Annotated in this window: 53 protein-coding genes and 1 pseudogene (2 of these 54 only partly in view); 36 read left to right on the top strand and 18 right to left on the bottom strand. The window is 68.2% G+C overall.

The window, feature by feature from the left end; all coding sequences use genetic code 11:
- From Q0632_RS06435 to Q0632_RS06410, 6 genes are all read left to right on the top strand, one after another.
- Positions 1-283, top strand: partial view of a LysE family transporter gene (locus Q0632_RS06435; protein WP_298925959.1) — the 3' end only. It extends 368 nt beyond the left edge of the window; the window shows 283 of its 651 coding nt (coding positions 369-651); the start codon falls outside the window, past its left edge; its stop codon occupies positions 281-283.
- A 1-nt stretch (position 284) separates the two neighbouring features.
- The gene (locus tag Q0632_RS06430) at positions 285-788 is read left to right on the top strand and encodes a YbaK/EbsC family protein (protein ID WP_298925955.1); all 504 of its coding nucleotides are present in this window, start codon (positions 285-287) and stop codon (positions 786-788) included.
- A gap of 44 nt (positions 789-832) precedes the next feature.
- Positions 833-1,027, top strand: coding sequence for a DUF1289 domain-containing protein (locus Q0632_RS06425; RefSeq protein ID WP_298926046.1), 195 nt, complete (start codon positions 833-835; stop codon positions 1,025-1,027).
- A complete protein-coding gene (locus tag Q0632_RS06420; protein WP_298925952.1) occupies positions 1,024-1,671 on the top strand; it encodes a 2-hydroxychromene-2-carboxylate isomerase in 648 nt (215 codons plus the stop codon). Before Q0632_RS06425 ends, Q0632_RS06420 begins: the two co-directional genes overlap by 4 nt.
- A 188-nt stretch (positions 1,672-1,859) precedes the next feature.
- Positions 1,860-3,536, top strand: a complete 1,677-nt coding sequence (locus Q0632_RS06415; protein WP_298925950.1) for an MFS transporter — start codon at positions 1,860-1,862, stop codon at positions 3,534-3,536.
- An 83-nt stretch (positions 3,537-3,619) separates the two neighbouring features.
- Positions 3,620-3,808, top strand: a complete 189-nt coding sequence (locus tag Q0632_RS06410) for a hypothetical protein (RefSeq protein ID WP_298925947.1) — start codon at positions 3,620-3,622, stop codon at positions 3,806-3,808.
- A gap of 6 nt (positions 3,809-3,814) precedes the next feature.
- Here the strand turns inward: Q0632_RS06410 and Q0632_RS06405 are convergent, their stop codons facing one another.
- Complete coding sequence (locus Q0632_RS06405; protein ID WP_298925944.1) at positions 3,815-4,927, bottom strand: ABC transporter substrate-binding protein; 1,113 nt, start codon at positions 4,925-4,927, stop codon at positions 3,815-3,817.
- Between the two features lie 150 nt (positions 4,928-5,077).
- Here Q0632_RS06405 and uvrA point away from each other — a divergent pair, with 150 nt between their 5' ends.
- From uvrA to Q0632_RS06260, 29 genes are all read left to right on the top strand, one after another.
- Positions 5,078-10,816 carry an excinuclease ABC subunit UvrA gene (uvrA, locus tag Q0632_RS06400; protein ID WP_298925941.1) on the top strand — a complete coding sequence of 1,913 codons (5,739 nt, stop codon included), beginning with the start codon at positions 5,078-5,080 and terminating at the stop codon, positions 10,814-10,816.
- A gap of 3 nt (positions 10,817-10,819) precedes the next feature.
- Positions 10,820-11,293: a GNAT family N-acetyltransferase gene (locus Q0632_RS06395; protein WP_298925939.1), complete on the top strand. Its 474-nt coding sequence runs from the start codon at positions 10,820-10,822 to the stop codon at positions 11,291-11,293.
- A 44-nt stretch (positions 11,294-11,337) separates the two neighbouring features.
- A complete protein-coding gene (locus Q0632_RS06390) occupies positions 11,338-12,384 on the top strand; it encodes a histone deacetylase family protein (RefSeq protein WP_298925936.1) in 1,047 nt (348 codons plus the stop codon).
- Positions 12,385-12,495: 111 nt separating this feature from the next.
- Positions 12,496-12,999, top strand: coding sequence for a hypothetical protein (locus Q0632_RS06385; protein ID WP_298925933.1), 504 nt, complete (start codon positions 12,496-12,498; stop codon positions 12,997-12,999).
- Positions 13,000-13,115: 116 nt separating this feature from the next.
- Entirely contained in the window at positions 13,116-14,357 is a 1,242-nt protein-coding gene (locus Q0632_RS06380; RefSeq protein ID WP_298925930.1) for an SfnB family sulfur acquisition oxidoreductase, read from the top strand.
- A gap of 9 nt (positions 14,358-14,366) precedes the next feature.
- The gene (locus Q0632_RS06375) at positions 14,367-15,632 is read left to right on the top strand and encodes an SfnB family sulfur acquisition oxidoreductase (protein WP_298925928.1); all 1,266 of its coding nucleotides are present in this window, start codon (positions 14,367-14,369) and stop codon (positions 15,630-15,632) included.
- 12 nt (positions 15,633-15,644) lie between these two features.
- Positions 15,645-17,036: an LLM class flavin-dependent oxidoreductase gene (locus tag Q0632_RS06370; protein WP_298925925.1), complete on the top strand. Its 1,392-nt coding sequence runs from the start codon at positions 15,645-15,647 to the stop codon at positions 17,034-17,036.
- Entirely contained in the window at positions 17,033-17,851 is an 819-nt protein-coding gene (locus tag Q0632_RS06365) for a MetQ/NlpA family ABC transporter substrate-binding protein (RefSeq protein WP_298925922.1), read from the top strand. The genes Q0632_RS06370 and Q0632_RS06365 overlap by 4 nt, the downstream gene beginning before the upstream one ends.
- A 34-nt stretch (positions 17,852-17,885) precedes the next feature.
- Complete coding sequence (locus Q0632_RS06360) at positions 17,886-18,692, top strand: MetQ/NlpA family ABC transporter substrate-binding protein (protein WP_298925919.1); 807 nt, start codon at positions 17,886-17,888, stop codon at positions 18,690-18,692.
- Positions 18,689-19,861, top strand: coding sequence for a methionine ABC transporter ATP-binding protein (locus Q0632_RS06355; RefSeq protein ID WP_298925916.1), 1,173 nt, complete (start codon positions 18,689-18,691; stop codon positions 19,859-19,861). The genes Q0632_RS06360 and Q0632_RS06355 overlap by 4 nt, the downstream gene beginning before the upstream one ends.
- Positions 19,833-20,495 (top strand): methionine ABC transporter permease, encoded by a 663-nt coding sequence (locus Q0632_RS06350; protein ID WP_298925914.1) that lies wholly within the window; start codon positions 19,833-19,835, stop codon positions 20,493-20,495. The genes Q0632_RS06355 and Q0632_RS06350 overlap by 29 nt, the downstream gene beginning before the upstream one ends.
- Positions 20,496-20,498: 3 nt before the next feature.
- Positions 20,499-21,452 (top strand): CysB family HTH-type transcriptional regulator, encoded by a 954-nt coding sequence (locus Q0632_RS06345; protein WP_298925911.1) that lies wholly within the window; start codon positions 20,499-20,501, stop codon positions 21,450-21,452.
- Positions 21,453-21,569: 117 nt separating this feature from the next.
- A complete protein-coding gene (locus Q0632_RS06340) occupies positions 21,570-22,580 on the top strand; it encodes an LLM class flavin-dependent oxidoreductase (protein ID WP_298925908.1) in 1,011 nt (336 codons plus the stop codon).
- A 17-nt stretch (positions 22,581-22,597) separates the two neighbouring features.
- On the top strand, positions 22,598-23,944 hold the full coding sequence (locus Q0632_RS06335; protein ID WP_298925905.1) for an LLM class flavin-dependent oxidoreductase: 1,347 nt from the start codon (positions 22,598-22,600) through the stop codon (positions 23,942-23,944).
- A 44-nt stretch (positions 23,945-23,988) separates the two neighbouring features.
- A complete protein-coding gene (locus tag Q0632_RS06330; RefSeq protein WP_298926043.1) occupies positions 23,989-25,137 on the top strand; it encodes a M20 aminoacylase family protein in 1,149 nt (382 codons plus the stop codon).
- 23 nt (positions 25,138-25,160) lie between these two features.
- Positions 25,161-25,676 carry a GNAT family N-acetyltransferase gene (locus tag Q0632_RS06325; protein WP_298925902.1) on the top strand — a complete coding sequence of 172 codons (516 nt, stop codon included), beginning with the start codon at positions 25,161-25,163 and terminating at the stop codon, positions 25,674-25,676.
- The gene (locus Q0632_RS06320; protein ID WP_298925899.1) at positions 25,673-27,475 is read left to right on the top strand and encodes an amino acid ABC transporter permease/ATP-binding protein; all 1,803 of its coding nucleotides are present in this window, start codon (positions 25,673-25,675) and stop codon (positions 27,473-27,475) included. The genes Q0632_RS06325 and Q0632_RS06320 overlap by 4 nt, the downstream gene beginning before the upstream one ends.
- A 37-nt stretch (positions 27,476-27,512) precedes the next feature.
- On the top strand, positions 27,513-28,445 hold the full coding sequence (locus Q0632_RS06315) for an ABC transporter substrate-binding protein (RefSeq protein WP_298925897.1): 933 nt from the start codon (positions 27,513-27,515) through the stop codon (positions 28,443-28,445).
- Positions 28,446-28,456: 11 nt separating this feature from the next.
- Positions 28,457-29,386: an ABC transporter substrate-binding protein gene (locus Q0632_RS06310; protein WP_298925895.1), complete on the top strand. Its 930-nt coding sequence runs from the start codon at positions 28,457-28,459 to the stop codon at positions 29,384-29,386.
- A gap of 8 nt (positions 29,387-29,394) precedes the next feature.
- A complete protein-coding gene (locus Q0632_RS06305) occupies positions 29,395-30,444 on the top strand; it encodes an LLM class flavin-dependent oxidoreductase (protein ID WP_298925890.1) in 1,050 nt (349 codons plus the stop codon).
- A gap of 106 nt (positions 30,445-30,550) precedes the next feature.
- Positions 30,551-31,717 carry an ABC transporter substrate-binding protein gene (locus Q0632_RS06300; RefSeq protein ID WP_298925887.1) on the top strand — a complete coding sequence of 389 codons (1,167 nt, stop codon included), beginning with the start codon at positions 30,551-30,553 and terminating at the stop codon, positions 31,715-31,717.
- Between the two features lie 21 nt (positions 31,718-31,738).
- Positions 31,739-33,568 (top strand): ABC transporter permease, encoded by a 1,830-nt coding sequence (locus tag Q0632_RS06295; RefSeq protein ID WP_298925884.1) that lies wholly within the window; start codon positions 31,739-31,741, stop codon positions 33,566-33,568.
- 13 nt (positions 33,569-33,581) lie between these two features.
- Complete coding sequence (locus Q0632_RS06290; protein WP_298925881.1) at positions 33,582-34,160, top strand: OsmC family protein; 579 nt, start codon at positions 33,582-33,584, stop codon at positions 34,158-34,160.
- On the top strand, positions 34,144-34,995 hold the full coding sequence (locus Q0632_RS06285) for an ABC transporter ATP-binding protein (protein ID WP_298925878.1): 852 nt from the start codon (positions 34,144-34,146) through the stop codon (positions 34,993-34,995). The genes Q0632_RS06290 and Q0632_RS06285 overlap by 17 nt, the downstream gene beginning before the upstream one ends.
- On the top strand, positions 34,992-35,843 hold the full coding sequence (locus Q0632_RS06280) for an ABC transporter ATP-binding protein (RefSeq protein WP_298925875.1): 852 nt from the start codon (positions 34,992-34,994) through the stop codon (positions 35,841-35,843). Before Q0632_RS06285 ends, Q0632_RS06280 begins: the two co-directional genes overlap by 4 nt.
- A 15-nt stretch (positions 35,844-35,858) precedes the next feature.
- Positions 35,859-36,749, top strand: a complete 891-nt coding sequence (locus tag Q0632_RS06275; RefSeq protein ID WP_298925872.1) for a VOC family protein — start codon at positions 35,859-35,861, stop codon at positions 36,747-36,749.
- Positions 36,746-37,987, top strand: coding sequence for an acyl-CoA dehydrogenase family protein (locus tag Q0632_RS06270; protein ID WP_298925869.1), 1,242 nt, complete (start codon positions 36,746-36,748; stop codon positions 37,985-37,987). The genes Q0632_RS06275 and Q0632_RS06270 overlap by 4 nt, the downstream gene beginning before the upstream one ends.
- Positions 37,984-38,490 carry a CMD domain protein gene (locus Q0632_RS06265; protein ID WP_298925866.1) on the top strand — a complete coding sequence of 169 codons (507 nt, stop codon included), beginning with the start codon at positions 37,984-37,986 and terminating at the stop codon, positions 38,488-38,490. The genes Q0632_RS06270 and Q0632_RS06265 overlap by 4 nt, the downstream gene beginning before the upstream one ends.
- On the top strand, positions 38,487-39,092 hold the full coding sequence (locus Q0632_RS06260) for a peroxidase-related enzyme (protein WP_298925863.1): 606 nt from the start codon (positions 38,487-38,489) through the stop codon (positions 39,090-39,092). The genes Q0632_RS06265 and Q0632_RS06260 overlap by 4 nt, the downstream gene beginning before the upstream one ends.
- Before the next feature lie 54 nt (positions 39,093-39,146).
- On the opposite strand, the gene Q0632_RS06255 is transcribed toward Q0632_RS06260, so the two are convergent.
- From Q0632_RS06255 to Q0632_RS06180, 16 genes and pseudogenes are all read right to left on the bottom strand, one after another.
- Positions 39,147-39,902, bottom strand: coding sequence for an ABC transporter permease (locus Q0632_RS06255; protein WP_298925860.1), 756 nt, complete (start codon positions 39,900-39,902; stop codon positions 39,147-39,149).
- Complete coding sequence (locus Q0632_RS06250) at positions 39,895-41,148, bottom strand: ABC transporter substrate-binding protein (protein ID WP_298925857.1); 1,254 nt, start codon at positions 41,146-41,148, stop codon at positions 39,895-39,897. The genes Q0632_RS06255 and Q0632_RS06250 overlap by 8 nt, the downstream gene beginning before the upstream one ends.
- Positions 41,145-41,963, bottom strand: a complete 819-nt coding sequence (locus Q0632_RS06245; RefSeq protein ID WP_298925854.1) for an ABC transporter ATP-binding protein — start codon at positions 41,961-41,963, stop codon at positions 41,145-41,147. The genes Q0632_RS06250 and Q0632_RS06245 overlap by 4 nt, the downstream gene beginning before the upstream one ends.
- Entirely contained in the window at positions 41,960-43,051 is a 1,092-nt protein-coding gene (locus Q0632_RS06240; protein WP_298925851.1) for an acyl-CoA dehydrogenase family protein, read from the bottom strand. Before Q0632_RS06240 ends, Q0632_RS06245 begins: the two co-directional genes overlap by 4 nt.
- On the bottom strand, positions 43,041-43,622 hold the full coding sequence (locus Q0632_RS06235) for a carboxymuconolactone decarboxylase family protein (protein ID WP_298925848.1): 582 nt from the start codon (positions 43,620-43,622) through the stop codon (positions 43,041-43,043). The genes Q0632_RS06240 and Q0632_RS06235 overlap by 11 nt, the downstream gene beginning before the upstream one ends.
- A gap of 142 nt (positions 43,623-43,764) precedes the next feature.
- Positions 43,765-45,678 (bottom strand): family 2A encapsulin nanocompartment cargo protein cysteine desulfurase, encoded by a 1,914-nt coding sequence (locus Q0632_RS06230; RefSeq protein ID WP_298925845.1) that lies wholly within the window; start codon positions 45,676-45,678, stop codon positions 43,765-43,767.
- Between the two features lie 10 nt (positions 45,679-45,688).
- Positions 45,689-46,621, bottom strand: coding sequence for a family 2A encapsulin nanocompartment shell protein (locus tag Q0632_RS06225; RefSeq protein ID WP_298925842.1), 933 nt, complete (start codon positions 46,619-46,621; stop codon positions 45,689-45,691).
- A gap of 64 nt (positions 46,622-46,685) precedes the next feature.
- Entirely contained in the window at positions 46,686-46,955 is a 270-nt protein-coding gene (locus Q0632_RS06220; RefSeq protein WP_298925840.1) for a helix-turn-helix transcriptional regulator, read from the bottom strand.
- The gene (gene epsC, locus Q0632_RS06215; RefSeq protein WP_298925835.1) at positions 46,952-47,875 is read right to left on the bottom strand and encodes a serine O-acetyltransferase EpsC; all 924 of its coding nucleotides are present in this window, start codon (positions 47,873-47,875) and stop codon (positions 46,952-46,954) included. The genes Q0632_RS06220 and epsC overlap by 4 nt, the downstream gene beginning before the upstream one ends.
- Positions 47,875-48,342 (bottom strand): rhodanese-like domain-containing protein, encoded by a 468-nt coding sequence (locus Q0632_RS06210; RefSeq protein WP_298925832.1) that lies wholly within the window; start codon positions 48,340-48,342, stop codon positions 47,875-47,877. Before Q0632_RS06210 ends, epsC begins: the two co-directional genes overlap by 1 nt.
- 137 nt (positions 48,343-48,479) lie before the next feature.
- Positions 48,480-49,817, bottom strand: a complete 1,338-nt coding sequence (locus Q0632_RS06205) for an LLM class flavin-dependent oxidoreductase (RefSeq protein WP_298925829.1) — start codon at positions 49,815-49,817, stop codon at positions 48,480-48,482.
- A gap of 100 nt (positions 49,818-49,917) precedes the next feature.
- A complete protein-coding gene (locus Q0632_RS06200; protein WP_298925826.1) occupies positions 49,918-50,163 on the bottom strand; it encodes a hypothetical protein in 246 nt (81 codons plus the stop codon).
- A gap of 98 nt (positions 50,164-50,261) precedes the next feature.
- Positions 50,262-51,224 carry a tripartite tricarboxylate transporter substrate binding protein gene (locus Q0632_RS06195; protein ID WP_298925823.1) on the bottom strand — a complete coding sequence of 321 codons (963 nt, stop codon included), beginning with the start codon at positions 51,222-51,224 and terminating at the stop codon, positions 50,262-50,264.
- Positions 51,225-51,271: 47 nt separating this feature from the next.
- A pseudogene (locus Q0632_RS06190) lies at positions 51,272-52,152 on the bottom strand (fatty acid desaturase).
- 4 nt (positions 52,153-52,156) lie between these two features.
- Positions 52,157-52,960: a PhnD/SsuA/transferrin family substrate-binding protein gene (locus Q0632_RS06185; RefSeq protein ID WP_298925821.1), complete on the bottom strand. Its 804-nt coding sequence runs from the start codon at positions 52,958-52,960 to the stop codon at positions 52,157-52,159.
- A gap of 10 nt (positions 52,961-52,970) precedes the next feature.
- Positions 52,971-53,975: an ornithine cyclodeaminase family protein gene (locus Q0632_RS06180; protein WP_298925818.1), complete on the bottom strand. Its 1,005-nt coding sequence runs from the start codon at positions 53,973-53,975 to the stop codon at positions 52,971-52,973.
- Positions 53,976-54,153: 178 nt separating this feature from the next.
- Between Q0632_RS06180 and Q0632_RS06175 the strand changes: the two genes are divergently transcribed.
- Positions 54,154-55,164 (top strand): ABC transporter substrate-binding protein, encoded by a 1,011-nt coding sequence (locus tag Q0632_RS06175; RefSeq protein WP_298925816.1) that lies wholly within the window; start codon positions 54,154-54,156, stop codon positions 55,162-55,164.
- 141 nt (positions 55,165-55,305) lie between these two features.
- Here Q0632_RS06175 and Q0632_RS06170 read toward each other — a convergent pair whose 3' ends face one another.
- Positions 55,306-55,873: the end of an ROK family transcriptional regulator gene (locus Q0632_RS06170; RefSeq protein WP_298925813.1), read on the bottom strand. The gene runs 575 nt beyond the window's last position; the window shows 568 of its 1,143 coding nt (coding positions 576-1,143); its start codon lies beyond the right edge, outside the window; the stop codon is at positions 55,306-55,308.

Below are 55,873 nucleotides of genomic sequence, written 5' to 3'. Positions count from 1 at the left end.
CAATCTGACCAATCCCAAGGGCATCGTCTTCATGGTGGCCGTGCTGCCGCAGTTCATCGATCCGGCGCGCCCCATGGCGCTGCAACTGCTGGTCCTGCTGCTGACCACCATCGTCGCCGACACCATCGTCATGCACGGCTACGCCTGGCTGGCGTCGCGGCTGCGTGGTCTGTTGCGCTCGGCGCGGGCGCGCACGGCGCAGAACCGCCTGTTCGGCGGCGTGCTGATGGCCATGGGCGCCAGCCTGCTGCTGGTGCGCCGCGGGTCTGCGGCGGGGCACTGAGATGTGCGGCGCTGAACTGCATTCGCTTCCCGAAGGCGTGCAGCGCGTGGCGCGCGTGCTGCAGGAGAGCGGCCATCCGCATGCGCCGCTGATGCTGGACGGCGCGGCGCGCACCGCGCAGGAGGCGGCCGACGCCCTGGGCATCGCCGTCGGCCAGATCGCCAAGAGCATCATCTTCCGGCGCAAGTCGGACGACGTGGCCGTGCTGGTCATCACCTCGGGCGACCGCCGGGTCGACGAGAAGAAGGTCGACGCCATTGTCGGCAAGACGGGCCGGGCGGATGCGCAGTTCGTCAAGGAACGCACCGGTTACTCCATCGGCGGTGTCTCGCCCATCGCCCATGCGCAAAAGCCTGTGACGCTGATCGACCGCGAGCTGTTCCGCTTTGAGGAGATCTGGGCCGCGGCCGGCCATCCGCACGGCGTCTTCAAGCTGCGGCCGCAGGACCTGGAGCGCCTGACCGGCGCGCCGGTGGCCGACGTGGTGCAGCAGGTGGCGTCTTGAGCCATGCCGCGCTTGCTCTCAAATTGAGAGCGATTCAGGTCCATTTGACGGGTGCTGGGGGCGCATCTGGCTCCGAAGCCGTGCCCTCACCCTGCGTTTCGGTCTGCCGCATGGACGCGGCCACAGGCCTGTGCGAGGGCTGCCTGCGCACGCTGGACGAGATCGCCGCCTGGGGCCGCATGGACGAGGGCGCCAAGCGCGCCACCTGGGCCCTGATTGCGCAGAGGTTGGCCGCATGAAGCAGATCAGCTTCTGGCTGGACTTCATCTCGCCCTACGCCTACCTGGCGTTCGAGCAGCTGCCCCAGGCCTTGCAGGGCCACAGCTACAGCGTGGCTTACAAGCCGGTGCTGTTCGCCGGCATGCTGGCCCACCATGGCCAGCTGGGCCCGGCCGAGATCGCGCCCAAGCGCGACTGGAGCTACCGCCAGGTGCTATGGCTGGCGCAGCGCCACGGCATCTCCATGCAGTTGCCGGCGGCCCATCCCTTCAACCCCTTGGCCTTGCTGCGTCTCGCGCTGGCCTGTGGCAACCAGGGCCAGGTGAACCGCCATGTCTGCGAAACCATCTTCCATCACGTCTGGCGCGGCGGCGCTGATGCAGCCGATGCGGTGCGCTTCGAAGCGCTGGCCCAGGCCTTGAAGCCCGCGCGCGCGGCGGACAGCGACGAGGTCAAGGCGCAACTCAAGGCCGGCACGCAGGAAGCGATCGCGCTGGGCCTGTTCGGCGTGCCGGCGATGGCAGTGGACGGCAAGCTGTTCTGGGGCTTCGACGCCCTGCCCATGCTGCGTTCTTACCTTGACGGCGAACCCTGGTTTACCGGCGGCGACTGGGAAAGCGTGCAACAACTGCCTTCGGGCATTTCGCGCAAGCCCCAGGGTTAACCCCTGGCGCTGCGGCGCACTCTCCGCATCGCGAAACGGCTTCTGCGGGTTTCACCCTAAATCGTCAGTGCCCGTTCAGTTTGGTGCAAGCCCCTGTTGGTTTGACGTCAGAGCGGGGTCAGAGCCTGCTCCAAGAATGCGCCACGTGCCCATTCCGGGCATGACAAACTTTTGTGAGGAGACACAACATGGCAACAGCAGCCGCAGCCCGGCCGATGACGCCCGAAGAGAAGAAGGTGATCTTTGCTTCGTCGTTGGGCACCGTGTTCGAGTGGTACGACTTCTACCTGTACGGATCGCTCGCCGCGATCATTGCCAAACAGTTCTTCTCGGGACTGGACGCAACATCGGCCTACATCTTCGCCCTGCTGGCCTTCGCCGCGGGCTTCCTGGTGCGACCGTTCGGTGCGATCTTCTTCGGCCGCCTGGGCGACATGATCGGGCGCAAGTACACCTTCCTGGTGACCATCCTGATCATGGGTGCATCCACCTTCATCGTGGGCCTGCTTCCCAGCTACGCCTCGATCGGCATCGCCGCACCGGTGATCCTGATCGCGCTGCGCATGCTGCAAGGCCTGGCGCTGGGCGGTGAGTACGGTGGCGCTGCCACCTACGTGGCCGAGCATGCCCCGCACGGCAAGCGCGGTGCCTACACCTCCTGGATCCAGACCACGGCCACGCTGGGCCTGTTCCTGTCGCTGCTGGTGATCCTGGGCGTGCGCGAAGGCCTGGGCGAAGCGGCCTTTGCCGACTGGGGCTGGCGCGTTCCCTTCCTGGTGTCCATCATCCTGCTGGCCATCTCGGTCTGGATCCGCCTGTCGCTCAATGAGTCGCCGGCCTTCCAGAAGATGAAGTCCGAAGGCAAGACCTCCAAGTCGCCGTTGTCCGAGTCCTTCGGCCAGTGGAAGAACCTGAAGATCGTGATCCTGGCGCTGCTGGGCCTGACCGCCGGCCAGGCCGTGGTCTGGTACACCGGCCAGTTCTACGCTCTGTTCTTCATGACGACCATCGCCAAGGTGGACGCGACCACGGCCAACCTGCTGATCGCCGGCTCGCTGCTGATCGGCACGCCGTTCTTCATCCTGTTCGGCACGCTGTCGGACAAGATCGGTCGCAAGCCCATCATCATGGCGGGCTGCCTGCTGGCCGTGCTGACCTACTTCATGGTCTTCCCGGCGCTGCTCAAGGCCGCCAACCCGGCCCTGGTCGCCGCCCAGCAAGCCACGAAGGTGACGGTCACCGCCGACCCCAAGACCTGCTCGTTCCAGGGCAGCCCGATCGCCCGCGACATCGATTTCCGCACCTCGTGCGACATCGCCAAGCGTGCGCTGACCCAGTCCTACGTCCCATACGAGAACGTGGCGGCCGCCCCCGGCACTCCGACCACGGTCAGCGTGGGCACCACGGTGCTGACCCCGCCGTCGGGCACGCTCAACGACAAGGGCAACGGCTTCTCGCCCGACAGCGCCAAGTCCATCGGCGAGTTCCGCAAGGGCCTGACCGATGCCTCCAAGGCCGCCGGCCTGACGGTGGCAGCCGACAAGGGCAAGATGAACACGGGCATGGTGCTGGCTCTGCTGGTCTACCTGGTGATCCTGGTGACGATGGTGTACGGCCCGATCGCAGCGATGCTGGTCGAGATGTTCCCCACCCGCATCCGCTACACCTCGATGAGCCTTCCGTACCACATCGGCAACGGCTGGTTCGGCGGCCTGCTGCCCACCACGGCCTTCGCCATGGTGGCGGCCACCGGCGACATCTTCTACGGCCTGTGGTACCCCGTCATCGTGGCCGCGGGCACCTTCATCATCGGCATGATCTTCATCAAGGAAACCAAGGACGTGGACATCTACGCCAAGGACTGAGCGGCCAGGACGTTCACTGAAAGGCCCGCAGCCCTGTGGCTGCGGGCCTTTTGTTGAAAAGCCCTGTCTGGAGACAAAACCCCATGTGGAAACTGGTTGTTGGATTCATCGCGTTCGCCGCGCTGTCGCTGTTCGTCATCTTCAAGGCCGGCGACAAGGTCGATATGAGCGGGGAGAAGCACGGCATTGATGCCGCCCACGCGCCGGCTTCTGCGGCCTCTGCGCCGGCTGCTGCCGCGCCTGCCGCCTCGGCGGCCTCGGCCGCGAAGTAAGCCGGTTCAGCGCCGGAAACGGCCCTCGATGCTGATGATGGACAGGTCGGCGAAGTCCAGGCCTGTGTGGTCGGCGGCGCTGTAGCTGACCTCCAGGCCGCCCAGGTCGAACTTGCCCATGCCCTCGAGCGCCGCCTGCAGGCGCTCGCGCGTGGGGCTTTTGCCTGCGCGGCGCAGGCCCTCGACCAGCACCTTGGCGCCGGCATAGCCTTCGAGCATGGCCGGTGAGATGTCGGACAGGCCCTTGGCGATGGCCAGGTCGCGCGCCTCGCGCACCACCGGGTAGGCGATCGAGCGCTCGTAGGGGAAGACCTGGGTGACGATGACGCCACGTGAGTTCTCGCCCAGGCTCTTGATGAAGCCCGAGGAGGCGTTGTTCGACAGGGTCACCACCTGGGCGGCCGAGCCGGCCTTGCGCAAGGCCTTGACGCCATCAGCCACGGCATTGCCCGAGGCGATCCACAGCACGGCCTGGGCCTCGGTCTTGACCAGTTGCGGCACGATGGCGCCGTAGTCGGGCTTGCTGCGGTCGGCCTTGATCACCAGCAGCGGCTCCACCTTGTTGCGCGCGAAGCCCTTTTTGGCGCCTTCCAGGCCGTCGGTGCCGAAGGAGTCGTCGGTGTGGACGACGGCGATGCGCGTGATGCCGACGGCGCTGAGGTGGTCCACCGCCTTTTCGGCTTCGCGCTGGTAGGTGGCGCGCACGTTGAAGACCCACTTGTTGACCGGCTGGTGCAGCACCATGGCGCCGGTGGATGGCGCGATCAGGGCCACGCCGTGGCGCTCCAGCAGCGGCAGGATGGCCTCGGTATGGGGCGTGCCGCGGTTGAGGAACAGGGCCACGACCTGGTTGTCCTCGATGAGCTTGCGGGCGTTCTCGGCGGCGCGCTTGGGTTCGAAGCCGTCGTCCAGCGACAGCAGCTCGATCTTCTGGCCGTTGACACCGCCCTTGGCGTTGACCGCGTCGATCCACAGCCTGGCGCCGTCGGCGGTTTCCTTGACGCCGGCCGCCGCCGTGCCGGTGAAGCCGGCGGTCTGGCCGACCAGAATCTGGGCCTGGGCCGGGCCCAGCAAGGCAAGCAGCGCCAGGGGCGCAATCCATTGGCGGAATGTGTTCACAGGCGTCTCCTCCGGGGAAGAATCAGTATAGGCAGCAGGCCGACAGATCAGCAAGCGAGCAAGCCCTGGGTATTGCGCATTACCCACATGACAGGTTCTGGCATGGCGGCGTCCCTAGAATGTCCCGCCTCACCTTGAAAGACCGGCCGTATGACCCAGGGACTGATCCGCATCCGCGGCGCCAGGCAGCACAACCTCAAGAACCTCGATCTCGACTTGCACACCGGTGAGCTGACGGTGGTCACCGGCCCCAGCGGATCGGGCAAGTCCAGCCTGGTGTTCGACACGCTCTACGCCGAGGGCCAGCGCCGCTACGTCGAGACCTTCTCGGCCTATGCGCGCCAGTTCCTGGACCGCATGGACAAGCCGGCGGTCGACCGGGTGGACGGTGTGCCGCCGGCCATCGCCATCGACCAGACCAACCCGGTGCGCTCCTCGCGTTCCACCGTGGGCACGATGACCGAACTGAACGACCACCTCAAGCTGCTGTTCGCCCGTGCCGGCCAGCTGTTCGACAAGGCCACGGCGCTGCCGGTGCGCCACGACACCCCCGAGACCATCTACGCCGCCTTGATGGCCCGCACCGAGGGCACGGACCCGCGCCTGGTCGTCACCTTTCCCGTGGAACTTCCGGGCGGCACCAGCGCCGAGGAACTGCAGCAATGGCTGGCTGCCAGCGGCTTCACCCGCGTGCATGCGCAGCGCGAGGTCGCCACGCCCGCCGGGCCGCACCAGCTGCTGGACGTGGTGGCCGACCGCTTCCGCATCCAGGCAACGGAGAAGGCGCGCGCGCTGGAGGCCATCGAGGTGGCGCTCAAGCGCGGCACCGGCCGCATGACGGTCTACGCGGCCGCTGGTGATCCGGCTGCTGCAGAACCCGTTTTTGATGCCTGGAAGTTTTCGACGGGCCTGCATTGCCCCGACAGCGACACCCGCTACGCCGATCCCATCCCCTCGATGTTCTCGTTCAATTCGGCCGTGGGCGCCTGCGAGACCTGCCGGGGCTTTGGTCGCGTCATCGGCGTGGACTGGGGCCTGGTCATCCCCAACGACAAGCTCACCCTGCGCGCCGGCGCCATCAAGACCATCCAGACGCCGGCCTGGTCGGAAGCCCAGGACGACCTGATGCGCCACACCGAGACGGCCGGCATCCCGCGCGACACGCCCTGGTACAAGCTCACCCCCGAGCAGAAGGCCTTCGTCATCGACGGCGTGCCCGGCTACAAGGACGGCCAGTGGAGCAAGCGCTGGTATGGCATCAAGCGCTTCTTCCAGTACCTGGAGAGCAAGGCCTACAAGATGCACATCCGCGTGCTGCTGTCCAAATACCGCAGCTACACGCCCTGCGAGGTCTGCGGCGGCGCCCGCCTCAAGCTGGAAAGCCTGCTCTGGCGCATCGGCAGCAAGGAGGACGCGGACGCGGTGCTGGAGCCGGGCAAGCGCTTCATGCCGGTGGGCGTGCAATGGAGCCGCGCCCAGCTCGAAGCCTTACCCGGCCTGAGCCTGCACGACCTGATGCTCATGCCCATCGACCGGCTGCGCAGGTTCTTCGACCGCCTGCGGCCCGATGAGGCCGTGCTCGGCCAGGTCAGCGATGCCCAGGCCCTCAAGCTGCTGTACGAGGAGATCACCACCCGCCTGAAGTATCTGGTGGACGTGGGCATCGGCTACCTCACGCTGGACCGGCAAAGCCGCACCCTGTCGGGCGGTGAGGTGCAGCGCATCAACCTGACCACGGCCCTGGGCACCTCGCTGGTCAACACCTTGTTCGTGCTGGACGAGCCCAGCATCGGCCTGCACCCGCGCGACATCCACCGCATCACCGAGGCGATGAAGCGGCTGCGCGACGCCGGCAACACCCTGGTGGTGGTGGAGCACGATCCGGCCGTGATGCTGGCGGCCGACCGCATGATCGACATGGGCCCGGGCCCGGGCGAGCGCGGTGGCCAGATCGTTTTCGACGGCACGACGCAGGAGTTGCGCAGCGCCGACACGCTGACCGGCCAGTACCTGGGAGGGCGCAAGCAGGTGGGCATGGGCTTCAAGCGCGCCGTGACGGATGCGACGCCGCGCCTGGTGCTCGAAGGCGCCAGCGAGCACAACCTGCAAAACGTGTCGGTGGAGTTCCCGCTGCAGCGCCTGGTCTGCGTGACCGGCGTCTCCGGCTCGGGCAAGTCCAGCCTGATCCAGGACATCCTGGCGCCGGCGCTGACGCGCCACTTCGGCAAGGCCACCGAGACGCCGGGCAAGCACGACCGCCTGCTGGGCGCGGACCACCTGAGCGACGTGGTCTTCGTTGACCAGTCACCCATTGGCAAGACGGCGCGCTCCAACCCCGTGAGCTACGTCGGCGCCTGGGACGCCGTGCGCGAGATCTTCGCCACCGCGCCGCTGGCGCGCCAGCGCGGCTACACCGGCTCGAAGTTCAGCTTCAACTCGGGCGACGGCCGCTGCCCGACCTGCGGCGGCTCGGGCTTCGAACACGTGGAGATGCAGTTCCTGTCCGACGTCTACCTGCGCTGCCCCGACTGCGACGGCAAGCGCTACCGGCCCGAGATTCTGGAAGTGACGATAGAGCGCCAGCCGGTGGGCGCGCTGCTGCCGCGGGTGATGAACGTGGCCGACGTGCTGGACCTGACGGTCAATGAAGCGGCATCGCTGTTCGCCGGCGACCGAGACGTGATCCGCGCCCTGCAGCCCATCGTCGACGTCGGCCTCGAATACGTGAAGCTGGGCCAGCCCGTGCCCACGCTGTCGGGCGGCGAGTCGCAGCGCCTGAAGCTCGCGGGCTTTCTGGCCGGTGCCGCGAAGAGCGCGACCTCCAGCCGGCAGTCGCTGGCCACGCGCGGCACGCTCTTCCTGTTCGACGAGCCCACCACCGGCCTGCACTTCGACGACATCGCCAAGCTGATGCGCGCCTTGCGCAAGCTCCTGGAGGCCGGCAACTCCATCGTGGTGATCGAGCACAACCTGGACGTGATCCGCGCGGCCGACTGGCTGATCGACCTGGGCCCCGAGGGCGGCGACGCCGGCGGCCTGGTGGTGGCCGAAGGCACGCCGGAAGACGTCAAGCTGCACGCCAGCTCGCACACCGCCAAGGCGCTGCGCGACTACGACAGCACGCTTGGCGCGCACAAGGTGGAGGAGGGCCGTCCCCTGCAGGCCGTGGTGCGCGAGCGCCGCGCGCCGCCGCAGGCCATCCAGATCATCAATGCCCGCGAGCACAACCTCAAGTCCATGACGGTGGACATCCCGCACAACAAGTTCAGCGTGGTCACCGGCGTCTCCGGCTCGGGCAAGTCGACCCTGGCTTTCGACATCCTGTTCAACGAAGGCCAGCGCCGCTACCTGGAGTCGCTCAACGCCTATGCGCGCAGCATCGTGCAGCCGGCCGGCCGGCCCGAGGTGGATGCGGTCTACGGCATCCCGCCGACGGTGGCCATCGAGCAGCGTCTGTCGCGCGGCGGCCGCAAGTCCACCGTGGGCACGACCACCGAGGTCTGGCACTTCCTGCGCCTGCTCTACGTCAAGCTGGGCGTGCAGCACTGCGTGCGCGAAGGCGCCGAGGTGCGGCCGCAGACGCCCGACAGCATCGCCGCCCAGTTGATGAAGCGCTACAAGGGCCAGCACATCGGCCTGCTGGCGCCGCTGGTGATCGCCCGCAAGGGTGTCTACACCGAGCTGGCCGACTGGGCCCGGCCGCGCGGCTACAGCCATCTGCGGGTGGACGGTAACTTCCTGCCGACCACCGGGTTTCCGCGCATCGACCGCTTCAAGGAGCACACCATCGAGCTGCCGGTGTGCGACCTGGTCATCACGCCGGCCAACGAGGAGCTGCTGCGCCGCAAGCTGGCCGAGGCCTTGCAGCACGGCAAGGGCGTGCTGCACGTGCTGGCGCCGCTGGACGGCCTGCGCGACGCCATGGCCGACGGCCTCACGACCCACGGCCACATCGGCAGCCTGGAGGTGTTTTCCACCCTGCGCGCCTGCCCGGTCTGCGCCACCAGCTACCCGGAGCTGGACCCGCGCCTGTTCTCCTACAACAGCAAGCACGGCTGGTGCCCTGACTGCGTGGGCACAGGCGTCAAGCTCACGGGCGAGCAGCGCAAGGTGTTCGACGACACGGTGCAGGACCAGGACAACAAAGGCCGCGAGCAGACCTTCGGCGAGCCCGAGGTCGAGGACGTGGCCGACGAGGCCTGCGCCACCTGCCACGGCAGCCGCCTGAACCTGCAGGCACGCAATGTGAAGTTCGACGGCACCGGCATCGCCGAGATCGCCGCGCTGTCGGTGGTCGACGTGCGCCGCTGGATCGAGAGCCTGCAGGTCAATGGCGTGCTGAGCGTGCGCGAACAAGGCATTGCCCGCGACCTCATCCCCGAGATCAAGAGCCGGCTCGAATTCCTGGAAGAGGTGGGCCTGGGTTACCTGACACTGGACCGCGGCGCGCCCACCCTGTCCGGCGGTGAGGCGCAGCGCATCCGGCTGGCGGCGCAGCTGGGCTCCAATCTGCAGGGCGTGTGTTACGTGCTGGACGAGCCGACCATCGGCCTGCATGCGCGCGACAACCAGATCCTGCTCAATGCCCTGCACAAGCTGGGCGACAAGGGCAACACCCTGGTGGTGGTGGAGCACGACGAGGACACCATCCGCCGCGCCGACCACATCATCGACATCGGCCCCTCGGCCGGCAAGCGCGGCGGCCGCCTGGTGGCCCAGGGCTCGGCCCAGGACATCAGCGACGTGGCCGAGTCTGTCACCGGCCGCTACCTGCTGCACGCGATGAAGCACCCGCTCAAAGCCCGCCGGGAGATCGACAAGAAAGCCGAGAAGCTGGAACTGCGCGGCGCCGACCTGCACAACCTGCGCAAGGTCGACGTCGACGTGCCGCTGCGCCGCCTGGTCGCCGTCACCGGCGTGTCGGGCTCGGGCAAGTCGACCCTGGCGCGCGACGTGCTGCTGCACAACGTGCAGGCCATCGTCATCCAGCGCATGACCAAGGCCGGCCGCGATGCCGACGCCAAGGGCAAGCGCCAGGCCTGGTCCGGCTGCAAGGACCTGGCCGGCTACGAGGTGATCGACCGCGTGCTGGAAGTGGACCAGACGCCCATCGGCAAGACGCCGCGCTCCTGCCCGGCCACCTACATCGGCTTCTGGGACACCATCCGCAAGCTGTTCGCCGACACGCTGGAGGCCAGGGCCCGCGGCTACGCTCCGGCCCGCTTCAGCTTCAACACCGGCGAGGGCCGCTGCCCGACCTGCGAGGGCCAGGGCATGCGCACCATCGGCATGAGCTTTCTGCCGGACGTCAAGGTGCCCTGCGAGTCCTGCCGGGGCGCGCGCTTCAGCCCCGAGACGCTGGCCGTCAGCTGGCGCGGCAAAAGCATCGGCGACGTGCTGCAGATGGAGGTGGACGAGGCGGTGGAGTTCTTCGCCGCCATGCCCAACATCAGCCATCCGCTGCAGTTGCTCAAGGACGTGGGCCTGGGCTACCTGACCTTGGGCCAGCCCTCGCCCACGCTGTCGGGCGGTGAAGCCCAACGGATCAAGCTGGTGACCGAGCTGTCCAAGGTGCGTGACGACGTCACGCGGCGCGGCCAGAAGGCGCCGCACACGCTCTATGTGCTGGACGAGCCCACGGTGGGCCTGCACATGGCCGACGTGGAAAAGCTGATCCGCGTGCTGCACCGATTGGTCGACGGTGGCCACAGCGTGGTGGTGATCGAGCATGACCTGGACGTGATCGCCGAGGCCGACTGGATCATCGACCTGGGCCCCGAAGGCGGCAACGCCGGCGGCCTGGTGGTGGCCGCCGCGACGCCGGAGCAGGTGGTCCAGCTGGGCACCCACACCGGTGTGGCCCTGGGGCCGGTGCTGGCGCGGGCCTGAGCCATGCGCAGCGCGGCGATCCGCTTGGCCATGGTGCAGGACGCGCCGGCCATCGCCGCCATGTCGCAGGCCTTCATCGAGCACGGCCTGGGCTGGAGCTGGCAGGCGCCGCGCGTGCTGGCCGCCATCCGCGACCGCGCCACGAATGTCGCTGTGGCGCAGGCCGACGGCCCCTTGCTGGGGTTCGGCATCATGCAGTACGCCGACGACTCGGCCCACCTGGCCCTGCTGGCGGTGCAGCCGCAGGCGCGCCACCAGGGGCTGGGCAAGCGCCTGGTGCTCTGGCTGGAAGATGTGGCGCGCACGGCCGGCATCGAGCGCCTGCGCGTCGAGGCCCGTGCCGACAACGCCAATGCCATCGCCTTCTACCGGGCCCAGGGTTTCCAGGAGTTCGCGCGCTCGGTCGGCTATTACAGTGGCCGGATCGATGCCGTGCGCCTGGAAAAGAGGCTTTTTGTGAAAGGAATTGGCCTGTAGCCCCCGGTCAATGGACCTGGGTAGCTATTGAATCCATAGCAAGCATGCGCACCATCTACAACGACAAGCACGCCCTGCACCAGGGCAAATTCGAGATGTTCCGCGGCCAGCTCGTGCCCTGCTTCGAGGTGCCGGACCGCGCCGACTTCGTGTTGCGCGAGCTGCAGCAGCGCAAGCTCGGCGCCATCGACGGACCGCAGGACTTCGCCGACAGCGCGATCGCCCGCGTCCATGCGCAGCGCTACATCGACTTTCTTGCCCATGCCTGGGACGAATGGGTGGCGCTGGACCCCGCCAACGCGCAGCGCGATGCCATCCCGTCCTACTGGCCCATTCGCAGTTTCCGCAGCGACGTGTTGCCGGCCAGCTTCCCGGCGCGCATGGGCCTGTTCTCCTATGACGCCGGCAGTCCGCTGACCTCGGGCACCTGGGTGGCGGCACGCGCCGGCGCCTGCTGTGCCCTGACGGCGGTGCAGCACGTGCTGGCCGGCGAGCGCGCGGCCTTCGCGCTGACGCGCCCGCCCGGCCACCATGCCGGCGCCGACTTCTTCGGCGGCTACTGCTTTCTCAACAACGCGGCCATCGCGGCCCAGGCCTTGCGCGATGCGGGGCTGGCGAAGGTGGCGGTGCTGGACGTCGACTACCACCACGGCAACGGCACGCAGGCCATCTTCTACGAGCGCGCCGACGTCTTCTTCGCCAGCGTGCACGGCGACCCGCACACCGAGTACCCCTACTACCTGGGCTATGCCGACGAGCGCGGCGCCGGCGCCGGCCAGGGCTGCAACCTCAACCTGCCGCTGGCCAGGGGCACGGGCTTCGCCCCCTGGCGCGCGGCCCTGGGCCAGGCGCTGCAGGCCATTGCGGCCTTCGGCGCCGACGCGCTGGTGGTGTCGCTGGGGGTGGACACCTTCGAGGGTGATCCCATCTCGGGTTTCGGCCTGCGCAGCGCCGACTACCTGCGCGTGGGCGAGGACATCGCGGCCGCCGGCCTGCCCACGGTCTTTGTCTTCGAGGGCGGTTATGCGGTGGCCGAGGTCGGTGTCAACGCGGTCAACGTGCTGGAGGGCTTCGGCCAGCGCTGCGGCTGAGCCAGCAGCTTTCGTTGTTTTCCTACGCGGCTTGCAGGGCGCTTCCGACAAATCCCCTGCGATGCAGGACGCAGGCTTGCACCTCCATCTGCAAACCTGAGGTCGCCCGCCATGAAGAAACTCCCGCGCTTTGTCCCCGCCTGTAGCCTGCTGCTGGTCACCGCCTTGCTGGCCGCCTGCGGTGGCGGGTCCGACGACCCCGCCCCGACCACCGTCAACGCGTCGGTGACTGTGGGAGCAGCGACGCCGCTCGCGCTGAACGGCATTTATGCGACCAGCAACCTCAGCCTGTCCTCGGTCGAGAAGAAGAATCCCATCGGCAACGATCCCGAAGTCTGCAGCTTCCGCTTCTCCGGCCTGCAGCAGGTCGGTAGCGACCGTCTGATGGACGGTGACATCCGCTACATCCCCGGCACCGGCAGTGGCCTGTATGTGGCCTTCGTCTCCATTTCGGGCGCCGAGTACAGCTCGCGGACCACCGACAACGTGCTGATCGACAAGAGCAGCAACGAATTGCGCTTCGCGGGCAAGCGGCTCACGGCCGGCAATGGCGACGCCCTCACTTTGACAGGCAGCATCCCGATGCGGCCCGAATCGCGGCCTGAAGGCTGCTGAAAGTTCGCGTACCTGCATCGCCAGCGCGCGGCGCAGTGCGATGCAGATGTTTTACTCATATGGAAAGAAAAACTTAGACGTTCCCACGCGGGCCATGCTTGTCTAGCATCCGCGGCTTGAAACAGTTTTCCCCACCCCATCTTCCGCTGCACGTCGATCCTTCGCGTGTGAGGCGCATCGCCGATGACGCTGAGGCTCTCGAGGTCGCCAGGGCACTGGCAGCGAGCTTTGCGCAGAACGCGGCGGCGCGCGACCGCGAGCGCATCCTGCCCTGGGATGAGCTGCAGCAGTGGTCACACAGCGGTCTTGGCGCCATTACGGTGCCCAGGGACCACGGCGGCGCCGATGTGTCCTTCGAGACGCTGGCCGAGGTCTTCGTCATCCTCACCGCCGCCGACGCCTCGCTGGGCCAGATCCCGCAGAACCACTACGGCCTGCTCGGCGTCTTGCGCGAGGCCGGCACGCCGGCGCAACAGAGCCGCTTCTACGCCGAGGTCCTGGCCGGCGCCCGGCTGGGCAACGCCGGGCCGGAGCGCAAGTCGGTCGATGCAACCACCATCCTGCAAGGGGCGACACGCCTGCACAGGACGCCGCAGGGATTGCGCCTGAGCGGCCGGCGTTTTTACTCCACTGGCGCGCTGTACGCGAACCGCATCCCCACCCGGGCGACCGACGACGAGGGGCGTGCCGTCCAGGTCTGGGTCCAGCGCGGCGCGCTGGGCGTCCATGTCGTCGATGACTGGAGCTCCTTCGGCCAGCGCACCACGGCCAGCGGCTCGGTGGTGTTCGACTACGTCCCTGTGGAAAGCGATGACGTCGTGGCCCTCTGGCAGCTTGCCGACAAGCCGGGCCTGTACGGCCCCAACTCGCAGCTGCTCCAGGCCGCCATCGACCAGGGCATCGCCCAGGCAGCCGTCGCCGACACCATCGAATTCGTGCGTAGCCGCGCCCGCGCCTGGATGGACTCGGGCCTGGAGCACGCGCACGACGACCCTTACATCATTGCGGACATCGGCCGGCTGCAGGTCGACCTGCACGCCGCGCATGAGGTGCTGCTGGAAGCGGCACGGACGCTGCAGGCCTTCAAGGCCCAGGAATCCCTGAGCGCCGGGGACAGCGCGCAGGCCTCGGTCGCCGTGGCGCACGCCAAGGTGCTGACCACCCGCATTGCACTGGAAGCCTCGGAAAAACTCTTTGAACTGGCCGGCTCGGCCTCGACGCGCGCCGCCCACAACCTGGACCGGCACTGGCGCAATGCGCGGGTCCACACCCTGCACGACCCGGTGCGCTGGAAGACCCACCTGCTGGGCAACTACCTGCTCAATGGCGCGCTGCCGGCACGCCACTCCTGGAACTGAAGACGGCCCATGACCCGCAATCCCGACAAGTTGACGTTCACGCCCGTGCCGGCGTTGGGCCAGTTCCATCCCGCGGCTGCACCGGCGCGGCCGCCCCAACGGCTGGCTGACGATGCGGCTGCCCTCGCGGCCGCCGGGCAGCTGGCGCAGGAATTCGCGACTGACGCCGCCCGGCGCGACCGCGAGCGCGTCCTGCCCTGGCAGGAGCTCGATGCCTTTGTGGACAGCGGCCTGTGGGCCATCACGGTGCCGCGCGCCTACGGCGGCGCCGGCGTGGGCAGTGCGACGCTCGCCGAAGTCGTCGCCACGATTTCGGCGGCCGATGGCTCGCTGGGGCAAATCCCCCAAAACCACTTCTACGCGCTGGAGGTCTTGCGCGTGGGCGGCAGTGACGCGCAGCAGCGTTTCTTCTACGAGCGGGTGCTGGCAGGCGAGCGATTCGGCAATGCGCTGGCCGAGATCGGCCAGAAAGACTTCAAGCGGCGCACCCGCCTTCTGCGCGACGGCGACGGCTGGCGCGTCCACGGCCGCAAGTTCTATTGCACCGGCGCCCTGTTCGCGCACTGGATTCCCACCCTGGTGGTCGCCGACGAGGGCGGCCGCGACGTCAACTACCTGGCTTTCGTGCCACGCGCCACGCAAGGCGTGACGGTGACGGACGATTGGGACGGCTTCGGTCAACGCGTCACCGGCAGCGGCTCGGTGGAGTTCGACGGAGTCCGGATCGAGGCGCAGTGGGTCATTCCCTTCCAGGCTTCGTTCGAACGGCCCACCACCATCGGTCCTTTCGCCCAGATCCTGCATGCCGCCATCGACCTGGGGCTGGCCCGTGGCGCCTTCGCCGCGACCCTGCCTTTTGTGCGCGAGAACGCGCGGCCCTGGCCCGATGCCAGGGTGGACAGCGCCGCGCAGGACCCGCTGCTGCTGGCGCAACTGGGTGAGGTCGCCGTGCGCATCCGCGCCGCCGAGGCGCTGGTGCGGCGCGCCGCCCGCTTCGTGGATGCGGCGCAGGCCGCGCCGGACGCGCAAAGCGTGGCCCAGGCTTCCATCGCGGTAGCCGAAGCACGGGTGGCGACGACAACGGCGTCGCTGGATGCCGGCACGCGCCTGTTCGAGCTGGCCGGCACCGCCGCCACCCTGGACCAGCGCGGCCTGGACCGCTTCTGGCGCAATGCCCGCACCCACACCTTGCACGACCCCGTCCGCTGGAAGTACCACGCCATCGGCAACTACCACCTGAACGACCGCCTGCCGCCCCGGCACGGCGCGCTCTGACGCCGGCCTTCCATGACAAGCAAGAAACAGATCCTGCTCAACGCCTTCAACATGAACTGCGTGGGCCACATCAACCACGGCCTGTGGGCCCATCCGCGTGATCGCTCGGCCAACTACAACACCTTGCCCTATTGGACGGACCTGGCGCGCACGCTGGAGCGGGGCCTGTTCGACGGCCTGTTCATCGCCGACATCGTGGGCGTCTACGACGTCTACCAGGGCAACGTCGACACGACGCTGCGCGAGTCCATCCAGTTGCCGGTGAACGACCCCATCGTCCTGGTGTCCGCGATGGCGGCCGTCACCCAGAAGCTGGGCTTCGGCGTGACGGTGAACCTCAGCTACGAGCAGCCCTACCTGCTGGCACGGCGCTTCTCCACACTGGACCACCTGACCGGCGGGCGCATCGGCTGGAACATCGTCACCGGCTATCTGGACAGCGCGGCGCGCGCCATGGGCCTGAGCGAGCAGCTGCCGCACGACGAGCGCTACGACCGCGCCGACGAATACCTGGAAGTGCTCTACAAGTTGTGGGAGGGCAGCTGGGAGGACGGCGCCGTCCGGCGCGACAAGGCGGCGCGCGTGTTCACCGACCCGTCCAAGGTGCACAAGGTAGTGCACCACGGCCGCTACTTCAACGTCGAGGGTCACCACCTGGCTGAGCCCTCGCCGCAGCGCACGCCTGTGCTGTTCCAGGCCGGCAGCTCGGGCCGGGGCCAGCGCTTTGCCGCGCGCCATGCCGAATGCGTCTTCATCTCCCCGCCCAACAAGGAGGCAGCGCGCAAGATGGTGGCGACGCTGCGCCAGGAGCTGGTCCGCGCCGGCCGCCGGCCCGATGACATCAAGGTCTTCATGGGCGCGGCCGTGGTGCCCGGAAGGACCGCCGCCGAGGCCCGCGACAAGTATCTGGACTACCGCGAGTACGCCAGCCGCGAGGCCGGGCTGGCCCACTTCGCCGCCAGCACCGGCATCGACTTCGGCCAGTACGACCTGGACGCGCCGGTGGACTACTCGCCAACCAACGCCATCGAATCGGCCACCCGCACCGCGCAGCAGCAGGGCTGGACGCGGCGCAAGCTGTTGGAGCTGTTTGAGCTGGGCGGCCGCTACCCGGCCATCGTCGGGGATGCGCAGCATGTGGCGGACGAGCTCCAGTCCTGGATGGACGAGACAGATATCGACGGCTTCAACCTCAGCCGCACCGTCGTGCCGGAAAGCTACGAGGACTTCATCGACATCGTCATCCCCGAATTGCAGGGGCGCGGTGTCTACAAGACCGCTTACGCCGAGGGCACGCTGCGCCAGCGGCTGCTCGGCGCCGGCGACCGCTTGCCGGCCAGCCACGCGGCAGCCCAGTTCCGCCATTCCCAATCCCAAGCCATGCGCATCCTGGAGCAGGCATGAAGTTGCGTCACATCCTTTTGGCCACCATGGTGGCCACCGTCAGCGCTTTCGCTTCCGCACAGGCACTGCCCTTGCGCATCGGCGTGACGCCGGGCGCCATCGCCGACTCGATCGAGACCGCGGCGCAGGAAGCCCGCAAACAGGGCTTGGAGGTCAAGGTGGTCGAGTTCACCGAGTGGACCGGCCCCAACACCGCCCTGCAGGCCGGCGACCTGGATGCCAACTACTTCCAGCACCTGCCCTTCCTGGAGAACGCGGTCAAGGACAGAGGCTACAAGTTCGCGGTCGTCGCGCCCGGTCTGCTGCCCAACCAGGGCCTGTTTTCGCTCAAGGTCAAGCGCTTCGACGAGCTCAAGGAAGGCGCCCGTGTCGCGGTCGCCAGCGACCCGGCCAACCAGGGCCGCGGCCTGTTGCTGCTTGAGCGCGCCGGCCTGGTCAAGCTGCGCGAGGGCGCGGGCGCCAAGGCCACGGTTGCCGACATCGTCGCCAACCCGAAGAAGCTCAAGCTGGTGGAAATCGAAGGGCCGCAGCTGGTGCGCTCGCTCGAAGACGTGGATCTGGCGCAGGGCGTGACCTCGCATTACGTTGCAGCGGGAAAGGCCGACATCGCCGCCAGGAACGGCCTGCTCTACACGGGCAGCGAGGATGTGCGCTGGGCCATCCACTTCGTCTCGCGCCAGGACAACGCACGGGATCCGCGCCTGCAGCAGTTCATCCGCATCTACCAGGAGTCGCCTGCCGTGCGCCAGCGCATCCATGCCGCCTACGCCGGCAACGACAAGTTCTATTCGCTGCCCTGGCTGCCCAAGCCCTGAGGCGTCTTCCATCTTCATTCAAGCAGATACCACCATGAAACTTTCACGCCTTCTCATCGCGGTTCTTTCCGCCGCCACCGTGTTCACGGCCCATGCCGCCGACAAGCTCAAGATCGGCGTCCTGCCGGGCGTCTATGCCGACGCCATCGGCGCCGTCGTCAAGGAAGCCAAGGCCCAGGGCATCGAGGTCAGCATCACCGAGCTCACCGACTGGACCACGCCCAATGTGGCGGTGGACGCGGGCGACCTGGACATCAATTTCTTCCAGCACCAGCCCTTCCTGGACAACGCGGTCGCCAAGAACAACTTCAAGCTTGCCAGCGCCGGCGTGAGCTTCCTGTCCAACATCGGCCTGTACTCGCTCAAGCACAAGACCCTGGCCGGCATTCCCGCCAACGGCAAGGTCGGCATCGCCAACGACCCGGTCAACCAGGGCCGCGGCCTGCTGCTGCTGCAAAAGGCCGGCTTCATCAAGCTCAAGCCCAACGTGGGCTTTCTGGGCAGCATCAACGACATCGTCGAGAACCCGAAGAAGCTGACTTTCGTCGAGGTTGAAGGCCCGCAGCTGGTGCGCATCACCGGCGACGTGGACATCGCCCAGGGCTATCCGCACTTCATCGTGGCCTCCAAGGCCTTCGATCCGTCCAGCGGCCTGGTCTACTCCGGCATCGAGGACGCGCGCTTCGCCATCCAGTTCGTGGTGAAGAACACCCGCACCAAAGACCCTGTGATCCAGAAGTTCATCAAGATTTTCCAGGAGTCCGACGCGGTCAAGGCCGCCATCGACAAGGCCTTCGCCGGCGACAAGCGCCTGTACAGCCTGGTCTGGACGCAAAAATGAGCGCCTCGGCCGCCCTGCGCAACGCACCGTGGGACAGGGTCCCGGCGGCCCTGCCGGAAAAGACTGCAGCCGACGCGCTTGCCGGTGAGCCGCAGCGCGGGACGGGGTCGGTCGTGTTCGACCAGGTGGGCAAGGTCTATCACTCGGCCGCAGGGCCGGTCGAAGCCTTGCAGGACATCAGCGTCGCCGTGCCGCCGGGCAGCATCTTCGGCATCATCGGCCGCAGCGGGGCGGGCAAGTCCAGCCTGTTGCGCACCGTCAACCGGCTGGAGTCGGTGAGCTCGGGCCGCGTGCTGGTCGACGGTGTGGACGTGGCCAGCCTCGGCGAGGAAGAACTGGTCACACTGCGCCGGCGCGTCGGCATGATCTTCCAGCACTTCAACCTGCTGTCGGCCAAGACGGTGTACGAGAACGTGGCACTGCCGCTGCGGGTGTCGGGTGCGCGGCCGGCGCAAATCCACCAGCGCGTCACCGAGCTGCTGGAGCTGGTTGGCCTGCAGGACAAGCAGGACGTGCGGCCGGCCCGCCTGTCCGGCGGCCAGAAGCAGCGGGTGGGCATCGCCCGGGCGCTGGCCACGGCGCCGGAGATCCTGCTGTGCGACGAGGCCACCTCGGCGCTGGACCCGGAGACCACGCACTCCATCCTGCAGTTGCTGCGCGACATCAACCGGCGCCTGGGCCTGACCATCATCCTGATCACGCACGAGATGAGCGTCATCCGCGAGATCGCCGACCAGGTGCTGGTGCTGGAGCAGGGCCGCACGGCCGAACTCGGTGAGGTCTGGAAGGTTTTTGGCGCGCCTGTCCATGCGGCCACGCGCGCGCTGCTGGCGCCGCTGCAGCACGGCCTGCCGGACGACCTGCAGGCATGGCTGCGGCCGGAGCCGCCGGCCGAGGGCGGCTACCACCGCATCCTTCGCCTGTCCTACAGCGGGGAAGACCAGCTGGAACCCGACTTTGCCCATATCGCCGCCGCGTTGCGCAGCCCGGTGCGGCTGCTGCACGGCGGCGTGGACCGCATCCGCGGCCACGCCCTGGGCCGCTTGCTGCTTGCCGTTCCCGGCACGGTGGCCTTGCCCGATCTTCAACCCCTGGTGCAAGGCCCACAGGCCATCGCCCATTCCATCGAGGTGATCGGCCATGTCGCTGACGCTGAGCATCCCCTTTGAGCGCTACACCCAGGCCCTGGCCGACACGCTGATGATGGTGGGCGTGTCCGCCAGCATCGCCTTCATCGCCGGCATCCCGCTGGCGGTGCTGCTGATCGTCACCGCGCCGGGCGGCTTCCTGGTGTCGCCGCGCATCCACCGCGCGGTGGGCAGCGTGGTCAACGGCTTCCGGGCCACGCCCTTCATCGTGCTGCTGGTGGCGCTGATCCCCTTCACGCGGCTGGTGGCGGGAACGACCATCGGTGTCTGGGCCGCCATCGTGCCCCTGGCCATCAGTGCCACGCCGTTCTTCGCGCGCATCGCGGAGGTGAGCCTGCGCGAAGTCGATCCTGGCCTGATCGAGGCGGCCCAGGCCATGGGCTGCCGCAAGTGGCAGATCGTGCGCCATGTCTTGCTGCCCGAAGCTTTGCCCGGCATCGTGGGCGGCTTCACCATCACCCTGGTGGCGCTGATCAGCTCGTCCGCCATGGCCGGCGCGGTGGGCGCGGGCGGCCTGGGCGACCTGGCCATCCGCTATGGTTACCAGCGCTTCGACACCCAGGTCATGGTCCTGGTCATCGCCGCGCTGATCGTCCTGGTCTCGCTGGTGCAATTGGGCGGCGACCGCTGGGCGCGCTGGCTGCGGGACCGCTGAGGCATGAACTTCCAGCAGCTGCGAGCCGTCAGGGAAGCGGCACGCTCAGGGTTCAACCTCACCGAGGTGGCCGATCTCCTGCACACCTCCCAGCCAGGCGTCAGCCGGCAGATCCGCGAGCTGGAAGACGAGCTGGGTGTGGACATCTTCGTGCGCGCCGGCAAGCGGCTCACGCAGTTGACGCCGCCCGGCGAGGTGGCCCTGCCCATTCTCGAGCGCCTGCTGGTCGAGGCGGAGAACCTCAAGCGGGTGGGCCAGGACTTTTCGGCGCAGGCCGTCGGGCGGCTGGCGATTGCAGCCACCCACACCCAGGCACGCTACGCTTTGCCACCGGTGGTGCGAGACTTCCGCCAGCTGTTTCCCCGCGTCACGCTGGTGCTGCACCAGGGTTCGCCCAAGCAGATTGCCGCCATGCTGCTGTCAGGCGAGGCCGACATCGGCATCGCCACCGAGGCGCTGGCGCAGTACGACCAGTTGGTGGCTTTGCCGAGCTACCGCTGGACCCACATGCTGGTGGTGCCACCGGGCCACCCGCTGTTGGACGAGCCCGGCCCTGTCTCGCTGGAGCAACTGGCCCGCTACCCCATCATCACCTACGAAAGCGGCTACACCGGCCGGGCCCACATCGACGAGGCCTTCGCCCGGCGCGATCTGCAGCCCAACATCGTGCTCAGTGCCATGGATGCCGACGTGATCAAGACCTATGTCGAGCTGGGCATGGGCGTGGGCATCATCGCCTCGATGGCCTTCGACGCGGAACGCGACCGCACCCTGCGCGCGCTCGATGCTGGCCATCTGTTCGAAGTGAACCTCACGCGGCTGGCATTTCCGCGCGGTGCATGGCTGCGCGGCTTTGTCTATTCCTTCATCGAGTCGTTCGCCCCCACCCTCACCCGCGCCGCGGTGGACCGTGCAGTGGCAGGCGAGCTGATCGAGGCCGACGCGCAGAGCGCCTGAGCGCACCGGCGAAGAACGAGAAAGCATTCTCGGTTTTCTTCGTTGGCGGCTCCGCGGTCACTGCGTAAATTGCGAAGTCAATGCCCGGCGGTTGCGCCGGGCTTACTTCACGATGGCATGACCTACCTCCTCTCCCTGCTCGACAAGAGTCCCATCCCTGAAGCCGCCAGCGCACAGCAGGCGCTTGCGCACACCGTCAAGCTGGCACAGCGGGCAGAGCAGCTGGGCTACCACCGCTACTGGGTCGCCGAGCACCATGGCAGCAAGGTCTACGCCGGTCCCGCGCCCGAGATCCTGGTGGCCCACATTCTGGCCAAGACCTCCCGCATCCGTGTCGGGTCGGGCGGCGTGATGCTGCAGCACTACAGCCCCTACAAGGTCGCCGAAGTCTTCCGGCTGCTCGAAGCTCTTGCGCCAGGCCGTGTGGACCTGGGCGTGGGCAAGGCGCCCGGTGGCATGCCATTGACCACCCGCGCGCTGCAGGCGCTGCATGACCCGGACCGCAAACCCGCCTTCGACGCACAGCTGGCGCAACTCGATGCCTTCCTCCATGGCTTTGTGCCGGACGGCCATCCGCTGGCCGGCGCCGTGGCAACGCCGCAGCCCGGGCAGCTCCCCCAGCGCTGGCTGTTGGGCGGCAGCCCGCAAAGCGCGGCACTGGCGGCGCGCCTGGGCTGGGACTTCGTCTATGCCGGGCATTTCAACGGCGACGCGGACAACATCGAGGCTTCGATCGCCGCCTACCGCAAGGCCACGGGCCGGCCGCCGGCGCTGGCCCTGTTTGCTCTTGCGACCCAGACGCAGGAGCAGGCCGAGAAGCTGGTGCAGGGGCTGCGCATCTACAAGCTGCATCTGCCCACCGGCCAAAGCTTCAACCTTCCCAGCCTGGAGGGCGCCGTCGAGTTCGCCCGGCAAACCGGCGTCACGGACTTTCGCACCGAGGAGCAGCGGCCCTACGTGATTGCCGGCACCGCCGACCATGTGCGCGCCGAGCTGGACGCGCTGCACCAGCGCTGGGGTATCCGCGAATTCGTCATCGACACGCCGGTTGCCGGCTTCGCAGAGCGCCTCGCATCCATTGAATTGCTGGCGGCTGCGCACAAGACCGCGCAGGCCCTGGCAGCCTGACCGCCCGAAGACAAGCCATGAGCAAACAACCCATCCCATTCGGCCTGATGCTGCAAGGCGCCGGCAGCCACATGAACGCGTGGAAGCATCCTGCCGGTCCGGCGGACGCCAGCGTGAACCTGGACTTCTACATCGCCACGGCCAGGAAGGCTGAGGCGGCGGGCATCGCCTTTGCCTTCGTCGCCGACGGGCTCTACATCAACGAGAAGTCGATCCCGCATTTCCTCAACCGCTTCGAGCCCATCTCCATCTTGTCGGCGCTGGCCGTTGCGACCTCGAAGATTGGCCTGGCCGGCACCATCTCGACCTCTTACAGCGACCCCTTCACCGTCGCCAGGCAGTTCGCATCGCTGGACCTGATCAGCAAGGGCCGGGCCGGCTGGAACGTGGTGACCACGCCGCTGGAAGGCAGCGCCAGCAACTACAGTCGCCAGCACCCGGACCATGCCTTGCGCTACGAGATCGCCGACGAGTACCTGGCCGTCACCCAGGGCCTGTGGGACAGCTGGGACGACGACGCCGTCGTGCGCAACCGCGAGACCGGCCAGTTCTTCGAGCGCAGCAAGCTGCACACGCTGGACCACAAGGGCCGCTTCTTCGAGGTGGCGGGGCCGCTCAACATCGGCCGCTCGCCGCAAGGCCAGCCGGTGATCTTCCAGGCCGGCTCGTCGGACGCGGGCATTGGCCTGGCGGGCAAATATGCCGATGCGGTGTTCACGCACTCGCCCTCGCTGGCGGAGACCCGCAGCTTTCTTGGCCAGGTCAAGGCCAGTGCGGTCGCCCAGGGGCGCCAGGCCGCGGACGTGAAGATCTTCCCCGGCATCGGCCCCATCGTTGCGGCCACGCAGGAAGAGGCGGAAGCCAAGTACCGCGCCATCCGCGAACTCATCACCATCGACGAGGCTCTGGCCTATCTGGGCCGCTACTTCGACCACCACGATTTCAGTCAGTACCCGCTGGATGCACCCTTTCCCGAACTGGGGGAGATCGGCCGCAACAGCTTCCGCTCGACCACCGACAGGATCAAGGCCGAAGCCAAGGCGCGCGGTCTGAGCCTGCGCCAGACGGCGCTGGAAGCGGCGACGCCGCGCTCGCAGTTTGTGGGGACGGGCAAACAGGTGGCGCAGCAGATCATCCACTGGATCGACGAAGGCGCGGCCGACGGCTTCATCCTGGGCTTCCCTGTGCTCTCGCAGGGCCTGGATGACTTCATCGCCTTCGTGCTGCCGGAACTGGAGGCACTGGGCCGCTACCAGCGCGAACTCCCAGGGCAGACGCTGCGCGACCATTTGGGCCTGCCGCGCAAGCCAAGCCGCTACGCAGCGCAGCCCGCAGATGCCGTGGCGCCGTTGAAGGCCGCGTGATGGACGCGCAAGTGTCCACTGCCCCCGGGCGCGACAACGCGCGCATCGAGGGGCGCATCCTTGGCTTTGCCGATGAATTCATTGCCCTGCGCCGGGACCTGCACCAGCACCCCGAGCTGTCGTTCCAGGAGCATCGCACGGCCGGCATCGTCGCCGGCCATCTGGAGGGCTGGGGCTACGAGGTGACGCGCGGCGTGGCCGGCACCGGCGTGGTGGCCAGCCTCCGGCGCGGCCAGGGCAGCAAGAGCCTGGGCATCCGCGCCGACATGGATGCCCTGCCCATCCAGGAGACCACCGGCCTGTCCTACGCCAGCGTGCACCCCGGGGTGATGCATGCCTGCGGCCACGATGGCCACACGGCGATCCTGCTGGCGGCGGCACGCTGCCTGGCCGAAGGCGGTGAGTTCGACGGCACCGTGCATCTGATCTTCCAGCCGGCCGAGGAAATCGGCGCCGGCGCCGCCAAGATGATTGCCGAAGGCCTGTTCGAGCGCTTCCCTTGCGACGCGGTCTATGGTCTGCACAACTGGCCCAATGTCGGCGTCGGCCACATCGGCTGCGTCACCGGCCCGGCCATGGCCTCGGTCGACCAGGCCCGCATCACGGTGCGGGGCAAGGGCGGCCACGGTGCCGCGCCGCACGAAACCGTCGACCCCGTGGTCGTCAGCGCCCACCTGATCACCGCGCTGCAGACCATCGTGTCGCGCAACCTCAATCCCCTGGACGCAGGCGTGGTGACCGTGGGCTCCATCCACGGCGGTTCCGCCTCCAACGTCATTCCCGACAGCGTGGAACTGAAGATCACCGTGCGTTCCTTCCGCCCCGAAGTGCGGGCGCTGCTCAAGGAGCGCATCCCCGCGCTGGCGCGTGCGCAGGCCGAAAGTTTCGGCGCCGTCGCCGAGGTCGACTACCAGTGGGGTTTCCCGGCGGTGGTCAACCACGCCGAAGAGACGCAGCTGGCCCGCCAGCTGGCGCAGGACACCTTTGGAGAGGCCCTGGTGGAGCGCGACTTCCAGCCGCGCGCAGCCAGCGAGGACTTCGCCAACATGTTGCAAGCCAAGCGCGGCAGCTACCTGTTCTTCGGCAACGGCGCCGGGCCCTCGCTGCACAACCCCGGCTACGACTTCAACGATGCCATCCTCGCGCCCGCCGCCAGTTACTGGACCCGGCTGGCCGAGCGTTTTCTCGCCTGACCCCGCCTGCCAGGAGACTTGCAATGAGCGACGCCTTCGTCTACACCACACCGCTGGACCCCCGGGCCCGGCCCCTGATCGAGGAGCTCACCCAGGAGTACGAGCGGCGCTACGGCGAGTTCTACGACCTGGAGCCTGGCCCGCGCGAAATGGAGAAGTACCCGCCGCAGGACTTCGCTGCGCCGGATGGCAACTTCCTGCTGCTGCTGCGCGATGGCCAGGCCATCAGCGGCGGCGCCTTCAAGCGCTACGACGCGCACACGGCCGAATTCAAGCGGGTCTGGACCCATTCGGGACTGCGCCGCCAGGGCTTGGCGCTGCGGGTGCTCAAGGAACTCGAAGCCCAGGCCCTGCGCCAGGGTTACAGCCGCATCTACCTCACCACCGGCTTTCGCCAGCCCGAGGCGGTCGCCCTGTACCTGGGCCAGGGCTACAAGGCGTTGTTCGACACCACGCAAAGCGCCGAGCTGCCGCGCAAGCTTGCTTTTGAAAAACTGATCGCTGTGCGCCAGCACAGCACTGAACCGGCGAACGCATGAACACCACAGTCATTGGCGCCGCAGGCGCCGCAAGCCACGCGCCGGAGCCGGCGCCGCAGCCAGCCCGGGTCAAAGGCGACTACTCGCACTTCCAGGTGGTGCCGGCGCGCTACCCGGCCCGCACGATCGGCACCGTGGTCTCCCTGCTCATCATCGCGATGCTGCTGCACTCGGTGTTCACCAACCCCCGCTGGGGCTGGGGCATCTTTGCCGAGTGGTTCTTTGCCGAGCCGGTGCTGGCCGGGCTGGGCCGCACACTGCTGCTGACGGCGCTGGGCGCGCTGTTCGGCTTCCTGCTGGGGACGGCGCTGGCGCTGGCCCGCGTATCGCGTTCACCCTTGCTCAGCGGCCTGTCCTGGACCTTCATCTGGCTGTTCCGCTCGGTGCCCATCATCGTGCTGCTGCTGATCGTCAACAACCTGGGTTACCTGTACGCCACCATCGACATCGGCATCCCCTTCACCGACCTGAGTTTCTTCTCCTGGCCGACCACGCAGCTGATCAGCCCCTTTGCGGCCGCCTTGATCGGGCTGACGCTCAACCAGGCCGCCTTCGCCTCGGAAATCGTGCGCGGCGGCATCCTGTCGGTGGACCAGGGCCAGCACGAGGCGGCCGCTGCGCTGAGCCTGCCGCGCCGCATCCAGGCTTTTCGCATCGTGCTGCCGCAGGCCATGCGCACCATCTTGCTGACGGCCTTCAACGACATCATCGGCCTGGCCAAGGGCACATCCAATGTCTACATCCTGGCGCTGCCCGAGCTGTTCTACACGATCCAGATCATCTACCGGCGCAACCTCGAGGTGATTCCCCTGCTGATGGTGGCGACGGTCTGGTACCTGGTCATCCTCAGCGTGTTGTCCATCGTCCAGCACCAGGTCGAACGCCGCTTTTCGCGCGGCGCCCTGCGCAACCCGCCCCCGGCGCTGTTTGCCGGGCTGGTGCGCCGGCTCTGGCCGGCACGTCCGGCTGGCAGCGCGCCGCAAGCGGCGAGCGCACCGGTGGCCACGCCGGCGGCGCGCTGGACAAGCAACGCCAACAAGGGCGGCGAAGTCACCGTCCATGGCGTGTCCAAAAGCTATGGCTCGCTCAAGGTGCTGGACGAGGTCACGCTGTCCGTGCGCGCCGGCAGCGTGACGGTCATCCTCGGCCAATCGGGTTCGGGCAAGTCCACGCTGCTGCGCTCCATCAACCACCTGGAACGCGTCGATGGCGGCTTCATCGCCATTGACGGCGAGCTGATCGGCTACCGCCAGGATGCCGGCACGCTGTACGAGCTGGGTGAAAAGGACATCCTGGCGCGCCGTGTCGACGTGGGCATGGTGTTCCAGAACTTCAACCTGTTCCCGCACCTGACCGTGCTGGAAAACATCGTGATCGCACCGGTCACGGTGCGCCGCACCGACAAGGCGCAGGCCCAAGCCCTGGCGCTGGAACTGCTGGCCCGTGTTGGCCTGAGCGACAAGGCCCATGCCTATCCGCGCCAGCTGTCCGGCGGCCAGCAGCAGCGCGTGGCCATCGCCCGTGCGCTGGCCTTGCAGCCCAAGGTCCTGCTGTTCGATGAGCCCACCTCGGCCCTGGACCCGGAACTGGTGGGCGAGGTGCTGGACGTGATCAAGGAACTGGCCCGCTCCGGCACCACGCTGCTCATCGTCACCCACGAAATCGGCTTTGCCCGCGAAGTGGCCGACACCATCGTCTTCATGGAACGCGGCCGCATCCTGGAGACAGGGACGCCCGACCAGGTGTTCAGCGCGCCATCCCATCCACGCACGGCGGAGTTCCTGGCCAAAGTGCTGTGAGCCCCCGCCATTCAAACCACCCAAAGGAGTCCCCACCATGTCTTTTCGACGCCATGCCCTTGCTGCCCTGGGCGCGCTCGCGCTTCTTGCCTCCACCGTGCCGACCGCGGCCCTGGCCCAGGCACCCGACCTCAGCCCGGAACAAGCCAGCCGGCCCCGTTCGCAACCGGTTGCCGAAGCGCTCAAGCTGCTCCATCCCGGCTTCAAATTTGCCAAGGATGGTGTGTTGACCGTGGGGACGACCACCGGGAGATTGCCGTTCGGCGCCTACGCGCTGGACAACAAGACGCCGGTGGGCAACGCGCCCGATATCGCGCAGTTGGTGGCCGATAGCCTGGGCCGCAAGCTCGAACTTGTCTCGGTGGCCTGGGCCGACTGGCCGCTGGGCCTGCAGTCGGGCAAGTTCGACGTGGTGATCTCCAACGTGACGGTGACTGAGGAGCGCAAGGAGAAGTTCGACTTCTCCACCTACCGCAATGACCAGTTGGGCATCTACGTGCCGACCGCCAGCAAGATCACTTCCATCAAGGAGCCCAAGGACGTGGCGGGCCTGAAGGTCATCGTCGGCGCCAGCACCAACCAGGAGCAGATCCTGCTGCGCTGGAACCAGCAGAACATCGCCGCCGGCCTCAAGCCGGTGGAGATCCAGTACTACGACGACGATGTCGTGCTCTACCTGGCCCTGGCCTCCGGCCGTGCCGACGCCTACCTCGCCCCCAATGGCATCGCCGCCCACAACGCGCGCGACGGCAAGACCCGGCTGGTCGGGGCCTTCTCGGGCGGCTGGCCGCAAAACGCCGAGATCGCCGTGACCTCGCGCAAGGGATCGGGCATCGCCGAGGCGGTCACGGTGGCGTTCAACACCCAGATCAAGAACGGCAACTACACCAAGGCGCTCGAGCGCTGGAACCTGCAATCCGAGGCCATCCAGGTGGCGCGCACCAACCCGCCCGGCCTGCCCAAGAAGTGAGAAAGCCCGCCATGCGCAAATTCATCCGCATCATCGCCGCGTCCGCCGCCAGCCTGGCCCTCGCCGGTGCACCCGCCTTCGCCGCCGACCAGTTCGATTTCAGTCCGCAGCAGGCCGGTCGCGTCCGCGCCGCCCGTGACGCCGAGGCGGTCAAGGCCATCCCCAAGGACTTCAAGTTCGTCAAGGAAGGCGTGCTCACGGTCGCGATCGCACCGTTTGCTCCGCCGATCGCCACCTATGCGACCGACGCCAAAACCGTGGTGGGCTTCGACCCGGACTTCGCGCTGCTGGTGGCCGATGCCCTCGGGTTGAAGCTCGACCTGCAGCCCATTGCCTGGGCCGACTGGCCGCTGGGGCTGAGCTCGGGCAAGTACGACGCGGTGATCTCCAACGTGGGCGTGACGGAGCTGCGCAAGGAGAAATTCGATTTCTCCACCTACAGGCTGGGCTTGCACGGCTTCTACGTGCGCGCCGACAGTCCGATCAAGGCCATCCGCGAGCCGCGCGACATTGCCGGCCTGACCATCGTGACAGCCCCGGGCACCAACCAGGAACGCATCCTGCTGCAGTGGAACAAGCAGAACACCACCGCCGGCCTCAAGCCGGTGAACGTGATCTACTTCGACGATGATGCGGCGCGCATCCTGGCCGTGACCACCGGCCGCGCCCACGCCAACTTCAACCCGAACGCGCCGCAGGCCTACCATGCGGCCAAGGATGGTGCCATCCGCCTGGCCGGCACGGTCAATGCCGGCTGGCCGCTCAAGTCCGACGTGGCCATCACCACCCGCAAGGACAGCGGCCTGGCCGACGCGCTCACCATCGCCGCCAACGGGCTGATCGCCAACGGCAAGTACGCACAGACGCTGGCGCGCTGGAAGCTCGGGGAAGAGGCGCTCGCGCGTGCCGAGACCAATCCGCCCGGCCTGCCCAAGTATTGAAGCGGCGCATGAGCCTGTCCCACCTGGCCTTTCTCGCGCCCGGCAACTACGACGAGGACAACGCTTCCAACGGCCTGGAGGAGCACCTGCAGCTCTTCGCCCATGGCGAAGCCCTGGGCTTTGACAGCGCCTGGGTGCGCCAGCGCCACCTGGAGCGCTCCGTGTCGTCGGCCGCGACCTTCCTGGCTGCGGCCAGCCAGCGCACCCGCGCGATTGGCCTGGGCGTGGCTGTGCTGCAAATGGGTTACGAGAACCCGTTCCGCCTGGCCGAGGATCTGTCCACGGTGGACGCGCTGTCGCGCGGCCGGCTCCAGGTTGGACTGAGCGCCGGCGCGCCACCGTTCGGCCCCTTGCTGGGCGAGCGGCTGTTCGATGGCAACCCGGACACAGTGGATTTCAGCCATGCCCGCGTGGCGCGACTGCGTGCCAATCTCAGCGGCGAACTGCTGGGCGATGAGAGCGTCTTGCTGCAGTCGCCGGCCGGGGAGCAACGCCCCAGGCTCAGGCCGCACGCGCCGGGACTGGACACGCGGCTGTGGTACGGCGCGGGCTCCCTGCGCTCGGCCACCTGGGCAGGCAGCCAGGGCTTTCATCTACTGATCGGCAACCTCACGGCCGGCGAGGACACGGACGATTTCCACACGGCACAGCAGCGCCAGCTGGCCGCCTACCGCGACCGCTGGACCCAAGCGCACCGGCCCCGTGTCGCCCTGGGGCGCGTCATCGTTCCGCTGGACAGCGCCGACACAGTCTCGCGCCGCAACTACCTGGCCTTCGCCCAGAGCCGGCGCGAGCGCACATTCGCGCCACAGGGCGAGCGCAGGACCGTGTTCGCACCCGACCTGGTGGGCAGCTCCGACGAGATCCTGGAAGCACTGCATGCCGATCCTGTGCTGCGCGAGGTGAGCGAGTTGCGGCTCGAACTTCCCTACAGCCTGCCGCACGAGGACTACCGGCAAATCCTGGCGGATGTGCGCGACCGGATTGCGCCGGCCTTGGGCTGGAAAGCCGCGGGCCTGACCAGGCCAGCCGATCAGAACGCAGCGCACACGGCATAGATGGCGCACAGCGCTCTTTGCCTCATATGCAAACTTGTTTTTGTTCGTTCCGTTTTCGGCGTGGTGCGCGAAGAATGAATGCTCCCGTTCATTCAGGAAACACCACATGCTGCATCGCAAACACTTCCTCCTCGGCCTGGCCGCGACCCTGCTGGCCGCCCCGCTCGCCACCTTCGCCGCGCCCGCCTCGGGTGAGCCTGTCCATTTCGGCGTCAGCGGCCCGCTGACCGGCCAGAACGCACAGTACGGCGCGCAATGGAAGGCCGGCTTCGACCTGGCTCTGGAGCACATCAATGCCGCCGGCGGCATCCACGGCCGGCCGCTGGCTTACAGCTTCGAGGACAGCCAGAGCGACCCGCGCCAGTCGGTTGGCATCGCGCAGAAGTTCGTCAACGACAAGCGCGTGCTGATCGAGTTGGGCGACTTCTCCAGCCCGGCCTCGATGGCAGCATCGCCCATCTACCAGCGCGCCGGCCTGGTGCAGCTGGGATTCACCAACTCCCACCCCGACTTCACCAAGGGCGGCGACTACATCTGGAGCCCGTCCATCAGCCAGGCCGACGCGCAGCCGCTGCTGGCCGACCTGGCCGTGAAGACGCTGGGCTTCAAGCGCATCGCGGTGCTGTTCCTCAACACCGATTGGGGCCGCACCAGCAAGGACGTGTTCGCCAAGGCCGCCGCCGAACGCGGCGCCCAGGTGGTGGTGGCTGAGGGCTACCAGAGCGACGAGAAGGACTTCCGCTCGACCCTGGTGCGCGTGCGCGACGCCAACCCGGACGGCGTGGTGCTGATCTCCTACTACCCCGACGGCGCCCTCATCGCCGGCCAGGTGCGCAGCGTCGGCCTGCAGCAGCCCATCGCGGCGGTGGGATCTGTCTATTCGCCCAAGTTCATCGAGCTCGGCGCCGCTGCCGTCAACGGCATCTACACCAACACCGCGTTCTTCCCGGATGAGCCGCGCGCCGAGGTGCAGCACTTTGTCCAGACCTTCCGCGCCAAGTACAGCAAGGAGCCGGACGCCTTCAACGCCTATGCCTACGACGCAGTCCAGTACGCCGCCGCGGCCTTGCGCCAGGCTGGCCCAGGTGCCGACCGCAAGGCGGTGCGCGACGCCTTCTACAAGATCAAGGACGTGCCCAGCGTGATCTTCGGCAAAGCCAGCTTCGATCCGCAGACGCGGCGCGTGGTCGGCGTCAAGAGCATCGACCTGGTTGTCAAGGACGGCAAGTGGGCCCTGGCCGACCGCAAGGCCGCGGTCGCGTCGGCCCGCTGATTCACCACAACCGCAGGGCGCATGAGCTTCACTTCCTTTTTTGACTACACGGTCAACGGCCTGATCATCGGCAACATCTACGCGTTGCTGGCGGTCGGGCTGGCGCTGATCTTCGGCGTCTCCCATCTGATCAATTTCGCGCACGGCTCTGTCTACACGGTCGGCGCCTACATCGGCTGGGCATCGATCACCTACCTGCACACGCCCCTGCCCGTCACCATCGCCCTGGTGGTGCTGGGTTCGGGCGCGCTGGGCATGCTGATCGAGCGCGTGGGCCTGCGACCTTTGCAGGGTGCCCCCCGCATCGCGCCGCTGCTGGCCACCATCGGCATCAGCTTCGTGCTGGACATCCTGGTGCAACTGGTCTTCAGCCCCGACCCGCGTGCCTTGCCCACGCAGTTGCCGGCCTGGCGCCTGCAACTGGGAACCGGCACCATCGGCGCGCTGGATCTGCTGATCGCCGGCATCGGCCTGGCCAGTGCCGCCGTGCTGTTCGGTTTTCTGCGCTTCACCAAGCTGGGCTGGGCGGTGCGCGCCACGGCGCAGGACCGCGACGCCGCGCAGCAGATGGGCGTGGACGTCAACCGCGTCAACCAGGCGGTGTTTGCCATCGCCTCGGCCCTGGGCGGCTTGTCCGGCCTGCTGGTGGGCATGTACTACAACAACATCAGTCCGGCCATGAGTTTCCAGGCCACGCTCAAGGGCGTGGTCGCCACGGTCGTCGGCGGTGTGGGCAACGTGCCGGGCGCCATCGTCGGCAGCCTGTTGCTGGGCCTGATCGAAAGCTATGGGGTGGCGTTGCTGGGCACGCCGTATCGCAACCTGTTCGCCTTCGCGCTGCTGCTGCTGATCCTGGTGCTCAAGCCCAACGGCCTGTTCGGCCGCAAGCGGGCGCTACCGCCGGAACCGCTGACCGGCACCTTCATCGCACCCAGCCGGCCCTGGCCCGTGCCGCGCTGGCTGTTGGCGGGCTTGTTGGCCGCCGCCGTGGTGCTGCCGCTGTTCGATCCTTCACCCTACATCCTGCAGACGCTCACCAGCTCCTGGCTGTACGCGGCGCTGGCTCTGAGCCTCACGCTGGTGGCCGGCACCATCGGTCAGGTGTCGCTGGGCCATGCGGGCCTGCTGGCCATCGGCGCCTATGCCTCCTCGTTGCTGGTGCTGGACCTGAAGCTGCCGGTGGGCACCAGCATCGTGCTGGCCGGCTTCGTCACCTCGCTGGTGGGCACCGCGCTGATCTTCCCGGCCTTCCGCCTGCGTGGGCACTACGTGTCCATCGCCACCCTGGGCATCGGCGAGATCGTGGCCCTGACCATCCTGAACTGGGAGAGCGTGACCCGCGGGCCGATCGGTGTCTCTGGCATTCCGCCCCTGTCCCTGTTCGGCCAGGACGCCTCGTCCAACAACGCCTTCTACTGGGCGGCGCTGGGCGCCCTGGTCTTGCTGGCCTTGCTGCAATGGCGGCTGCTGCGCTCGCATCTGGGCCGCACCTTCCGGGCTGTGCGCGATGACGAAGTGGCGGCACGCGCCTACGGTGTCAGCCCCGACCGCTACAAGGCCCTGGCCTTCGGCTTCGGTGGCTTTGCCGCGGGCGTGAGCGGCGCCTTCACGGCCCACCTGTACTCCTACATCAACCACGAGACCTTCACCTCGCAGATCTCCATCCTGGCGCTGACCATGGTGATCCTGGGCGGCCTGGGCAACATCAGCGGCGCCCTGCTGGGCGCGGTGGCCCTGGTGAGCCTGCCCGAGCTGTTCCGCGTGGCCGCGGAGTACCGCATGCTGATTTACGGCGCCGCCCTGTTGCTGCTGATCCGCTTCCGCCCGCAAGGCCTGCTGGGCACCGTCTGACCCCAAGGAAACCATGAGCGATCTCAACGACTACCTGTCCCAGAAACGCAGCGCGGTGCTGGCGCGCCAGAGCGCCATCGACAGCGGGACGGCGCAACCGCTGCAACTCAAAGCCAAGGTCAGCGCGGAGGGCCGCAGCGGTGTGCGGCGTATCCGCATCCGCGACCACCAGGTCATCAGCGACAGCCCGCCCGACTTCGCCGGCTACAACCTGGGACCCAGTTCGCCCGAGCTGCAGCTGGGCGTGCTGGGCAGCTGCGTCACCCACATCTTCCTGATCCACGCCGCCGAGCGGAAGATCCCGCTGGAAAGCCTGGAGGTGGAGGTCAGCGGCACCATCGACCCGCGCGCCGGCAGCCCGGGGCATGAGGCCACGCCGATCTGGCCCCATGCTATTGGCTATACCGTGCACATCGACTCGCCGGCCAGCCGCGCCGACATCGACGCGCTGTTCGAGGCGGTGGAGCGCAACTGCCCCATCCTCAATCTGCTGCGCAACCCGCAGCAGATCCGCGCCGAAGTGAAGCTGCTCAACTCGCGGCCCGCGCCCGCAGCTGGCAAGCAGGAGGCAGAGGATGCCCTCGCTGCTTGAGATCACGGGCCTGAGCCGGCGCTTCGGCGGCCTGACGGCCGTCAACAACGTGGACCTGGCTGTGGACGAGGGCGAGCTGGTCAGCGTGATCGGCCCCAACGGTGCCGGCAAGACCACCTTGTTCAACCTGGTGACCGGCCTGGACCAGCCCGATGCGGGTCGCGTGGTCTTCGACGGCCGCGACGTCACTGGCCTGCCGGCCGAACAGCTGGCGCGGCTGGGGCTGGCCCGCACCTTCCAGCACGGCCGGGTCTTCGCCAACCTCAGCGTTCTGGACAACGTGCTGGTCGGCGCCCACACCCGCTTGCGCAGCGTCAAGCCGCGTCTGGGTGGCGTGCCCGGCCTGGGCGCGGTGGCCGAACTGGGACTGGCGCTGCTACAGCCGGCTGCCGTGCGGCGGGAGGAGCTCGCCTTGCGCGAGGATGCGCTGGCGATCATCGCGCTGTTTGGCGAGCGCCTCGCTCCGCGCATCGACCACCCCGCGTACAGCCTGTCCTACGCCAACCGCCGCCGCGTGGAGATCGCCCGCGCGCTCGCACTGCGCCCGCGCCTGTTGCTGCTGGACGAACCCACGGCTGGCATGAACGAAAGCGAAACGGCGCAGATGCTGGAACTGATCCGCAAGCTCAAGGAGGGCGGGCAAAGCATCCTGCTGATCGAACACAAGCTGGACTTGGTGATGCAGCTGTCGGACCGTGTGGTGGTGCTGGACGACGGTCGCAAGATCGCCCAAGGCCTGCCGGACGCGGTGCGGCGTGATCCCGCCGTGATCGAGGCCTACCTCGGCCACCGCCACGTGGGAGCGGCCGTGGTCGCCGAGGCGGTGGCTGTATGAGCGCCGTCGTCACGGTCGCGCGTACCGGTCTGGCGCCTGCCACCGCCTGGGGCGAGCCGCGCGATGAGCGGCGGGGCGACGCCCACCACGCCGGCCCCGCGTCCACAAGCGCGGCGCCGCTGCTCGAACTGCGCAAGGTCAACAGTTTTTACGGCCCGGTGCAGGCTCACTTCGACGTGGACCTGCAGGTGCGCAGCGGCCAGATCGTCAGCCTGTTGGGCGGCAACGCCAGTGGCAAGAGCACGACCATGAAAGTGGTGCTGGGCCTGCTCAGGCCGCGCTCGGGCGATGTGCTGTTCGATGGCCAGTCCACGCTGGGCCTGCCCACGCCGCAGGTCATCCGCCGCGGCATCGGCTCCGTGCCCGAAGCGCGCCGCCTGTTTCCCGCCATGACCGTGCGCGAAAACCTGCTGATGGGCGCCTATGCGCGCAACGACAGCCGTGAGGTCGCGCGCGACCTGGAGCGCATGCTGGAACTGTTCCCGCGCGTGGCCGAGCGCATCGGCTTTCAGGCCGGCACGCTGTCGGGCGGTGAGCAGCAGATGGTGGCCATGGCGCGCGCGCTGATGGGGCGGCCCCGCCTGCTGTGCATGGACGAACCCACCATGGGCCTGTCGCCCCTTTACGTGGACAAGGTGCTGGAGCTCATCGCGCAGATCAACCGCCAGGGCATCTCCGTCTTCATGGTGGAACAGAACGCCAGCCTGGCGCTGCAGATCGCCCAACATGGCTATGTGCTGCAGACCGGCCGCGTCGTTCTGTCCGGACCGGCGCGGCAGTTGCTGGACGACGCCCGCATCCGCGATGCCTACCTGGGGGGCGACGGCGCCGCCAGCACCGCTTCCTGAACACAAGGATTTCACATGTCCCTCATCCTCGACCACATCGTCATCGCGGTCCATGACCTGGAACCTGCCATCGCCGACTACGCAGCCCTGGGCTTCAACGTGCTGCGCGGTGGTGAACACCCCGGCCGCAGCACGCACAACGCCCTGGTCGTGTTTGCCGATGGCAGCTACTTCGAGCTGATCGCCTGGCGCGAGCCGGCCCCGCAGGAGCGCTGGTGGCAGCTGCTGCAAGCGCATGGCGAAGGCCTGGTGGACTTCGCGCTGCTGCCGCAAGACACCGCCACCACCGTGCGCGAAGCCGGCCAGCGCGGCTTGCAACTGCTGGGACCACTGGACGGCGGCCGCGTCCGTCCCGATGGCGAGCGCCTGCACTGGCAGACCGCCCGCGCACCCTCCCCGGACCTGCCCTTCCTCTGCGGTGATCTGACGCCACGCGTGCTGCGCGTGCCCGAAGGCGACGCGCGCGTCCACCCCAACGGCGCGCAAGGCGTGGCCAGCCTGGCGATCGCCGTGCACGACCTTGAGGCCTCGCTGGAGCGCTATCGCGCGTTGCTTGGTGACAAGGCCACGGTCGGCCAGCCTGTCACGCTGCCCGGCGGCGATATCCACCTGGCGGTGGTGAACCTGGGCGCCAGTGCGCTGCTGCTCACGGCGCCGCGCCATGCGGTGGGCCATCCCGCGCGGCCGCTGGCCCAGCGCCTGGGCACGCGCGGCCAAGGGCCAAGCGGTCTGGTCTTGCGCACCGCCGACGCCGGCCAGCGCAGCGGCCCGCTGGACCTCGCGCGCACCCACGGCGCCTTGCTTGAATTCGAGCTGGCAGAGTCTGAATTCTTGAATAAATCTGCCTCTAGCCCCCGTGAAATCGGCGCTGGCCGCTCCCAAAACGGTAGCGCGGTAGGCGGATGAGCCAGCTCTTCGAACGGACGCCCCGCGAGCAGCGCATCGCCAACCTGGCCGCCAGCCTGGGCCGCAGTTTCGCCCAGGGCGCTGCCCAGCACGACCGCGACGGCAGCTTCCCGCACACGCACTACCGGCGCCTGCACGAGGCCGGCTACCTGCGCCTGGCGATCCCGCGCGCTTATGGCGGCGAGGGCGCCAGCGTGTTCGACATGGTGCTGGCACAGGAGCGGTTGGCGGCGCACGACGCGGCGACGGCCATCGGCGTCGGCATGCTGCTCAACGTGATTGGCCGTGAGGCGGAATTTCCCAGCTGGCCGGAGACGGTGCGGCAGCGCTTTTTCACCACCCTGGCGCGCGAAGGCGGCATCGCCAATTCGGTGGTGACCGAAGCCGCCCTGGGCAGCATCTCGCGCGGCGGCAAGCCGGCGGCCACCGCCACCCGCGTCGCCGGCGGCTGGCGCGTCAACGGCCACAAGATCTTCGTCACGGCGGCGCCGGCCTTGCGCTACCTGCTGGTGGCGGTCCAGTTGCCGCCCAGCGACGGAGCGCCACGCGGCGAGGTCGCGCGGGCCATCGTCGAGGCGCCTGCCCGGGGCCTGCGCATCGAGCCGACCTGGGCCGGCAACCTGAGCCAGCGCGCCGGCGGCAGCGACGACGTGCACTTCCACGATGTGTTCGTGGCCGACGAGTGGGTGGTGGAGCGCCAGCGCGTGGGCGAGCCGGCGCCGCCGCCGGCCAACGGCTGGTGGCTGAGCCTGGTTGCCGTGTACCTGGGCATAGGCCAGGGCGCGCTGGATGCGGCCGCGGACTACGCCAACGGGCGCAAGCCTTCGGCCCTGGGTGGGCAGGCCATCGCGAGCCTGGCGCAGGTCCAGCAGACCATCGGCCAAATCGCGATCCAGCTGGATGCGGCGCGTGCTCTGCTGTACGCCACGGCGCGGCGCTGGGCCGACCACCCCCAGGAACGCGAGCGGCTCGGCCCGCAGATCGCGGCTGCCAAACAGTTCGTCACCAACACCGTCTGCCAGGTGACCGACCAGGCACTGCGCGTGGCCGGCGGCTTCAGCCTGACGCGGGACCTGGTGCTGGAACGCCATTTCCGCGATGCCCGCGCCGGCCTGTTCCAGCCGCCGCAGGACGACCTGGCCCTGGGCTTGGTGGGGCGCAGCGTGCTGGCCGCCCGTCAGGCGCAAGAACAAACCCATGATCACAGCGTCGACGACGCGCAAAGGAGGGCAGCATGAGCCAGAACCCGGACACAGACACCATCGACACCCTCGCCGGCATCGGACCGGGTTCCGCGTTGGCGCGCCTGCGCGCGCAGCGGCCGCAGGTGCGGGAATTCCTGCAGGGCAGCGACGACGCGCTCCTGCGCCCAACTGACTGGGCCGACCTGCCCGCGGTCGAACGCGAAGCCGTGGCTCTGCGCGTCGCCGTGCTGAACCACAGCGAAAAACTGGCTGCGCGGCATCGCGCGGCCTTGCAGAAGCTGGATGTGGACCAGGCTACGCTGCAGCAGATCGAAGCGCCTAAGCCTTCGGTGGCGCCACGCCTGAAGGCGCTGCTTGCCCACACCGATCTGCTGACTCTGCGCCCGCGCGACGCGAAGCCCGCCCACCTGCAGGCCTTGCGCGACCAGGGCCTGAGCGATCGCGCCATCGTGAGCCTGGCGCAGCTGGTCAGCTATGCCAGCTTCCAGGTGCGGCTGCTGGCCGGGCTGAAGGCGCTGGCCGGGGAGGCCGCATGAGCGCCGTCGCCACATCGGCGGGGGAGCCCGTCACTGCCCTGGGGTTCACGCTGCAGGAGCTGCAGTGGGCGTCCTGGCTCACGACGGTGGACGCAGCCACGGCCACGCCGCAGCAGCTGGCCGTGCTCGACGAAAGCACGCCGAGTGCCCGCACCTCGCCGTACTACCTGACCTTGCTGCACGATGTCGATGCCTTGCGCGAGCGCTCGCGTTTGTTCAACGCCGTGATGTACGGCCAGGGCGGGTTGCCGCGCGCCGAGCGCGAGCTGTCCACCGTTGCCGTGTCGCGGGTCAACGGTTGCCCGTATTGCGCATCGGTGCACGCCCGCCTGTTCGTGCAACTGGCCAAGGACCGGGACTCGGCCTGGCGCCTGCTCGACGAAGGCGTGGCCACGCCCCTGTCGCCGCGCCTGAGGGCCTTGGTGGACTATGCCGTCGCCCTCAGCGCGACACCGCCGTCGGCTGGCGCGCGCGAGATCGCCGCCCTGCGCGCGGCCGGCCTGGACGCGCTGGAGATCCTGGACGCCACCCACGCGATCGCAATGTTCGCCTGGGCCAACCGGCTGATGCAGACCCTGGGGGAGCCTGTGTATCCCGACTAGCGGCTTGCGTCGCCGGTGTGTCCCCAGGCGGCGGACACACCGCAGGATGAGGCTTCAGGCGTGCAACCAGCGCGCATGGAGCCAGCGGGCGAGGTGGTCCAGCAGGTAGCCCAGGGCGCCGATCAGCACGATCGCCGCCATCAGTTCCGAATACGCAAGCCGGTCGCGTGTGTCCAAGATGAAGTAGCCCAGGCCGGCCGACACACCCAGCATTTCGGCCGGGACCAGCACGATCCAGATAATGCCAATGGCCAGGCGCAGGCCTGTCAGGATGTGGGCCGTGATGCCCGGCAGGATCACGCGCAGAACTGTCTCGCGCCGCGTGGCCGAGAGGCTGCGCGCCAGCAGCAGCCAGTTGGGATCGAGCTGACCCACGCCGGCCGCCGTGTTCAGCAGCACTGGCCAGACGGCGGCGAATGCCAGCAGGAAATACACCGGCGCATCGCCCACACCCAGCACCATCACCGCGATCGGCATCCAGGACAAGGGCGAAATCATGCGCAGAAACTGGAACGCGGGAGTCGTGGCCTGGGCGAAACTGCGCCACAGACCGGTCAGGATGCCCAGCGGCACGCCCAAGCCGATCGCCAGCAGCAGGCCGATGGCCACGCGCTGCAGGCTCAGCAGCGTGTGGTACCAGATGTCGGCGCCGGTGAGCAGGCGCCCCAGCGCCTGCAGCGAAGGCAGGGGCGCGAAGGCCGCTGCCACCGGCGTGCGCGCTGTCAGCAGCGTTGCGCCCAGTGACCACAGTGCCAGGACGAGCGCGATGCCCGCCAGGGGAAGCCCGATGCGGCGAGCCGCCTCAGGCAATGATGACCTCGCGCCGCGTGTAGTCGGCCGATATCCCAAACACCTGTGGGCCGCCGGCGGCCTGGATCGCCTTGCGCACGAAGCGGTCGTCCACCAGGTCGCGCGCCACGAACTTCGGATCAAGCGCGTTGAGGAAGGCCGTGTCGCCCTCCACCTTGGTCGCCTTGATGGCGCGCACCAGCTGCTCGGTGTAGGACGCGTAGGGATAAGGCTGGAAGTCGATGCGCCGCTGGTGCCAGCCCTTGTTGACCACCACGCCGGCCTTCTCATATTCGACATAGTCGGTGGCAGCCAGGACCTTGGCCAGCGTGCGCGGCGGATGCGGCGTGTATTTGCGCTCGCCCGCGCTGGACAGCAGGGTCGCGGTCTCCAGCCGGTTGTCGCGGGTCCACAGCTGGGCCTTCACCAGGGCATTGGTCACGCGTTGCGCCCACTCAGGCTTGTCGGCGACGTCACGCTCGGCCAGGAAGGTGACGCAGCAGGCATGGTCGCGCCACACGTCGCCTGAAAAGCGCAGGATCTTGCCGACGCCTGCGATTTCCGCCGCTGCATTGAATGGATCGGCCACGATGTAGCCCGCGATCGACTTGGCGGCCAGGGCCGAGACCATCTCTGCGGGCGCCAGCACCACCAGGTTGACCTCCTTGGGGCCGACCTGCGCGCCGCGCGCCGCACTGACAGCGGTCAGGCCCTCCTTGCGAAAAATGTCCTGCAGCAGGATGTTGTGGATGGAATACCAGAACGGAATGGCGACCGTGCGCCCGCCCAGCTGCGACAGCGTGTTGATTTCGGGCAGGACCGTGAGCGCCGACCCGTTCAGATGGTTCCAGGCCACGATCTTGGCGGGAAATTTTGCGCCGTAGCGCACCCACAGCGTCGCCGGCGACAACAGGTGGATCACGTTGACCTGGCCCGCGACGAAGGCTTCGACGATCTGCGCCCATGAGCGGAACAGGCGCGGTGCCTCGGCTTTCAGGCCCTCCTTCTCGAACAGGCCGCGGCCATGGGCCACCAGCAGGGGGGTGGCATCGGTGATCGGCAGATAGCCGATCTTCACCGGCTGGTCGTCGCCCTTGAAGGCCTGGGCGCGCGCGTCACCGGCCGCGAGCAGGGGCGCGGCCACGCTGGCGCCGGCCAGCGCGCCCAGGCGTAGCATGTCGCGGCGCGTCAGGCCGCAGTCGCAGGCGGAGGAGGCGCAGATGTGCGCGAGGCGATTGCGGCCGGAAGCCGTGTTGCTTTGGTTCATGCTGTGAGCCTTTCGGAGTTCGGGAGAGAAACGGTGTGGCGCACACCTTGCAGCGCGGCCAGGATGTCCAGGCGCAGCGCGGTGATGGCGGCCGGGTGCGCCTCGCGTGGGCGTGTGATGCCGACATTCCATTCGCGCACGATTCCCGCCGGCTGCCCCGGCTGCGCGCCCATCAGCAGGATCCGGTCCCCGACCGCGATCGCTTCGTCGATGTCGTGCGTCACCAGCAGCACGGCGGTTTGCCAGCGGTGCACCAGTTCGACCAGCAGCTCCTGCATGTCGGCGCGGGTGATCGCGTCCAGCGCGGAAAAAGGTTCATCCGCCAGCAGCAGCTGCGGCTCTCGCGCCAGGGCGCGGGCCAGCGCCACCCGTTGCGCCATGCCGCCGGAGAGTTCAGCCGGATACAGCCCGCCCTGGCCGGCCAGGCCAACGGCCTCCAGCGCGTCGTGCACGCGCTGGCGCAATGCCGCGCGTGCGATCGGCGGCTGGCTGGCGAAGTCAAGGCCGAAGCCCACGTTGCGGGCGGCGTCCAGCCAGGGCAAAAGGCTGGGCTGCTGGAACACCAGGGCGGCACGCGGATGCGGCGCATGCAATGGGCTGCCCAGAAATAGAACCTCTCCCCTGGCCTGCGCCGAAGCGCCGGCTTCCAGGCGTCCGAGCACGCGCAGCAGTGTGGATTTGCCGCAGCCGCTGCCGCCCAGCAGGCAGACGATCTCGCGTTGCCCGACCTGCAGCGACACGTCGGCAAAGAGGTCGGTCCGGGTCCCATAGCGCAAGCCCAGGCCGCTGGCCTGCACAACCGGCGCCGTGCTCACGCCGCCGCCTGTCTGGCCGCCTGCGCAGCCAGGGCGCCCTGCAATTGCGTGACGCTGGGCGTCACGATGGGAATGAACGCCGCCTCGCGCCACCTGCGGGCGAAGCTCAGAGGCTGGTCACGGTGGTAGGCGCGGCCGCCACCGGCCTGGAGTTCCAACAGCAGCGACTGTTGCACGATGCCGGCGAGCGTGAGCCGGACACGGAACAGGGCCGCAGGCTCCTTGTGAAAGCGGCTGCCCGGTCGGCCGTCTTCCAGGCCGTTGCGCAAGGCCTCCACCGCGCTGGACAATGCCGCTTGCTGGACGGCCAGGGGCTCTTCCAGCACCCCACGGCCGGCGCCGCTGCGCTGCGCTGCAGTTTCCAGCGCGGCGCGGGCCAGGCCAATCGACAGGCCGCATTGCAGGCCCAGGAAGGCCGGCCGCACCTGGGGGAGGAAGACATTCGCGTCCTCGTGCAGCACGTAGTCAGGCGTCAACCTCACGCCATCGATCTTCAGCGAGGCCGTGTTGCTGCCTCGCAAGGCGATCAGGTCCAGGTCGTCGCTGCGCACCAGGCCTTCACTTCCAGCGGCGAGCGCCGCCACCAGAGGGGAACCTCCGCCGGTGGTGGCCGCCGCGACGGCCGCGACGAAGCCGGCCGGGCGCAGGTTCGTGCACCACGGCACGCTGCCGTCGAGCCGCCAGCCGGCGGCGCCGGGCAGTGCCGTCGCGATGACCCCCAGCGACTCGATGCCACTCAGGTACTTCATGGCATTGGACAGTCCCGTCGCGCCCGCCTGGGTGCCGGCCAGCAAGGGCGGCAGCCAGCGCTGGCGCAGCGCCGCGTTCGGCGACTGCAGCAGGTATTCGATGAAGGCGCGCTGCCCCCAGAACGTGAAGGCTGCCGCCAGCGATTGCCCGGCAACGTCCGCAATCGCCTCGATGCCCTGCCAGACGGTGCCGCCCTGGCCACCCCATTCGTGCGGCACGCCCAGCCCGAACAGGCCGGCCTGCGCCAGGCGTGGCACGACCTCGCCCGCCACGCTGGCGTCCGCATCGAGCGCATCCGCGTTGGCAGCGAGCCAGGCGCGTTCGGCCTCAGCCAGCATGGGGCAGGCCGTTGGTGCGCAGATTGCCCGGCAGATAGGGCTGCAGTTGCGGATTGACCGGGCTCTGGCCCAGGCTGTTGGCGAAGTTGCACAGCGTCGCCAGGCTGATGCCCAGCACCACCTCCAGCGCCTGCCGCTCGGTGTAGCCGGCTTCGAGCACCGCTGCCAGTTGCGCGTTGTCCACCGCGCCGCGCCGGGCGATCACCGCTTCGGAGAATTCACGCAGCGCGTCCAGCCGCGCGTCGCCGGTGGTGCTGCCTTGCTGCAGGGCGGCAACTGTGCGTGTGGGCAACTTGGCCTGCTTCAGGGCCGCCGCCGTGTGGCCGGCGACGCAGAAGTCGCAGCCATGGATGCGGGCCGCCGTGATTTGCACGACCTCGCGCTCAGCCAGGCTCAGGCTCGCCCGCGCATTGATGCCGGCCACCGTGAGGTAGGTCTCCAGCGCCTCTGGCGAGTTGGCCAGGATGCCGATCAGATTGGGCAGGAAGCCGTTGTTCGCCTGGGCGCGCTGCACATAGGGGCGGCTGGCTTCGGGGGCGGTGGCTTCGGTGTGCAGGGTCAGACGGGTCATGGTGTGCGGCAAGGATTGGATCCACGGGGCGTCGAGTCTCGACGCCCGCCGCGCGCTTGGCAACGAACGTTTAATTCGAAGCTTATGCACGCGCTGCGCCGCGCCGCGTTCCCGGCGCAAGCAGCGCAGGCTGCTTGCGCCCTCAGCCCGTGCGCCGCTGCCCGGCCAGGCGCCGCACCACCGCCACCAGACCGTCGATCTCGTCGTAGGTGTTGTAGAAGGCCAGCGAAGGCCGCACCGTGGTCTCGACGCCGAAGCGGCGCAGGATGGGCTGGGCGCAGTGGTGGCCGGTGCGCACGGCGATGCCTTCGTCGTTGAGCGCCTGGCCGACTTCCTCGGTGGTGTGGCCCTTGAGGACAAAGGACATCACGCTGGCCTTGTCGGCTGCCGTGCCGATCAGCCGGACGCCCGGGATCTCGCCGAGCTTGCGCATGCCGTAGTCCAGCAGTTCGTGCTCGTAGCGGCCGATGTTCTCGATGCCGATCTTGTTCACATAGTCGATCGCCGCGCCCAGGCCCACGGCGTCGGCGATGTTGCCTGTGCCGGCCTCGAACTTGTTCGGAATCGGCTGGAACACGGTCTTCTCGAAAGTCACGTCGGCGATCATGTTGCCGCCGCCCTGCCAGGGCGGCATGTCCTCCAGCACCTCGCGCTTGCCCCAGACCACGCCGATGCCGGTCGGGCCGAAGAGCTTGTGGCCGGAGAAGACGAAGAAGTCCGCGCCCAGGTCCTGCACGTCCACCCGCATGTGCGAGACCGATTGCGCGCCGTCCACCAGGGCCTTGGCGCCGGCGCGGTGGGCCAGCTCCACGATCTCCTTGACCGGCACCACCGTGCCCAGGGCATTGGAGACCTGGGTGACGGCCACGATCTTGGTGCGGTCGTTGAGCAGCTTGCGGTACTCGTCCAGCAGCACCTGGCCCGAATCGTCCACCGGGATCACGCGCAGCCTGGCGCCCTTGGCGGCGGCCAGCTGTTGCCAGGGCACGATGTTGGCGTGGTGCTCCAGATGGGAGACGATGATTTCGTCACCTTCGCCCACATGCTGGCCGCCCCAGCTCTTGGCCACCAGGTTGATGGCTTCGGTGGTGCCGCGCACGAAGATGACCTCGTTGACATCCGGCGCGTTGAGGAAGCTGCGCACCTTTTCGCGGGCGCCTTCGTAGGCGTCGGTGGCGCGGGCCGCCAGCTCATGGGCCGCGCGATGGATGTTGGAGTTCTCGTGTTCGTAGAAATACGAGATGCGGTCGATCACAGCCTGCGGCTTTTGCGTGGTCGCTGCGTTGTCGAACCAGACCAGCTGGCGGCCGTTCACCCGCTCGGACAGGATGGGAAAGTCGCGCCGCACGGCCTGCACATCGAAGGGCGGGTGCCGGCCCTGACCGGCCTGCGGTACCGTGCCATGGGGCGCGGGCTTGGCCGGCGTGACGTAGCCGCTGGGCAGGACGACCGCATCGACGAAGTAGAACTTGGGCTGGTCCGAGGGTGTGGTCTGCGGCACGGCTGCGGCATTCACCGGACTGGCTGGCGGTGTGGCGGGCAGGGCGAATGGCGCCCGCGCCAGGGCCTCGAGCGGGTCGGCGGCAGGCACCGGCTGGCCGTGGCCCTGGTTCAAAAAGTAGAAGGCTGCGTCATCCGTTGCGGGCTGCGTGGCAGCCTGCTGCAGGCCGGCACCCTGGACTTCAGGCACACCCAGCACGGCGCCGCCCAAACGCGGTTCGTAGGCCGGCAGCGCGCCCAGCACCGTGTCGGGCACGCCGTTGCCTGCCTGCGCATGGGGCAGCAAGGCGGGCGCGCGGTGCGCCAGCGAGGCCAGTGGTGTGGGCGATGCGGGCAGCAGGTTGGCACCCGGCACCAGGCCTTGCGGCACTGGCGTGCCGGGCACCGAAGGCCCGAAGCCGGCCGGGCTGGCCAGCGGCGAGCCCGGCGGCGCGATGTTCACCGGTGCCTGGACGCCGGGCGTGGCCCCGCCGGGCAGGGCCGCGAACATGGCAGAGGCCATGCGCGCCAGCAGTGCCGGATCGATGGGCGCCTCCAGCTGGGAGCTTGTGGTCATCCGCGGCCTCTTACTTGTAGGTGTCCGGATAGTCGTGGTACTTGTTGACCTCGACGTCGTCCAGCACTGCCAGCGCGTCGCTGGTCAGCACGGCCAGCGAGCAGTACAGCGAGATCAGGTAGGAGGCGATCGCATGGTTGTTGATGCCCATGAAGCGCACCGACAGGCCGGGGCTCTGTTCGCCGGGCAGGCCGGGCTGGAACAGGCCGACCACGCCCTGACGCTTGTCGCCCACGCGCAGCAGCAGGATCTTGCTCTTGCCGTCGGCCACAGGGATCTTGTTCGACGGAATCAGCGGGACGCCGCGCCAGGTGATGAACTGCGAGCCGAACAGGCTGACCGTGGGCGGCGGCGTGCCGCGCCGGGTGGCTTCGCGGCCGAAGGCTGCGATCGCCAGTGGATGGGCCAGGAAGAAGGCCGGCTCCTTCCAGACCTTGGTCAGCAATTCGTCCAGGTCATCCGGGGTGGGCGCGCCGGTCAGCGGCAGGATGCGCTGGCTGTCCGTCACCTGGGCCAGCAGGCCGTAGTCGGGGTTGTTGATCAGCTCGCTTTCCTGGTTTTCCTTGATCGTCTCGATCGTCAGGCGCAGCTGCTCCTTGATCTGGTCGTGCGGGCTGCTGTACAGGTCGGAGATGCGGGTGTGCACGTCCAGCACGGTGCTGACGGCATTGAGGAAGTATTCGCGCGGCTGCTCCTCGTAGTCCACAAAGGTGCGCGGCAGCTGGTTCTCGCTTTCCTTGGCGGTGCAGGTGACCTTGATCGACTCGGGATTGCGGACCTTGTTCAGGCGGTAGATGCCCGCTTCGACCGGCACCCATTGCAGCAGGTGGGTGAGCCAGCGCGGGCTGATGGTTTCAAGCTGGGGGGCCGTCTTGGTCGCGTTGGCAAGTTGCCGCGCGGCGTTGTCGCCAAGGGCGGTGGTGCCGCCTACTGTTGCCGTCATATGAACACTCCGTTGAGGAAGGACTGGGATTTGCTGCGCAGTGTCCAGCCAGCTCAGCGGGGGCTCAACATGCTATAGACGTCAACTTGATGAAGCGGGCCAGGTTCTGCTCGTTGACCGCTTCGCCGCGGATGACCAGGGTCGAAGGGGCGACGCCCAGCGCGCCCGCCAGCTTCTCCACCGTGGTCAGCGAGGCGATGGCCTTGCCGCGCTCGATCTCGCCCACGTAGGAGCGGTTCAGATTGGAGTGTCCGGCCAGGGCCTCCTGCGACCAGCCCTGGGCCTCGCGCGACTGGCGCACCGCGATGCCAAAGCTCTCGACCAGGGGCGTCATGGGGCGGCCCTCGTGGCCGAGGCCTCGCGCGAGACGGCCTGCGTGACATTGCCGCCGGCCGGCACATCATGGGTCAGCCAGACATTGCCACCGATGACCGCGCCCTTGCCTAGGGTCACCCGGCCCAGGATGGTGGCGCCGGCGTAGATCACCACGTCGTCCTCCACGATGGGGTGGCGCGGCAGGCCCTTGTGCAGATGGCCGTCGTCGTCGGTGGGAAAGCGCTTGGCGCCCAGGGTGACGGCCTGGTAGACCCGTACCCGTTCACCGATGACCGCTGTCTCGCCGATCACCACGCCCGTGCCGTGGTCGATGAAAAAGCCCGCGCCGATGGCCGCGCCGGGATGCAGGTCGATGCCGGTCTGGCTGTGCGCCAGTTCCGCCACGATGCGGGCCAGCAGCGGCAGCTCCAGGCGGTACAGCTGGTGCGCTACGCGGTGGTGGATCATGGCCAGCACACCGGGGTAGCAAAGCAGGACCTCGTCGACGCTGCGGGCCGCCGGGTCGCCGCGGTAGGCGGCGACCACATCGCTGTCGAGCAGACGGCGTATGGCCGGCAGGGCAGAGGCGAAGCTGTGGACCAGGGCCTGGGCCTTGGCGTCGATCTGCGCATCGAGCTCGCCATTGCCTTCGCGTCGCGCGCTGTAGCGCAGCTCCAGCCTGGCTTGCGCCAGAAGCGCGTGCAAAGCCGCGTCCAGGGTATGGGCGACGTAGAAGTCCTCGCTTTCCTGGCGCAGGTCGGGCGGCCCCAGGCGCATGGGAAACAGCGCGCCCTTGAGGCTTTCCACGATGCCGCCGACGGCTTCGCGCGAGGGGAATTCGCGGCCGCCAGGCTCGCGCGAGCGCTTTTGCGACTCGCGCCAGTCGCTGCGCGCTCCGTGCAGGGCCTGGACGATGCCGGCGACGTCGAAGCTGGCCATCAGTCTTGCACCCAGGGCAGGCCATGGTGGCGCCAGCCATCGCTGGTGCCGCGGTGCTGCAGCGCGTCGATTTCGCCTTCGAAGCCTTCCAGCACATTGAACACCTGGGTGAAGCCGGCCTTGGCGGCGGCCTCGGCGGCCGCCGCCGAGCGCTTGCCCGAGCGGCACAGCAGCAGGACCACCGCCTCCTTGCCCCCAACCTTGACTTCCAGCTCGCGCACGAAGCGCGGGTTGCGCGTCATGGCCGTGCCGCTGGCCCAGGGGACGTGCAGGCTGTCGGGCACCTGGCCGACGAACTTGCGTTCTTCGGCCGTGCGCACATCCACCAGCAGGGCCTGGCCGGACGAAAAAAGCGCCCACGCCACTTGCGGCGGCACGCCCCCGGCATAGGGCAGGCCGGCCGCCTGGGCGGCGGCCTGCGCGGTCTGGAGGGCTTCGGGCAAAGGTTCGGACAGGACGGACGACATCGTGGTTCCATGAACAAGTGAGGCTGGTCCATCCAGCCTTCAGGCGGCTATAGCCACCATGCAGTCACTGTAAAAGCCGGCCCACAAAACGCAAACGACTCAAAAGTCGGTTTCTTGGAACCAAACTGTCTGTTGGCTCACGCGGCTGTACCAGCGTCCGGACGGCGATGCTGGTTGGCCGGCCGCGCCAGGCCCAGGTGCTCGCGCAGCGTGCGGCCCGTGTACTCGGTACGGAACAGGCCGCGCCGCTGCAGTTCGGGGATGACCAGGTCGGCGAAATCCTTCAGGCCGTGCGGCAGGGTGGGCGCAAGCACATTGAAGCCGTCGGCCGCGCCGGTGGTGAACCACTCTTCCAGCTTGTCGGCAATCGTCTCCGGCGTGCCGACCAGGGTCCAGTGGCCGCGCGCGCCCGCCACCTTTTCATAGAGCTGGCGGATGCTCAGCTTGTCGCGCCGCGCCATGCTCTCGAACAGGGCCTGGCGGCTGCGCCAGCCTTCGGTCACCGGCAGGCCTTCGGGGAAGGGATCGTCCACCGAATAGCCCGACAGGTCGACGTTGCCCAGGAAGGTGGACAGCAGGCCGACGCCCAGCACCGGGTCGATGAGCCCCTGCAGTTGCTCGAACTTCTCTTGCGCCTCCTGCTGGCTGCGACCGATGAAGGGCGAGATGCCCGGCATGATTTTCAACTGGTCCGGCGTGCGGCCGTGCGCAGCCAGCCGGCCCTTGAGGCCGCTGTAGAAGGCCCGCGCCTCCTGCACCGTCTGCTGCGCGGTGAAGACGACTTCGGCCGTCGCCGCCGCCAGGTCCTGGCCGTCGCCGGAGGATCCGGCCTGCACCAGCACAGGGTAGCCCTGCGGCGCGCGCGGCGTCTGCAGGCCGCCATGCACTTTGAAGTGCTCCCCCTCATGGGCCACGCGGTGCAGCCTGGCCGGGTCGAAGAAGCGGTTGGCGGCCTTGTCGTGGACAAAGGCCTCGTCTTCCCAGGTGTCCCACAGGCCCTTGACGATCTGCACGTACTCATGGGCCCGTGCGTAGCGGTGGGCATGGCCCAGCTGCTGGTCCAGGCCGAAGCTGCGCGCCTCGAAATCGCTGCCCGAGGTGACCAGGTTCCAGCCGCTGCGCCCGCCGCTGATCTGGTCGAGCGAGGCGTACTTGCGCGCCAGGTGGTAGGGCGGCAGGTAGGTGGCCGAGACCGTGGCCACCAGGCCGATGTGGGTGGTCGATTGCGACAGCGCCGCCAGGCTCAGCAGCGGGTCCAGCGGATACCACAGGGCGTTCTTGGCCACCACATGGTTCGGCGCTTCGGGCAGGCCCACGTTGTCGGCGAAGAAGATGGCGTCGAACTTCGCGTCTTCGGCGATGCGGGTCCACTCGCGCAGGGCTTCGATGCGGCCGCCGGCCGATGGGTCCACGTCCGGATGCCGCCAGGCCGCCAGGTGGTGGCCGACGCCGAAGAAGAAGGCGCCCAGGTGCATTTGTCGTTGAGTTTCAGCCATTTGAGAGGTAAATAAGGCTCCGGCCCCCGCCGATTGGACCTGGAGCGCTATCAAATCAGGAGTCAAGGCGGATCGTCGCCTACCAGGAATGGGCGATGCAGGCTGGGCTGCTCGCGGCCGCGTTGGCGCTGGCCTGCAGGCGCCGCCGTGCGCGCACCGGAACGTAGCCGTGCGGGGCCCGGCGCGCCAGCGCATGCGGCGACGCACTGGCAATGCCCCAGGCCTGGACGGTGACGGCCAGCACGTGCGCGGCAGCCTGCCTGACCGAGGACCTGCTCAATGCTTGCGCCATGGGCGCTTGTGCCGACTCAACGCAATTTGTCATCGGCGTTGATTGTGGAAGGCCGGCACCCAAAAGAGAACGAATCAAAATTCGATTGGATATGAGGCAAAGGTCTGAGGCCTGCGCTGGCGCAGTGCGGCTCAGTTCGGCTGGATGCCCGAGCGCTTGATCACGGCCGTCCATTTGACGGTTTCGGATTTGATGAAGCTGCCCAGTTCCTCCGGCGTGCTGCCGATGGTGAAGGCCCCGATGTCGTCGTAGCGCTTCTTGAATTCCGGGCCCTGCACCACGGCGGCCAGTTCCCTGGACACCTTGTCGATGATGGCGCGTGGTGTGCCGCTGCGCGCCACCACGGCGTACCAGGACGTCACCTCGAAGCCGGGAAAACCCGCTTCCGCCATCGTCGGCACATTGGGCAGCCAGGGCGCGCGGCTCTTGTAGGCGATGGCCAGCGGCTTGAGCTTGCCGGCCTGGACGTTGGGAATGGCAGTGATCACCTCGTTGAAGATGAACTGCGTCTGGCCACCCAGCAGATCGTTCATGGCCGGGGCCGCGCCCTGGTAGGGGATGGCGGTGAAGTCCGCTCCCGTCTGCGACTTGAGCAGTTCGCCGGCCAGGTGCGAGTAGGCGCCCAGGCTGACGCCGAAGTTGACCTTGCCCGGGTTCTTCTTCGAATACTCGATCAGCTCTTTCGGCGTCGCCGCCGGCACGCCGGGATGGACCAGCAGGACTTGCGGGGTGAGCACCAGCAGGGAGACCGGTGTGAAGTCCTTCTCCAGGTCGTAGGACAGGGTCTTGAACAGCGCCGGTTGCACCGTGAGGTTGGAAGCCGGTGCCAGCAGCAGCGTGTAGCCGTCGGCGGGCTGGCGTGCCACATGGTCAAAGCCGATGTTGCCGGCCGCGCCGACACGGTTTTCCACGATCACCGGCTGCTTCAGGCGCCGCTGCAGTTCGTCGGCCGCGTCGCGCGCCACCTTGTCGGCGATGCCGCCGGCCGGGTAAGGCACGACGAAGTGGATGGGCTTGGACGGGTAGTCCTGGGCCAGGGCGGCACCGGCGAGCAGGGGGATCAGGGCGGCCAGCAGCCGGTTCAGGGTTTTCATGGGAGCTCCAGGAGAGACAAGACGAAGGAAGGCGGGAGGGCAGGCGTTCACCAGCGCGGATGCGCCGGGTCGAACACCGGGCGGAACAGGAAGCGGCGCGCGATCTCCAGATAGCCGCGGTAATAGAAGTCCCGGTTGGTTGCCAGCATCTCGGCGCGCTGGGCGCGCCATTTCGCAGGGATGCGGTACCAGGGCAGGGTGGGCGAGCGGTGGTGCACCAGGTGCAGGTTGTTGTACAGATAGAGAACGCCCATCAGCGTGTTCGACTCCACGATGGCGACCCGCTCCATGGGCTTGTCGCCCCAGCGATGTTCGGTGAAGGTGCGCAGCATGCCCAGCGACATGCCGGGCCAGGCAAAGCAGACCAGGGCATGTCGCAGATGGCGAGAACCCAGGACAGCAGCACGGCCAGGCTCAACGCATGCGTGACCCAGTGCCGCACATTGGAGAAATCGCCGTTGCGCACGCGGCCGGTCTCGCGCCGGGCCAGCTTCCACAGGCGCAGGAAGGGGCCGAACACCAGCCGGAACCACAGGGTCTGGTTCAGCAGGGGCAGGCGCCGCTGCCAAGGCCCGGCCTGGGCCCAGGTGTCGCGCAGCTGGTAGTAGCTCTCGGTGTCGCGCTGCGGATGGGTGATGTTGAAGTTGACGTGGTGGGTGCTGTGGCTGCGGTGGTAGATGGGGTAGGGCATCCACAGGCCGATCGGCGGCCAGACAAAAACGCTGCGCAGCCACGCTGGCCAGTGGCGCAGGCCATGGATGCTTTCATGCTGCAGCGAGAAGTGCCATTGGGTCACATAGCCACCGGCCAGGAGCAGCACAACAAAGGGAATGGAGGCGTGCCACCAGGTCAGGGCCAGCCAGCAGGCATACAGCACCAGCCCCAACAGCACGGTGGGCAGCTCGTAACGGTCCCAGTCCAGCTTCATGGGTTCACAGCGCCTCGAAAGCAGGCATGGGCTGCGCAGCGATGGCAGGCAGGCTGTCGTAGCTCGCAGCTTCGGGTTCGGCGAAGCCGGCCAGCAGCAAGCGCTGGCGGACTTCGGCCAGCGCGGGAGCGGCAATGCTCGCCTGCAACGCGCTGCGCAAGGCCTGCAACTGCGCGTCGCGCAAGGGTGCCGTCGCCACCAGGGGCGGAATGGGCCGCGCCTGCGTGCTCGCGATGGTCCGCACCTGGGCCGCGAAGGCCGGGTCGTCCTGGCGCAACAGGTCGTGGTAGTAGCTGTCCAGCGGGCCGACGTCGATCTCGCCGCGCACCAGGGCCTCGATCACACCCCGGGCGTGGATGAGGTTGCCAACTGCGCGCGCATAGAGCCGCTCGCCGCGGGCGCTGCGGTAAGGCGCGAGATGGTCGCGCAAGGCGACGCCACCCGACATGGAGTCGGCCAGCGTGTAGCCGACGGTGCCGCCGAAAGTGTCTTCGAGCCTTGTGAAGGCTGCGTCGGAGCGCACCACGATGTCGGTGAAGTACACCGGCCGGCCGCCGTAGCGCGCCGGCGAGGGAATGGGCGCGGCGACCAGCAGTGGACGGATGGCGCGCTGCGCGTACGGCAGGCCGCACATCATCGCCAGGCCCAGGTCATCGCGTGCCCACAGGGCGTTGAGCGGCGCCGGCGGGTCGTGGTCGATCACCTCCCAGGGCAGGCCGGCCTGCTGCAGCACCCAGGCCAGCAGCGCTTTCCAGTCGGCGCGCAGCTGGGGCGTGGCCGAATACATGCGGGCGTTGGCAACGGGCATCTGCGCTCTCTTACCTGTAGCGCAGGACCTGGCCGATGCCCAGTGCCTGGGCCTTGCGCAGCATGGCGCTGCCCAGGGCAATGTCTGACAGCGACAGTCCTCGGTGCCAGAACAGGTTGGTCTCGTCCTCGCTCTGGCGGCCCGGCTTCAGGCCGGCCACGATCTCGCCCAGCTCGGCATGCAGGGTCTGCTCGGACAGACGGCCGCTGTCCACGTGGGCGCGCAGGGCACCGAAGGGGCCGGACCTGGCCTGGCCCCAGTGGTCCATGACCATCTTGTCCATGATGTCGGTCAGCGACAGCTCCACCGCGCTCATGGTGCCGTAGGGGATGACGCAGGCGCCCTTCTTGATCCACTGCGTCTTGAGCAACGGCTCGGGCTGCTCCAGCCGCGAGGCCTCGACCACGATGTCGGCGCCGCGCACGCAGGATTCCCAATCGGTTGTCACCGTGATCTTCTTGCCCAGGTCGTGCTCCAGCCGCGCGGCGAAGGCGTCGCGGCTCTCCGGCCGGCGCGAATGGACGCGGATCTCGTCGAAGTCAAAGATGGCATCGAGCAGGCGGACGTTCCAGTACGAAGTGCCGCGCGCGCCGATGTGTCCCAGCACCTTCGAGTCCTTGCGGGCCAGATGGCGGGCGCCAATGGCGGTCACGGCCCCGGTGCGCATGTCCGTGATGTCGGAGGCGTCGATGATGGCGATGGGCGCGCCGGTCCTGGGGTCGAACAGGTTCAGCAGCGCCAGCTCCGAGGGCAGGCCGATCTCGTAGTTGCGGTAGAAGTCGCCCACGGTCTTGACGCCGGCCACGCCCAGGGGGCGGATGTAGCCGCGCAGCACATTGAAGTGGCCTGGGTAGTCCTTCTCCGGAACCAGGTGCATGCGGGGCTCGATGACGGCCTGGCCCAGGCCCTGGGCCCGCAGGCCGTCCTCGACGGCCGAGACGATCTCGGCGTCCGTCATGGCCAGGGCCTGGACGTCGGCGTGGTTCAGGTAGGTCAGATGGATCGGCGTGCTCATTGTCAGCCCGACTGTAAGAGGGTGCGGCGCCGGCGCAAAGAATGAAAAAGTTGGGAGCAAACAACCGGAGTGTCTGAAGCGCGCCTTGGATGTTTTTCTCCTATGCAAGCGACAAGTCGGTATTTCCATCCGGCGCCGCCAGTCCCTAGAGTCGGGCTCTTTTGCGAAAGAGCTGTTCATGAAGATCCCACGTGTCCTGTCCCGCGGCCTGCTGCTCGCTGCCACCCTGGCCGCCCTGTCACCGGCGGCGCGGGCCGAAGGCCAGCTGCGCATCGCCGAACAGTTCGGCATCGTCTACCTGCTGCTGAACGTGGCGCAGGACCAGAAGCTGGTCGAAAAGCACGGCAAGGCCGCCGGCGTCGACATCAAGGTTGAATTCATCAAGCTGTCGGGTGGCGCGTCGGTGAACGACGCGCTGCTGGGCGGCTCGGTGGACATCGCCGCGGCCGGCGTCGGCCCGCTGCTGACCATCTGGGACCGGACCTACGGCAAGCAGAACGTGCGCGGCGTCGCCTCGCTGGGCAACTTCCCCTATTACCTGGTGACCAACAACCCGGCGGTCAAGACCATTGCCGACTTCAGCGACAAGGACAGGATCGCGCTGCCCGCCGTGGGCGTGTCGGTGCAATCGCGCGTGCTGCAGTTCGCCTCGGCCAAGCTCTGGGGCGACGCCCAGTTCAACCGGCTCGACCGCCTGCAGGTGGCCTTGCCCCATCCCGACGCCACGGCCGCCATCATCAAGGGCGGCACCGAGATCAGCGCGCATTTCGGCAACCCGCCTTTCCAGGATCAGTCGCTGGCCGCCAACCCCAACGCGCGCATCGTGCTCAACTCCTACGAGGTGCTGGGCGGCCCGTCCTCGGCAACGGTGCTGTACGCGACAGAGAAGTTCCGCGCCGACAATCCCAAGACCTACAGGGCCTTCCTTGACGCGCTGCAGGAAGCGGCGCAGTGGACCACGGCCAACCCGGAGAAGGCCGCCGACACCTACCTGCGGGTGGCCAATTCCAAGACCGACCGCGAGCTGCTGCTGCGCGTGATCCGCAATCCGGAAGTGCAGTTCAAGATCACACCGCAGAACACCTTTGGCCTGGCCAGCTTCCTGCACCGCGTGGGCGCCATCCGCAACAAGCCGGCCTCGGTGAAGGACTACTTCTTCCCGGATGCGCACATCGCCGCGGGAAGCTGAGGCCTGCGATGGTGTCTGCCGCCAACGCCAGCGCCGTGCGGGTCCTGCGCACCACCGCCTCGGCCTGGGGCCTGGCTTTCCAGCCGGCGCCGCTGCCGCAATCCATGTGGCAATGGGCGGTCTAGGCGGGCGGGGCGCCGTTCAGGGCAGCTGCCTTGCGGTCTGGCGCGGATGCATGGGCCGCAGGTACTGGTGCAGCACCAGTGCGGCCGCGCCCACGGCCGGAGCGAGCATTCCGTAGCGCGCCACACGCAGCGCCGGCGCGGCCATGCCGGCGCTGGCGGCGTAGGCGTTCAAGGTGTCCTGCGCCACCTGCACCAGCGCCGGGTGCCCCACGCAGGACGAGCCGCCCAGCACCAGCACGCGCGGATTGAAGGTGGTCCACAGGTTTTGCAGCAGCACGCCCAGGAACTGCCCCGCCTGCCGGGTGTGGCCCATCGCCGCGGCCTCCCCGGCGATGGCCCGCGCGCCGATGAAGGCCTCGGCGCAGCCGCGCCTGCCGCAGGAGCACAGGGGCCCGTCGACCTGGACGATGGTGTGGCCGATCTCGCCGGCCATGCCTTGCGCTCCGGTGAAGAGGCGGTCGTTCAGGACGATGCCCGCGCCGACGCCGACGTCGCAGTTGACGAAGACCAGGGCATCCTCGCCATCGCCGCTGGCGAACTCGTATTCGCTCAGCGCTGCGGCATCGGCCTCGTTCTGCGTGTGG

This window comes from uncultured Ramlibacter sp., from assembly GCF_936925435.1.
GTDB lineage: Bacteria > Pseudomonadota > Gammaproteobacteria > Burkholderiales > Burkholderiaceae_C > Ramlibacter.
Note: the sequence above shows the minus strand (reverse complement) of the source record. Positions and strands in the feature narration are given on the sequence as shown.

Excerpts from the sequence above, each read along its gene's own strand:
- Q0632_RS06430 (WP_298925955.1), top strand. The coding sequence starts at position 285 with ATGTGCGGCGCTGAACTGCATTCGCTTCCCGAAGGCGTGCAGCGCGTG.
- Q0632_RS06420 (WP_298925952.1), top strand. The coding sequence starts at position 1,024 with ATGAAGCAGATCAGCTTCTGGCTGGACTTCATCTCGCCCTACGCCTAC.
- Q0632_RS06415 (WP_298925950.1), top strand. The coding sequence starts at position 1,860 with ATGGCAACAGCAGCCGCAGCCCGGCCGATGACGCCCGAAGAGAAGAAG.
- Q0632_RS06410 (WP_298925947.1), top strand. The coding sequence starts at position 3,620 with ATGTGGAAACTGGTTGTTGGATTCATCGCGTTCGCCGCGCTGTCGCTG.
- uvrA (WP_298925941.1), top strand. The coding sequence starts at position 5,078 with ATGACCCAGGGACTGATCCGCATCCGCGGCGCCAGGCAGCACAACCTC.
- Q0632_RS06395 (WP_298925939.1), top strand. The coding sequence starts at position 10,820 with ATGCGCAGCGCGGCGATCCGCTTGGCCATGGTGCAGGACGCGCCGGCC.
- Q0632_RS06390 (WP_298925936.1), top strand. The coding sequence starts at position 11,338 with ATGCGCACCATCTACAACGACAAGCACGCCCTGCACCAGGGCAAATTC.
- Q0632_RS06385 (WP_298925933.1), top strand. The coding sequence starts at position 12,496 with ATGAAGAAACTCCCGCGCTTTGTCCCCGCCTGTAGCCTGCTGCTGGTC.
- Q0632_RS06375 (WP_298925928.1), top strand. The coding sequence starts at position 14,367 with ATGACCCGCAATCCCGACAAGTTGACGTTCACGCCCGTGCCGGCGTTG.
- Q0632_RS06370 (WP_298925925.1), top strand. The coding sequence starts at position 15,645 with ATGACAAGCAAGAAACAGATCCTGCTCAACGCCTTCAACATGAACTGC.
- Q0632_RS06365 (WP_298925922.1), top strand. The coding sequence starts at position 17,033 with ATGAAGTTGCGTCACATCCTTTTGGCCACCATGGTGGCCACCGTCAGC.
- Q0632_RS06360 (WP_298925919.1), top strand. The coding sequence starts at position 17,886 with ATGAAACTTTCACGCCTTCTCATCGCGGTTCTTTCCGCCGCCACCGTG.
- Q0632_RS06355 (WP_298925916.1), top strand. The coding sequence starts at position 18,689 with ATGAGCGCCTCGGCCGCCCTGCGCAACGCACCGTGGGACAGGGTCCCG.
- Q0632_RS06350 (WP_298925914.1), top strand. The coding sequence starts at position 19,833 with ATGTCGCTGACGCTGAGCATCCCCTTTGAGCGCTACACCCAGGCCCTG.
- Q0632_RS06345 (WP_298925911.1), top strand. The coding sequence starts at position 20,499 with ATGAACTTCCAGCAGCTGCGAGCCGTCAGGGAAGCGGCACGCTCAGGG.
- Q0632_RS06340 (WP_298925908.1), top strand. The coding sequence starts at position 21,570 with ATGACCTACCTCCTCTCCCTGCTCGACAAGAGTCCCATCCCTGAAGCC.
- Q0632_RS06335 (WP_298925905.1), top strand. The coding sequence starts at position 22,598 with ATGAGCAAACAACCCATCCCATTCGGCCTGATGCTGCAAGGCGCCGGC.
- Q0632_RS06325 (WP_298925902.1), top strand. The coding sequence starts at position 25,161 with ATGAGCGACGCCTTCGTCTACACCACACCGCTGGACCCCCGGGCCCGG.
- Q0632_RS06320 (WP_298925899.1), top strand. The coding sequence starts at position 25,673 with ATGAACACCACAGTCATTGGCGCCGCAGGCGCCGCAAGCCACGCGCCG.
- Q0632_RS06315 (WP_298925897.1), top strand. The coding sequence starts at position 27,513 with ATGTCTTTTCGACGCCATGCCCTTGCTGCCCTGGGCGCGCTCGCGCTT.
- Q0632_RS06310 (WP_298925895.1), top strand. The coding sequence starts at position 28,457 with ATGCGCAAATTCATCCGCATCATCGCCGCGTCCGCCGCCAGCCTGGCC.
- Q0632_RS06305 (WP_298925890.1), top strand. The coding sequence starts at position 29,395 with ATGAGCCTGTCCCACCTGGCCTTTCTCGCGCCCGGCAACTACGACGAG.
- Q0632_RS06300 (WP_298925887.1), top strand. The coding sequence starts at position 30,551 with ATGCTGCATCGCAAACACTTCCTCCTCGGCCTGGCCGCGACCCTGCTG.
- Q0632_RS06295 (WP_298925884.1), top strand. The coding sequence starts at position 31,739 with ATGAGCTTCACTTCCTTTTTTGACTACACGGTCAACGGCCTGATCATC.
- Q0632_RS06290 (WP_298925881.1), top strand. The coding sequence starts at position 33,582 with ATGAGCGATCTCAACGACTACCTGTCCCAGAAACGCAGCGCGGTGCTG.
- Q0632_RS06285 (WP_298925878.1), top strand. The coding sequence starts at position 34,144 with ATGCCCTCGCTGCTTGAGATCACGGGCCTGAGCCGGCGCTTCGGCGGC.
- Q0632_RS06280 (WP_298925875.1), top strand. The coding sequence starts at position 34,992 with ATGAGCGCCGTCGTCACGGTCGCGCGTACCGGTCTGGCGCCTGCCACC.
- Q0632_RS06275 (WP_298925872.1), top strand. The coding sequence starts at position 35,859 with ATGTCCCTCATCCTCGACCACATCGTCATCGCGGTCCATGACCTGGAA.
- Q0632_RS06270 (WP_298925869.1), top strand. The coding sequence starts at position 36,746 with ATGAGCCAGCTCTTCGAACGGACGCCCCGCGAGCAGCGCATCGCCAAC.
- Q0632_RS06265 (WP_298925866.1), top strand. The coding sequence starts at position 37,984 with ATGAGCCAGAACCCGGACACAGACACCATCGACACCCTCGCCGGCATC.
- Q0632_RS06260 (WP_298925863.1), top strand. The coding sequence starts at position 38,487 with ATGAGCGCCGTCGCCACATCGGCGGGGGAGCCCGTCACTGCCCTGGGG.
- Q0632_RS06250 (WP_298925857.1), bottom strand. The coding sequence starts at position 41,148 with ATGAACCAAAGCAACACGGCTTCCGGCCGCAATCGCCTCGCGCACATC.
- Q0632_RS06240 (WP_298925851.1), bottom strand. The coding sequence starts at position 43,051 with ATGCTGGCTGAGGCCGAACGCGCCTGGCTCGCTGCCAACGCGGATGCG.
- Q0632_RS06235 (WP_298925848.1), bottom strand. The coding sequence starts at position 43,622 with ATGACCCGTCTGACCCTGCACACCGAAGCCACCGCCCCCGAAGCCAGC.
- Q0632_RS06230 (WP_298925845.1), bottom strand. The coding sequence starts at position 45,678 with ATGACCACAAGCTCCCAGCTGGAGGCGCCCATCGATCCGGCACTGCTG.
- Q0632_RS06225 (WP_298925842.1), bottom strand. The coding sequence starts at position 46,621 with ATGACGGCAACAGTAGGCGGCACCACCGCCCTTGGCGACAACGCCGCG.
- Q0632_RS06220 (WP_298925840.1), bottom strand. The coding sequence starts at position 46,955 with ATGACGCCCCTGGTCGAGAGCTTTGGCATCGCGGTGCGCCAGTCGCGC.
- epsC (WP_298925835.1), bottom strand. The coding sequence starts at position 47,875 with ATGGCCAGCTTCGACGTCGCCGGCATCGTCCAGGCCCTGCACGGAGCG.
- Q0632_RS06210 (WP_298925832.1), bottom strand. The coding sequence starts at position 48,342 with ATGTCGTCCGTCCTGTCCGAACCTTTGCCCGAAGCCCTCCAGACCGCG.
- Q0632_RS06205 (WP_298925829.1), bottom strand. The coding sequence starts at position 49,817 with ATGCACCTGGGCGCCTTCTTCTTCGGCGTCGGCCACCACCTGGCGGCC.
- Q0632_RS06200 (WP_298925826.1), bottom strand. The coding sequence starts at position 50,163 with ATGACAAATTGCGTTGAGTCGGCACAAGCGCCCATGGCGCAAGCATTG.
- Q0632_RS06195 (WP_298925823.1), bottom strand. The coding sequence starts at position 51,224 with ATGAAAACCCTGAACCGGCTGCTGGCCGCCCTGATCCCCCTGCTCGCC.
- Q0632_RS06185 (WP_298925821.1), bottom strand. The coding sequence starts at position 52,960 with ATGCCCGTTGCCAACGCCCGCATGTATTCGGCCACGCCCCAGCTGCGC.
- Q0632_RS06180 (WP_298925818.1), bottom strand. The coding sequence starts at position 53,975 with ATGAGCACGCCGATCCATCTGACCTACCTGAACCACGCCGACGTCCAG.
- Q0632_RS06175 (WP_298925816.1), top strand. The coding sequence starts at position 54,154 with ATGAAGATCCCACGTGTCCTGTCCCGCGGCCTGCTGCTCGCTGCCACC.